Here is a 57,671-nt window from a genome sequence, read left to right as displayed (position 1 = left end):
AGGATCGATGCAAATATCACGATCATCGGTCCTGTTGCCACGTTTGTATAATAAGATACAAACAGTCCTAAAATCCCTGAAAACAGGGAAAATAATATCGAAAAGAAATGATATTCCCTCATATTGGCTGAAAGATTTCTGCTTGCTGCTGCAGGCAGGATCAGTAATGCATTGATGATCAGGATTCCTACCCATTTGATCGATAACATAACGATCACTGCGATCAGTACAGCAAAAAGATTCTCCACAAGCCGCACCGGTATCTGTCTGCTTTTTGCTAATGTCCTGTGGATACTTGCTGCATGTAAATAATTAAAACAACAGAAAAAGAATACATATGCCACAACAAAGATCACAAATAAGGATACGATCTCCCATTTTGAGATACTTAAGATATCTCCGACTAACAGGCTTGAATATTTGCTGAAATTCCCGCCTTTTGATAAAATCGCAAGTCCTATAGCTACACTGCAGGACGAAAAAACAGAAATGATCGTATCGGTCGATGTTCCGCTTTTACTGCTGATATAATTTAACAGAAGGGCAAATGCGATGCCAAACACCACCATTGTAATATTGGTATCTGCCACTCCTAAAATGACACCGAATGCAATTCCTGTCAATGCCGAATGTCCTAATGCATCTGAAAAAAATGCCATCTTACGGCTGACGATCATCGTTCCTAACATACCAAACAGCGGTGTGATGATCAATATGGCAACAAATGCATTTCTCATAAATCCATATTCTAATCCCATAAGCTGCCTCCCTCTAATTTCGATGCGATCTGGCTGCTACGGTCTTTTTTCTCCCGCCGTACATAGTCTGGAAGTTCCTCTGCACCAAAGATCTGTTTAAATTCTTCACTCTGGAATACTTCTTTTGGCGTTCCTTCCCTTAAAATGCTCTTATCTAATAAGATCACCTTATCCGCATACTTTGCCACATAATCAAGATCATGTGAGATCAGTATGATTGACAGGTCAAAATTTTCTTTCAGATACTGCATATTACGGTAAAACAGCTCCATACCGTTCTGGTCTACACCGGATACCGGTTCATCTAAGAGCAACAGATTCGGTTCATCCATGACAGCCATGGCTAGAAGTACTCTCTGTAACTGACCACCGGAGAGATTGCAGACCTGTTTATCTATCAAGTCTTCGGCTTCAAATACTTCTAATGCCTGTTTGATCTTTTCTTCGATCTTTTTGCTTTTTTTCAGAAAAACAGGGAAACGGAACTGGTAGCTTGCGATCAGATCATAGACACTGACCGGTGTATTTTTCTCGATATTGATACTCTGCGGCACATAACCGATCTTTAATTTCTGTATCCTGCCATTTTCCCTGTCCTTAAATTCAATGTCACCTTCATGTGGAATATCATTTAAGATTGCCTTGATCAGCGTCGATTTTCCTGCACCATTTTTCCCGATGATCGCATTTAAACTTCCACAGTGGATATGAAGGTTGATATCCTCTAAGATGACCTGTTCACCAAAACGCACGCCTAAATGATTCACTTTGATACAATGAAGTCCACATGGCTGAATGATTTTTTTCATACTAATCCACTCCAAACGCTGCTTTTAAAATATTGATATTTTCCTGCATTCCCTTGATATAACTTTCTTTATCGTAATCTCCACGCACTAAGGTATCCAGATAATAGACGTTTACATCTGCTTCTTTTTGGATTGTTTCTGCAAGTTTGCTTCCATAGAGTTTTTCTGCTAAAATGATCTTCACATCATTTTCATTGATCTCTTTTAAAACATCTGCAACTTCTCCTGCACTGATCTGACGTTCTTCATCTAAATCCATCGTATAACAGATGTCAAGTCCATAATCTTCTGCGACATATTCATAGGCTTCATGGAAAGTAATGATCTTTGTACCAGAAGCCGCTTTTTCGATCTTCTCCTGCTGTGCCTGCAAAGCGGCAAGCTTGTCATCATAGGCTTTTGCATTTTCCTGAAAGACTTCCTGATATTCCGGAAATGCTTCACACAGGGCATCCTTGATCTTCTCCACCTGACTGCGGTAATGGCTGACACTCATCCATTCATGTGCATTGTCATGTGTATGTCCATGTTCGTGGCTGCCTTCCTCACTGCCATGATCGTCTGCATCTTCCTCATGGCTGTGCGTATGTTCGGTTTCTTCTGCATGATCTGGTGTATCTTCGTGACCATGTATCGTTTCCTGGCCATCTGTATCAACTTCATCTGCTTCATCAGCGATTGTTTCGACGATATTCAGCTTAGGATACTGCTTGGTCACATCATCTAAGAAAGATTCCATTCCGCCGCCATTGATCACAAACATATCTGCTGTTGACAACAGTTTCATATCTTCCGGTGTCAGCTGGAAATCATGCAGACAGCCTGTCTGCGGCTCACTTAAATTTTTCACCTCGATGGCAGTACAGTCCCCTGCCACATTTTCTGTTGCAATATACATCGGATAAAACGAAGTCACTACGATCACTTTCTCCGTGTCTTCTTCTGTGGTCTGCCATCTTCTGTAAATACCTGTTAACAAACATGCACATGCCGCCACTGTAATCAGCAATAGTGCGGTAAAACGGTATTTATGTTTCATTCAGATACCTCATCACTTTCCTGCTCTAAAACTAATGAATCAATATAGTCCCAGATCTCGTCCCTTCCCTGCTTGGTTTCTGCGGAAAATGGGAAGATCTTTGTTCCCGGACGGACATCTAAGCCTGTACGGATCGCCTTGATATTTTTCTGCACCTGACTGCGTTTGATCTTATCTAATTTTGTTGCAATGATGATCGGTTCAAATCCCTGATAGACCATCCAGTCATACATCGTCTTATCATTTGCTGACGGATCATGCCGGATATCGATCAATAGAAATACTGCCCGTAACTGTTTTGAAGTATGCAGGTAATTTTCGATCATCACGCCCCATTTCTTCTTTTCTGACTCGGATACTTTTGCATAGCCATACCCCGGAAGGTCTACTAAATACATTGCCTGATTGATATTATAAAAATTGATCGTCTGTGTCTTTCCCGGCTGGGCTGAAGTCCTTGCTAATGATTTCCGGTTCATCAGTCCGTTGATCAAAGATGACTTTCCCACATTCGATTTTCCGGCAAATGCGACCTCCGGAAGTGTATTATCCGGCAGTGTACTTGTAATGCCGCAGACGGTTTCAAGTTCTATATTTTTAATTACCATAAATCTGTACTCCTTTATACAAATGCTGTGTCTAACACATCCTCCATTGTTTCCACGTATACGATCTTTAAGCCATTTTTGATCTCGCCTGGTATCTCGTCCATATCTTTTTCATTCTTCTTCGGTACACAGATGGTCTTAATGCCTGCATTTTTCGCAGCTAACGTCTTTTCCTTTAAGCCACCGATCGGAAGGACTCTGCCACGCAGGGTGATCTCTCCGGTCATTGCCACATCAGCCCGCACTTTCTTCTTTGTGATTGCTGATAACATTGCAGTTGCCATCGTAATTCCCGCAGATGGTCCGTCTTTTGGAACGGCACCCTCCGGGATATGGATATGGATATCATTTTCCTTGAAAAATTCTTTTGGAATGTCAAACTTCTCACTGACAGAACGGATATAGCTGATACCCGCCTGTGCGGATTCCTTCATCACATCTCCTAACTGTCCGGTCAGTTTAAATTCACCTTTTCCAGGCATGACATTGACTTCGATCTCTAAGGTATCTCCACCGACGCTTGTCCATGCAAGTCCTCGGACAATTCCGATTTCATCGGTTTTGCCTGCCATGTCAAATGTATATTTTTCTTTTCCTAAGAACTGCTCCAAATTTTTCTTCGTAACGGTTACTTTTTTCTTGTTGCCTTCATAGATCTCGCGGGCAGCTTTTCTGCAGATCTCACCTAACTTACGCTCTAGGCTTCGCACGCCGGCTTCTCTTGTATATCCGCGTATCACCATGGAAAGAGCTTCTTCACTGATGCTTAACTGGTCTTTTTTCAGACCGTTTTTCTTGATCTGCTTACGGACTAAATGCTCTTTTGCAATATGCATCTTCTCATTCTCCGTATAACTGCTGACTTCGATCAGTTCCATACGGTCTAATAACGGCCTTGGAATATCCTGTGCGGAATTGGCTGTTGCAATAAAGAGTACTTCCGAAAGATCGATCGGTATTTCTACATAATGATCCCTGAATCTGCTATTCTGTTCTGCATCGAGCACTTCAAGCAGTGCGGAAGACGTATCTCCTTTATAGTCGCTGCTGACCTTATCGATCTCATCTAATAACATCAGCGGATTTTTCACTCCCGCCGTCCTGAGTCCTGTTGCGATCCTTCCCGGCATGGCACCAACATAGGTTCTTCTGTGTCCGCGGATCTCCGCTTCATCTCTGACACCGCCTAAGCAGATACGCACATATTCTTTATCTAATGCTCTTGCAACGGATCTTGCAATACTTGTCTTTCCGGTTCCCGGAGGACCGACTAAACAGATGATCGGGCTTTCTCCTTTGCTGGTTAAATTCCTTACTGCAAGAAATTCGAGCATACGCTCTTTTACTTTTTCAAGTCCGTAATGATCGTCATCTAAGACTTTTGCCGCATTTTTCAAATCTTTATTATCTTTTGATGCCTTATCCCATGGAAGTTCTAATAAGGTTTCAATGTAGCCTCTTGCAACAGCACTTTCGGAAGAATTGGTGCCGATATTTTTAAAGCGGTCGATCTCTTTTTTAATCTTTTCTTTTACATCTTTTTTGGCTTTTATCTTCTTCAATGCCTGTAAAAACTGGTCTGCGTCCGATTCTGTATTATCTTCTCCTAATTCTTCACGGATCACTTTCATCTGCTCACGCAGCAGATATTCTTTCTGATTCTTATCTACCCGCTGTTTTACTTTTTCCTGAAAATCTTTTTTGATCGATATGATATTGATCTCGCTGAGCAGTAATTCCATCAGCACTTCATAGCGTTCTTCGATGGTTACTGCTTCTAAATATTTCTGTTTTTCTTCATAATATACCGGCAGGTTATTGACGATCAGATCCATTAACTTATCTGCATCTTTTGTTTCAGATACCTGATGTAAAAATTCTTTTCCGGCTTTTGGATTTAAAGCTGCATAACGTCTGTATGTTTCCTGAACGGCACGCAGCATTCCCTCTTTTACCTCTGTGGAATATTCTTCATCTTCTGCTTCAAGAAGGCTTACTTCTGCTAATAAAAATGGCTTTGACTCTACAAATCCTAACAGTTCCGCACGTTTTTCACCTTCTACTAAAATACGCACGATCCCATGCTGCATCTTAATGACCTGCTTGATCTTTGCAAGGATTCCGATATGATACAGATCGTCAATCTGCGGATCGTCGTCCTCGACATCTCTCTGGGTAACCAGGAAAATATTCTGCTCACCCATCATTGCTTCTTCTACTGCTTTTATGGATCTCTCCCTGCTGACATCAAAATGTGCCACCATGCCCGGCAAGATTGTCATTCCCCGTAATGCGACTGCCGGTATTGTAATACTGATATCTCTCAATCTTTTGTCCCTTCTTTCATGTTGAGAAAAGCTGTCAACAGCAACCGGTTCTCCGATTCCTGTGACAGCCCCACATTTGACTGCACAATCGCAGTTTATGCACTCTTTGATTCTAATAGTTCTTCTTTATTCTCGTCGATGGAATCAATAAATCCTTTTTCTTCCACCAGCTCTTTATTGATCGTACACTCGGTAATAGATTCGTCCGATGGGATCTTATACATCAGATCCATCATCACATTTTCCATGATCGCACGCAATCCTCTCGCACCGGTCTGTCGCTCTACAGACTTCGCTGCAACTGCTTCTAATGCATCCTGATCAAAGTCTAATGTCACTCCATCTAATTCAAACAGCTTTTTGTACTGTTTTACCAGTGAATTCTTCGGTTCTGTCAAGATACGGATCAATGCTTCTTTATCCAATGAATCTAATGACACTGTGACCGGCACACGTCCGATAAATTCCGGTATCAGACCAAACTTGATGAAATCCTGCGGCATGGCATGTTTAAATGCTTCTCCGACATTGACTTCTTTTTTATCACGGACGGTTGCATTAAATCCGATTGACTTAGAATCCATACGGGTTTCGATGATCTTCTCAAGACCATCAAATGCTCCACCGCAGATAAAGAGGATATTGGTTGTATCGATCTGGATCAGTTCCTGCTGTGGATGTTTTCTGCCGCCCTGTGGAGGAACAGATGCTACCGTTCCTTCTAAGATCTTAAGAAGTGCCTGCTGTACACCTTCTCCGGATACATCCCTTGTAATTGAAACATTTTCAGACTTCTTCGTGATCTTATCGATCTCATCTATATAAATGATTCCATGTTCTGCACGTTTGATATCGTAATCTGCCGCCTGAATGATCTTTAAGAGAATATTCTCTACGTCCTCTCCGACATAACCTGCTTCTGTAAGTGTTGTCGCATCTGCGATTGCAAATGGTACATTTAAAATACGTGCTAAGGTCTGTGCCAGATAAGTCTTACCGGAACCGGTAGGACCTAACATTAAGATATTACTCTTTTGCAATTCCACATCTAAATCTGCACCTGCTAAAATTCTCTTATAGTGGTTATATACGGCTACTGACAATACTTTCTTTGCATTGTCCTGACCAACTACATATTCATCTAAGAAAGACTTTAACTCTTCCGGCTTTAACAGATTGATTTCCTGCCAGTCTGACACTTTTTCGCGGTCTTCTCTTTCTTCGCCTTCTTCTTCTAATTCTTCCTCAATGATCTCTGCACAGATATCGACACATTCATCACAGATAAATGCTCCACCCGGACCTGCGATCAGCTTTCTGACCTGCGCCTGTGATTTTCCACAGAATGAGCAGTGAACTTTGCTGTCGCCGCCAATTATATTTCTTCCTGCCATAACTTCACTCCATATGAAAACATATAAATATTATTTTTCCCGCTTTGTAATTACATAATCGATCAGACCATACTCTTTTGCTTCTTCTGCTGAAAGATAATGATCTCTTTCTGTATCAGCAGCGATCGTTTCGTATGGCTTTCCTGTATTCTCTGCAAGGATTTCATTTAAGCGTTTCTTTGTCTTTAAGATATTTTCTGCTGCAATCTCAATCTCCGTTGCCTGACCTTTTGCACCACCGGATGGCTGATGGATCATGATCTCTGCATTTGGAAGTGCCATTCTCTTGCCCTTTGTACCGCCTGCTAATAAAAATGCTCCCATGCTTGCTGCAAGTCCGATACAGATCGTAGATACATCACACTTGATATACTGCATGGTATCATAGATTGCAAGTCCTGCTGTTACCATACCGCCCGGAGAATTGATGTATAACTGAATATCTTTTCCCGGATCCTCAGATTCAAGGAATAAAAGCTGTGCAACAACTAAACTTGCTGTTGTTTCATTCACTTCTTCTCCTAAGAAAATAATCCTATCCTTTAACAATCTTGAATAGATATCGTAATTACGCTCGCCTCTGCTGGTCTGTTCAATGACGTAAGGTACTAAACTCATCTCTGCTGCCTCCTGACTCTTTATAATGTTAAACAGACCGGCTCTTATGAGCCGGCCTGTGGCTATGGCTTATTCAGCTTCTGCCTCATCTTTTTCTTTCTTGCTCTTTGCTTTTGCACGTTCTTTGATATTATCCATGATAAGATCAACGGCTTTCTGGATCGCAAGATCTTTCTTCATGGACTCTTTCTCTGCATCACCCATGTATTCTTTGATCTTATCTGCTTCCATGCCATACATAGATGCCATCTTATCAATCTCTGCATCTACATCTGCATCGGATACTTCGATATTCTCATCTTTTGCGATCTGCTCTAATACAAGGCTGCTCTCGATACGGCTGACAGCTTCCGGTCTTACCTGATCCTTCATCTTATCCATTGTCATGCCGGAGAACTGCATATACTGTTCAAAGCTTAATCCCTGCTGTGCGATTCTCTGTGCAAATTCTTCGATCATACTTTCTACCTGTGTATCGATCATTGCATCCGGAATCTCCATGGAAGATTTCTCTACGATCTTTCTGATCGCTTCATCTTCTTTTGTTCTTCTTGCTTCTGCTTCTTTTCTTTCAGCAATATTCTTCTTTAAGTTCTCTTTGTACTCTGCTAATGTATCAAATTCAGATACGTCCTGTGCGAACTCGTCATCTAATTCTGGCAGTTCTTTTGCTTTGATCTCATGGATCTTAACTTTGAACATTGCCGGTTTTCCTGCTAAATCTGCTGCATGGTATTCTTCCGGGAAAGTAACATTCACTTCTACTTCATCACCTGTATTCTTACCGATCAGCTGATCTTCAAATGTATCAATGAAAGAGTGGGAACCGATCTCTAAGGAATGATTCTCGCCTTTGCCGCCTTCAAATGGAACGCCATCGACAAATCCCTCAAAATCGATCACTGCTGTATCACCGTTTTCAATCGCACGGTCTTCTACAGTGATTGTTCTTGCATTGTTATCTCTTTCTTTTTCTACTGCTTCATCTACTTCTTCGTCTGTTACCGTTGTGTCGATCTTTGTTACAGTAACTCCCATGTATTTACCAAGTTTTACTTCCGGTCTTACAGCTACTTCTGCTGTGAAGATGAAAGGTTTTCCTTTTTCGATCTGTGTTACATCGATAGATGGACGGGATACGATATCTGCTCCGCTCTCATCTACTGCTGCACCATAATTCTCCTGGATCAGCATATTTGCTGCGTCTTCAAAGAATATTTCCGGTCCATACATTTTCTCGATCATATTTCTTGGCACTTTTCCTTTACGGAATCCCGGAAGGCTGATCTTATTCTTCTGTTTTAAATATGCCTTCTGTAATGCCTCTTCTAACTTATCCTCTGACACTTCGATGGTAAGTTTTGCCATGTTCTTCTCTAAATTCTCTACCTGTACACTCATTATAACTGTTTTCCTCCTTATATATAAATAGATGTACGGTAACTATTCAGTACTTTCATAGTTACAATATACGTTCTCTTTCTTCTGCGGCAACATGCCCGATTGTAAGTGTTCTGAAAAATAGGCATACTTCCACCGCCTGCAGTCATTGAAGTATTATAGCATATGCATTTTTAAAATACAAGTAGATTTTACGATTCGAAAATGGTATGATATGTATGTTTATGGGATAGAACGTTACTGTTCAGACGCAAGCTTGACACCGCGCTGTCAATCTATGCGCCATAATGTTAATTATTGTGTGATTACAGCCCTGCCTCGCAGAGGCATTTTAAATGGGCTGTAATCGTTGCTGATCACACTGTCAGGTGTGAACAGCAACGAAAGAACAAAGCAGAGGAGGACTGGTATGAACAATTATATCATTACGACAGATACAACCACTGACTTACCTGAAGATTACATCAAAAAACATGATCTTGGTATCATGTCGCTTACTTACACGTTAGAAGGTACGACTTATTCTAAGGATAACCCGTTAGATGTCAGGCTGTTTTATGAAAAAATGCGGAACGGCTCTATGCCGACAACGTCACAGGTGAATCCTGAAAATGCTAAAAATATATTTCTTCCTTATTTAAAGGATGGCTATGATATTCTTCATATCGCATTCTCTTCCGGCTTAAGCGGCAGTTATAACAGTACCCGCATCGCAGCAGAAGAATTAAGCGAAGAATTTCCGGATCGCAAGATCACAATCATTGATTCCTTAGCAGCATCACTCGGAGAAGGTCTGCTGGTCCACAAAGCAGTCATGCTCAAAGAACAGGGTGCCGATCTTGATACAGTTGCCGACTGGGTAGAACAGAATAAACTGCACATCGTACACAATTTTACCGTAGATGATCTTTTTCATCTGCACAGAGGCGGACGTGTTTCAAAGGCAACTGCTATTTTAGGCACGATGATCAATGTAAAACCGATCCTGCATGTAGATGATGAAGGTCACCTGATCGCACTTTCTAAAGTACGTGGCAGAAAAAAATCTTTACAGGCACTTGTGGACAGCATGGAAAAACAGATGGGTGCTTACCGCAGCCAGAATGACATTGTCTTTATCAGTCATGGTGATTCCCTTGCTGATGCCCAGTATGTCGCTGATCTGGTGAAGCAGAGATTTGGCATTGAAAGTTTCCTGATCAACTATGTTGGTCCGACGATCGGTGCACACTCCGGTCCGGGAACGATCGCACTGTTTTATATGGGTGATTACAGATAATATATTGAAACTTTTATCAAATACAAAACAGAGAGCTTTAAGGCATACTCAAACACCTTATACGCTCTCTGTTTTTTTATCTCTTTAGCTCTGACATGATCTCACTTTTCCTGCTTCCGATCATCAGTTCCATATTATAGGTAAAATACCGTTTACATTCATGCTCTGCTAAAAATCCCACAGCCGCTTTATTGACGGATAATTCAGTCACAAACACGACCATTTCTTCGCTCTTTCCAAACGCATCTTCCATAAAGTCAAATGCATATTCTAATGCTTTTTTTGCCTCTTCCTCTATCTGTTCAAGTTCCATACGGCAGCATTCAAACGGAATCCTTGCTTCTTCAAAAGCATCTTCTTTTGTGGCTGTCTGACTGCTCACTTCTCCTTCTTTTAACAGGCTAAACAGCTTATGCATCTTTTTGACCTCAGCTTTATCAAACAGACCTGCCTGCTCTTTTTCTTTTGCTTCCTGCCGCATCTGATCCTCTCTTTTCTGATACTCTGCCGCTGGATCGTCACAGGTTTCTAATGCCTTGCGGTAAGATTGTAAAAATGCAAAATATTCATCTGTAAGCTGTTTTTCCTCATCTGCTGCTTTCAGATATCCCATGAGTCCGTCTAACAGCAGGTTCACGACACTTAACCGCTCATCAAATCCTGCCTGCTCGATCCTTGCAAAAACTGCCGGTTTTACCTGACCGGAAAGGATCTTATCAATGCCATAATCGTCCTGATATTTGCGGTAGAGATCGATATATGCAGTCACATCTTCTGCGACTTCCTTATGGTGCAGATATTCATAAACAATCTCCTCTGTCACCGGAAGATCCTCTTCCTCATAGGCATACAGAAGATAGGAAAAATCTTCCCAGCCTCTTGCTGTCACATACTGCATACCGTCCACATCTGCTTCGATCCGGTAAAAATTCTTCGGCCGCAGTTCTAAATAACTAAGAAGTGCACCATGCAGATTCTGCTCTTTTGCATACTCCATCCAGACTTTTTTATCTGCTTCTACTGTGATCGTCCGAACGCGGTCTAACGTTACCATATCAAATTCCTTTACGGATCTGTTATATTCCGGCGGATTTCCTGCTGCTACGATCAGCCAGCCTGCTGGTATCTGCTGGTTGCCAAACTGCTTACACTGTAAAAACTGCAGCATCGTCGGTGCTAATGTTTCCGATACGCAGTTGATCTCATCAATAAATAAAATTCCTTCCTTGCGTCCGGTTTCTTCTATCTTCTGATAAACACTCGCAACAATCTCACTCATCGTATATTCGGTGACTGCATAGGTCTTTCCCTGAAATTCCCTTTCTTTAATAAATGGCAGTCCGATGGCACTCTGTCTGGTATGATGCGTGATCGTATAAGACACGAGCCCGATCCCACACTCTCTTGCGGTCTGCTCCATGATCTGCGTTTTTCCAACCCCCGGCGGACCGATCAAAAGGAGCGGACGCTGTCTGCGTACAGGAATCTTGTATGCTCCGGTCTCATCTTTTTTCAGATATGCCCCGATCGTATGCCTGATTTCTTCTTTTGCCTGTCTGATATTCATAATTCAAATTCCTCCGGTTCTAATCTAAGACGCATCGCCCAAGGCGGTATGGCAGTTTCGTCATAATCTTCTAAAAATAAAAAAGCGGTTTTAAAGTCCGGCTTTTTCTCTGGGTAAATTCCTTTTCCATCCGTAAAATATAAAAGTCCGCCTAAATTTTTAAATTCCCCATGTCTGCGCAATTCTTCTATATAAGAAAATGCAGGACGAAAATCCGTTCCCCCGCCTCCCACAAAAGGAAATTCCTGCAACAGATGTGTAAGATCTTTCCGGCTCTCAATCTTCGTATCCATCTGTACTTTATCATCACATTGTAAGATACGGATATGGCACTTTTCAAAGAAATTATGTTTCTGCTTTAATATGGAAAATGTTTCTTCTAAAAATCCAGTGACCAACGCTCCGCTTGTAGAATCACTCGTATCGATCACAATGACAAACTCCTTGATCTTATGGACTTCCCTGCTTTCTAATGGCTCGATCAGCGGCAGATTTCCATAGAGTTTCAGACCATAGGTATAAAATCCGAGATCAAATTCATCTAAATCTAAATGTACTTCTTCCTGCAAAATAGCAAATTTCTGTAAAAAATCACGATAACTTCTGCGGCTTTTTCCGGCACGTATCTGTGCATTTAAGACTTCTTCCCCCTCTTTTGGATCATCACCCCTGCGGTTTTTCTCTAAGGTCACACTTCTTGCCGTTTTATCCCAGTTCTGTTTTGCCTCTGTTACAAGCGGCGACTGCATTTCTTCCTCTTTTGGCCAGAATCTGTGGTCATCTGTATAAAATTCCTGTTCTAAAACAGTAATCTGTTCTGCCTTTTGCTTTTTTAACAACCGGCAGATCATGGCTGCCGATACTGCCCCTTCTTCTCTTAAAAGTTCATATGTCTGCTGTCTGATGTAGCTTAAGATACGTTTTGTACATTCTGCATGAAGCGAATCGATTGTATATTCTACCGCAATATCACAGGCAAGATCCCACAGCCGTTGATCTTGGCTGCCCCTGATCCATAAATGTTTAAAGATACAGTGAAATACCACATGCAGATATGTCCTGTCCAAAAAAGGCGTATTTTTTTCAAACAGCCGGAAAACGGGTTCTGTCGAATAATATAAATATCTGCCATCGGTTGCAAAGGTAAGCAGTCCCTCTATTTTTTTATAGGAAAAAGCGGATAATGCCATTTCCATATAGCGAAATTCTAAATATAGTTCACGTCTGACAAAATTTAAGATCTTTGCAGACATTTCCTCTTCCCATTCTGTCTGTGTCTGGATATGTGACATTTCTTCACCTCTTTTATCGAATGATATGATACACGAAATGCTCCGTTGCTACGCAACTCCCGCAATTCTACACCCATTCGGGATCCGCTGATTTTCAACGGAAATCACTCCTTCCTCATGTGTGGACGGGTCAACAAGTCAGAACTCGTACCGGTTCTTTCGCTGTGTCCGCTTAGATGCCTGCCAGCCTAAGAATACTGCCGCACCTTCTGCCCAGCCTGCTTCTGCTGCTCTTTTCATACATTCTGCAAGATTTCTGTCATCGATCAGCTTTTTCTGATATAGTTCCTGCAGGATGGACAATTCCTTTTTATCTGTTAACGAAATCACAATTTTACTGCTGTGTTCCCTGACATAACTGCTGTACTGCTGTCTGTGTTCTTCTTTAAGATCATATGGATAACACAGGCGGTCTAATGCCATCTGGGAGAGCGTCTGCTCTGATTCTTCCACACATGCCTGTGCAAAGACTGCATCATACCCTGCAAGATCAACCTTGCCGTCTTTCATACACTGTCTAGCCCGGAATCCTTCTCCAGTGATGCTCCTGCCAAAAATATGTGCCGGTGCGATCTCGTCATAGGATTCATAATATTCCGGGTATAAAAGTTTTGCCGTAACCTGTCCATCTTCTGTAAATACTACTTCAAGATCCGATGTGATCTGCTTTAATATCTTATCTGCCCCGCCTGCCGTCTGAGGCGAATAAAAAAGCATCATCTGATGGAATGCAGTCGTATTCATAAATGCATCACTGCCTAACTGATCGATCTTCCCATGCAGATACAGCTTTTTTAAATTCCTGCAATTATAAAATGCGCAGTTTCCGATGGTATGCACCGAAGCCGGTATTTCTACTTCTTCGATTGCATTTCCTGCTAATTCCCTTAAGTTTTTGACAGAATATCCATCTTCTGTGACTACTTCTTCGAAAATATCTGCCTGTTGATCGGAAGTTTCTGCTTTGAAATGCGTGACCGGTGCAAAACAATATGCGGCTATTTCTGTCAGCGGAACGCCACCTATTTCTTCCGGCAGTCTGATACATGGAAATTCGCCGTAAACTCTTAACAGACATGCACTTCCATCTGTCCGTTTTTTCCATATGATACGATAATTGTTCATCTGCTCCATCAATCTGCCCTTTCTGTTTTCGTTTGTACCGTTCCTGCCCATCTTCTGCATATAATCCTCAGATATCACCATATCCAGCCTTTATTTCTCCGTTTATTATAACAAGGAATTTTCTTAAAATTCATTGTATATTTTTTACAAAAAAAGCGTTCCATAAAAAAACAAATGAGGGTAATCTTATGAAACTGAAAACATAACTTTCTTTAGTCTATGCGTCTGTTGTTCTGGTGATCGTTGTGATCGTCGGCAGTGTTTCTTATAACAACAGTGCTAAGATAGGAACCACTGATGCAAAGAATACGATGCAGACATCGGCAGATCTTGTATCAGAAGAAATTGCAGCTTCTGTAGAAGCTGCAATGAGGATTTCATCTGCTTCGTTGATTTCTGCTTAATCGATCGAGAGCACTTTATAATCCTGTTCCTCAACTGCATTTTTCAATACATCATCTGCGACTTCACTGTTTAAAGTTACGACAGCAGTTCCGTTTTCATGGCTTACTTCTGCTTCTGCAACAGCATCTAATGCTTCTAATGTTTTTTTAACTCTTGCCTCACAGTGTCCACACATCATACCTTCGATCTTCATTGTTTTTTTCATTGTTTTGTTCTCCTTCTTCTCTTTTACTTTTATTTTTTTATCCTTACCTGCATCATAGACAGACAGCAGATTCAGACGAAGTGCGTTAGTTACTACACAGAAACTTGATAAACTCATTGCCGCTGCTCCAAACATCGGATTTAATTTCAGTTCGAATAATGGAATCCATACTCCTGCGGCTAATGGGATTCCTATGATATTATAGATAAATGCCCAGAAAAGATTCTGGTGTATATTGCGGAGTGCTGCACGGCTTAGACGTATCGCAGCCGGTATATCGGTCGTTTTACTTTTCATCAGTACCACATCTGCAGCATCGATCGCCACATCGGTTCCTGCACCGATCGCAATTCCCATATCTGCCCTTGTCAATGCCGGTGCATCGTTGATCCCATCACCGACCATTGCCACTTTGCCTTGTTCTTTCAAGAAGCGGATCACACGCTCTTTGCCTTCCGGCAGTACACCTGCGATCACTTCATCGACACCAGCCATTTTTCCGATCGCATCTGCTGTCCGTTCATTATCTCCGGTAAGCATGACAACACGTATTCCCATATTCTTAAGTTCCGCAATTGCCTGTCTGCTTTCTTCTTTTAATACATCGGCAACTGCAATGATTCCTAAAAACTGTCCTTCTTTTGCGAAGAATAGTGGTGTCTTACCTTCATCGGCAAGCTGTTTTGACTGCATGAGAGAATCTGATGGGATCTCTAGTTTTGTTCCGATAAAATTCGCATTACCGCCAAATAACAATGTGCCATTTAATTTTCCTGTCAGTCCGTTTCCTGCAACTGCGGCAAACTCTTCAATATCTTCTGTCTTCCGGTTCTTTTCCTTCGCATAACGGATCACTGCCCCTGCTAATGGATGCTCACTTTTCTGTTCTAAGGATGCGGCATAATATAATAATTCTTCTTCCTTTATGCCTTCTGCCGGCAGTATATCGGTTACTGTCGGTTCGCCCGTTGTAATCGTTCCTGTCTTATCAAGTGCAACAATCTGGACTTTTCCGGTTTCTTCTAACGATACTGCGGTCTTAAATAAGATACCATGCTTTGCCCCGACTCCGTTTCCAACCATAATCGCTACCGGTGTTGCTAATCCTAATGCACAAGGACAGCTGATCACAAGAACGGAAATCCCTCTTGCAAGTGCAAAACCGACACTCTCTCCGGCAAGCAGCCAGACGATGATTGTAACTAAGGCAATCCCTATGACGGCCGGCACAAAAACTCCCGATACTTTATCTGCCACTTTTGCGATCGGTGCCTTGGTTGCTGCTGCATCACTAACTAACTGGATGATCTTTGACAATGCGGTATCTTCACCGACACGGACTGCTTCACATTTTAAAAATCCTGACTGGTTTAACGTTGCCTGTGATACATGATCCCCTGAAGCTTTATCCACCGGAATACTCTCACCGGTCAATGCAGATTCGTTTACAGCACTGATACCTTCTAATACAATACCGTCCACGGGTATATTTTCTCCGGGACGTACGACGAAGATATCGCCTTTTTTCACCTGATCGATTGGGACTTCAACTTCTTCTTTGTTTCGGACAACGGCTGCCTTTGTCGGTGAAAGGCGGATCAGGTTCTTTAATGCATCTGTTGTTTTTCCTTTGGATCTGGCCTCTAACATTTTTCCTACTGTGATCAGTGTCAGGATCATTGCGGCTGATTCAAAATAAAATTCATGCATATACTGCATGACAAGATCCATATCACCTTTTACCTGTGCATCGGTCATTGCAAATAACGCATATGTGCTGTAGACAAAAGATGCCATCGAACCAAGTGCAACTAAGGTATCCATATTTGGTGACAAATGAAACAGACTCTTAAATCCATTGATAAAAAATTTCTGGTTGATCACCATGATTGCTACAGTGAGCAGTAACTGTAAGAGTCCCATTGCCACATGATTGCCTTCAAAAAATGACGGCAGCGGCCAGTTCCACATCATATGTCCCATGGAAACATACATCAGTACTGCAAGAAAACCAATGGATGCGATCAGACGCTTCTTTAATACCGGAGTATCTTTGTCTTTTAATAATTCTTCATTTGCTCTAGTCTGTGCATCTTCATTACTGTGACTGCCTTTTAATGCTGCACCGTATCCGGCATCTTCTACCGCCTGGATAATATCTTCTGCTGATGCACTTCCTTCTACTCCCATGGAATTTGTCAAAAGGCTGACGGCACAGTCTGTAACACCCGGTACTTTCCGGACTGCCTTTTCCACGCGGGCACTGCAGGCAGCACAGCTCATTCCGGTCACTGTATATTGTTCCATCTTTATCACTCCTATCATTTCATCAATTTCTGCAGGGTGGCAAGTAATTCATCTACTGTTTCTTCCCTTCCTTCCCTGATATCTTCTGTTACGCAGGTCTTGATATGGTTTGCAAGGAGCACCCGGTTAAAGCTGTTTAATGCAGCCGTTACTGCCGCCACCTGAATTAAAATATCAGGACAATATGCATTCTTCTCAACCATTCCCTTGATGCCCCGCACCTGTCCTTCAATGCGGCTTAAGCGATTGATCATATCTTTGTATTCTTTTTCTGAACGCTCTTTGGTTCTATGATGACAACATTCCCGTTCTTCTCCCATTGTTATACCTCTTTTCTGCGTTTTGTGTTATTATATACCCCTTAGGGGTATTTTGCAAGTATAAAATTGAATGCAAAAATCCGGCAGTTTTGAAATTGCTATCCAAAACCACCGGATTTGTTACTTATTTATCCAGACATCTTTTATTACTTATTCACGATCTGCTCTAAGAAATACTGATGTATTCGCACATCATCTGTGACCTCCGGGTGAAAAGCTGTTACAAGCTGGTTTCCCTGCCTTGCCGCAACGATCTTTCCATCGACTTTTGCTAATACCTCTACATTTTCACCTGCTTTTGCAATATAAGGTGCACGGATAAAATTCATCGGTATCTTACCGATCCCTTTGAATTCTTCTTCTGCCACAAAACTGCCTAACTGTCTGCCATAAGCATTTCTCTTTGCACAGATATCCATGGTACCAAGCTGTACCGCTCCATCTTCCACTTCTTTTGCTAAAAGGATCAGTCCTGCACAGGTTCCATATACCGGAAGTCCTGCATTTATTTTTTCTTTGATCTCTGAAAACATATCGAGTTCATGTAACAGTTTTCCCATCACAGTGCTTTCTCCACCCGGAAGGATGAAAGCGTCAAAGTCACGCTCTAAATCCTTTTTCTGCCGGATCTCAAAATAATCTGCACCTAACCGTTCTAACATCTGTTCATGTTCTGCAAATGCTCCCTGTAATGCTAAGATTCCAATCGTCATTTTATTTTCCCCGCTCAGCCATTAAGATTTCAATTTCCTGTTCGTTGATACCAACCATAGCTTCTCCTAAATCTTCAGAAAGCTCTGCGATCAGTTTTGCATCTGTATAGTTTGTAACTGCCTTAACGATTGCTGCTGCACGTTTCTTATGATCACCGGATTTAAAGATACCGGAACCTACGAATACGCCTTCTGCACCTAACTGCATCATCAGTGCTGCATCTGCCGGAGTTGCGACACCGCCAGCTGCAAAATTGACAACCGGAAGTTTTCCGTTTTCATGTACATATTCCACAAGGTCTACAGGAACCTGTAACTGTTTTGCAGCTTCAAACAATTCATCCTTCCGCATATTCTGCACACGGCGGATCTCTGCATTCATTGCACGCATATGGCGGACTGCCTGAACAACATCTCCGGTTCCCGGCTCACCTTTTGTACGGATCATAGATGCTCCTTCTGCGATACGGCGGAGTGCTTCTCCTAAATCCCTTGCTCCACATACAAATGGTACTTTAAATTCATTTTTATTGATATGGTAAATATCATCTGCCGGTGATAATACTTCACTCTCATCGATATAATCAATCTCAATCGCTTCTAAGATCTGTGCCTCTACGAAATGACCGATACGGCATTTTGCCATGACCGGAATGGAAACTGCCTGCTGGATGCCTTTGATCATCTTTGGATCACTCATACGTGATACCCCGCCTGCTGCCCTGATATCTGCCGGAATACGCTCTAATGCCATAACTGCACAGGCACCTGCTTCTTCTGCGATCTTTGCCTGTTCCGGTGTCGTAACGTCCATGATGACACCACCTTTTAACATCTGTGCTAACTGTTTGTTTAATTCATATCTGTTCTGTTCCATTGATTTTCTCCTTTGTATCTGCTTTATTACTTTGACTTGTTGAAATTCATTATACAAAAAACTGGCTATTTCAAAATAGCCAGTTTTGTACTTTTATACCACGCCACTTTTCATTGTTATCATAAATATCTCCCTTTCATTACTGCTTCCGACAAGTAATGTGATCTCATTTTCTTCCTCCCGGATTGCCTGGTTGATTTCATACTGATCTGTTAAAAACAGCACTTTCGGCGGTGTGGCATATTCTAAGTCCTGTATCTTACTTATGATCCGCTCTTTATCATTCCACACATTCAGCTGTTCTATGGAGTCTTCGATCATTCCTGGAATCTCATAGCATTCAATGCCGATACTCTCTGCTGCATTTGCGGCAATCGTTCCGATCCTGCTGACTAACAGATACCTGCAGTCGGAAAGTTTCTGTAAATTTTCCATGAGTTTCTTATCCTTGTGGCTGCCATTAGTACACACCGGAGTCATCGTCCGAATCTCCACAAACTGCTGTTTATCATCTTTTACCTGATAGATGTAAAACTGTTTTGCTTTTCCAAAATGATTGTTTACCACAATCATCCGCTTCTTTTACAGTTTTTGCGATCGTTTCAATATGATCTCCATTGATTTTTGGCACTAATACGGTATTTACTTTTGTATACCTGAACATTTCTGCGACTGCCGATAGACCAGTAATGCAAGGTACCCTCCGATACTGCTAATGCCTTTAATGGCATTCCTGTAAATTCTGTTTTTCTTCTTCGTACATTTCCCTCACAGAAGGAGCATTCTTTGTCAATTTCTTAATACTTAAATCTTCCGCTTTATTATTTGCTAAACGCAGATTATTTTCAGAGGAAAGCAATGCCTCTTTCGTCTTTTGCAGATGAGAGATTGTCTTATCGATTTCTTCGATCGCCTTATTAAACTTTTCACTTGCCAGCCGGTAATTTCTGGTAAATCCCTCTTTAAAACTATTCATATTTTCTTCAAAATGTACAATATCGATCTGCTGATTTTTCACAACTGCAAGTTCTCTCTGGTATTGCAGGGAATTTAATGCCGCATTCCGAAGCAGCGTGATCATAGGGATAAAAAACTGTGGGCGGATCACATACATCTTTTCATATTTATAAGAAACGTCCACAATACCGTTGTTGTATAACTCATTATCAATCTCTAACAGAGAAACCAATACGGCATATTCACATCCTTTTTCCCTTCTGTCCTTATCGAGTTCTTTTAAGAAATCTTCGTTTTTGTGCTTGGTAGCCGTTTCGTCCATTTCATTTTTCATTTCAAACATAATCGAAATAAATTCCACCCCATCAGAGGATTCACGAAAAATAAAATCTCCCTTACTGCCTGTCCTTGCATCATTATCCTTTTCAAAATAGGCATTCTGAAATGCGGTCATGCGAAGTGAATTGAACTGGTTTAAGCAATGCTGCTCTAAACTTTCCCCGACCATTTTCGTGGACTGTCTTGCCTTAAAATCCTTATAATATTCAATCAGTTCATCTTTCTGTTTTAATTTATCTTCATACTTTTCTTTTAAAGATTTCTGATTTAATTCTAACTCCATCTCTTTCGTGGATAACTGATTTTTAAGTTCTGTGATCTTTTCTGATTTTTCATTCAGCTCATGGTCTTTTTTCTGCAGGGCTTCTGATACTGCTAATTTCTTTTCAGTTTCACCGTTTTCTAATCTGGCTTTTAACTGCTTGATCTCGTCCTCTTTTGCTAATAGTTCCTGATCGAATTTCTTCTGCTGTTTGATACGCTCTAATTCAAGATCACTCTGCTGTTTTTCTACAAGACTCTTTTCTCTGCGGCCAAGTTCCCTCTCAAATTCTTTATCTCTGACCTGATTTAAAATCTGTGCATAGCCTGTCTGATCTACTGCAAAAACTTCACCACATTTTGGACATTTTATTTCCTGCATGATATACCCCCTCGTATTCTGCTGTTTTCTATTAGGATATCTTATGTTTTTTGTTCTGTAAAGGTCTGATAGGATATGAACCGGCAATGTTTTTCTAAAATTTACTTACAAAAAAATTAAAAAGCTGTTAAAATATTTCATATAAACCGAGTATAATTTATATGAAAAGGACTGTTTCATTCAAATGCTACCGAGTGAAATAGTCCTTTTTTCTATCAGATTTACTTTGATTTCATAAAATGATCAATTCGAAGGGAAAGTGAAGCTATGTATAACAAAGGTGACTATGTTGTAAAAATACCTGAAGGTATCTGCCAGATTGAAAATGTGGGACATGCTGATGGACAGATCCGTCATATTATCACGAAGGACGATGCCATGAAATTTATAAAATCTATTCCAGATATCAGTGAAAAGGATATTTCAGATGAAAAACTACGGGAACAGGAATATAAGGCAGCGATATTAAGCGGAGATCATGTAAAGATCGTAAGTATTATAAAAGCAATATATGCCCGTAAACAAGAACGCATAAAGCAGGGTAAAAAAATTACTGCGACAGATGACAGATATTTCAAACAGGCAGAAGAAGTGCTTTTTTCTGTTCTGACAGTTTGTACATGTCATACCATCAAAAAATATTTGTCAACAAACTTTTTAGATAAGAATACTCTATTTTCAACCAGATTGATGTATAATAATCATACATACAAATGAAAAACAGGAGATAACCCAAATGAAAACCAGAACAATCATCACAGGCATCGCAGCTTTCCTGCTTACGTTGTCTGTCACACTTACCAGCCTTCCAACAGCAGTCCATGCTGCTGCCATTTTAGATGTTCCTATCACACCGACAGCAACAGACTGTTCCCTGTTAGGTGTCTATGGAAGTTATTTCAGTCAGGCACAGATGGCATTAGATGAAGTCAATGCGATCCGGAAAGATGCCTGCGAAAGTGGAAATGTACCTGATCCAAGAGATGAAAGCCGTATGCTGACACCAGAAGATTATACCCCCTTAAAATGGTCAAGAGATTTAGAAAGCGTTGCTAAAATCCGTGCGGTAGAAGCCGGCATTGCCTATGCCTTTATGGATTCCGGCCATGACAGACTCAATAATGAAAATACAATGTCCATTCAATATAACGGAATTGCTTCTAGTTCGGAAAATTTATCCTACTATTATCAGGCAGATATGATCGAAGGTATTCTTTTATGGGCTAGTGAAAAACCAGACTGGGTTGCACAAAACTTAGAAAAAACAACCGGACATTATACCAGCCTGATCAATCCAAATTTCAAATACATCGGACTAGGAGGTTTTGAAACAACCGCAGCAAAATATCCTGATACATTAGCAGGAGAATTATCTGCGAAAGATGGACTAGATGAAACCATGCAGGATGCTCCTTCTGATGTCATGCAGAAAATAGAAGTTTCCAATTCCTATATTGATGGCTATGTTTTAGAAGGAAACACTTCTATTGATACCGATACATCTACAACACTTGTTCCAAAGGTCAAACTTGTCCGTAATCGAGCTATACGCTATCTCTGGGCATTAGATACGTTTACATTTACCTCATCTGATCCACGAGTCGCTACCGTATCAGACAGTGGTGTTGTAACCGGATTAAGAGGCGGTACTACTACGATCACTACTTCTGTAGATGGAGTAGAAAAAATTTCTGCGACCGTCACTGTTTCCTGTAAACATACAAGAACTTTATCATCACACACTCCGCCTACCTGTAGTTCCGCCGGTTCAGACGTTCTCTATTGCAGTATTTGTGATGATACCATAACACAATCCATTCCAACAACTGCACATGATTATGTCTATGGCAATGCCAATGCAGATGGGAAACAGACCGGAAAATGCTCTGTATGTGGTGATACAATCTGCATTGCACCACCAACAAATTATTCTATCACATGGAAAAATAACAAATTGACCTCAAACGGATTCGTGAAAACTTTTCCCGCTGACAATCCGGTAGGTTCCATCATCTACTGCTGGCCTAATGTTACAAATGGTGATAGTGATTATCAGGAAATGGTCATCGAAACTTCCGATGCATCTATCCTGTCCGTCCCTGATTCTTTTGAAAATATTCCTTATAATGAACTGCAGGTTCTTCGTCCGGGCACTGTGACACTCACGATCTATCCAAAATATAATGTCCGTTTAAAAACGACATTTACAGTAAAAGTCGGAGAATACGAACATACCATCGTTGCAAGTGCAACACAAAATGGATTAAACTATGCAATCCGTCAGGATGCAAACGGAAGATGTACCGCTTATGTCAGTGCAAGTCCCACAAGTACCCTCTCAGGAAAAATAAAAGTACCACATACGATCACCATTAACGATACCGCTTATGATGTCACAGCCCTAGACAAAAATGCCTTTGCCGGCCAGTCACAGATTACTGCTTTTCAGTTTCCTAAAACACTTGAAAAAATAGAAAGTGGTGCATTCACAGATTGTACTGGGCTTACAAATATTACATTCTTGTCTACGACAGCACCCGTTGTATTAGATGATATATGGTCAGGTGTGAATGGTTCTAATCTGACCCTATCCATTCTTTCCTATGCTTCAAATTATTCTCCGATTGCAGACAGTATTGGGGCAGCTGTCACAAGAGATGCTGCCTGTGATCATATTTTAACCTACCACAAGGCAGTTGCACCTACCTGTCAGAATATAGGTAATATCGCTTATTACCTATGTGATGAATGTTACAAATTGTTTGAAGATGAAGCCTGTACGAAGCCGATCTCATGGTCTGATACAACACTTCTTCCACTTGGTCATGACTGGGATACTGAATTTACGATAGATATCGCACCAACTGCAACAAGCGATGGTGAAAAATCGATCCACTGCAAAAGATGTGGCGACAAAAGAGATTTTGTAACCATTCCTGCGAAATCAGGAAGTTCTTCCGGTAATACAGACGGCAATGATGGCTATTATGGCGATGAGAATGATGATTATGACCTTGATATTTCCAGCGCAGAAATCGGAGATACATTTACCCTGCATGGCTTACATTATAAAATAACCTCAAAATTAAAAGGCACAGAAAACTATGCTGTTTCCTGTACCGGTGCGGATTCTAAAAAAATAACCTCTGTAACCATTCCTGCTATCATACATACAAATGAGTACAGCTATAAGGTTACAAAGATTGAGAAAAAAGCATTTTACAAATATACAAAACTAAAAACCGTTTCCCTTGGAACAAACCTGACCGCCATCGGTGCAAATGCATTTTACGGATGTACCTCTTTAAAAAAGATCGTTCTTCCTAAAAATATCAAAAGCATCGGCACCCGGGCATTTTATAAATGTTCCACCCTTAAAACCATAAAAATAAAGAGCAATCTTCTTAAGAAAAACAGCGTTGGCAAACAGGCTTTTACAAATATATCCAAAAAAGTTTCCGTAACTGTGCCTGCAAAGAAAAAAGCTGCCTATCGGAAATGGTTTAAGAGCAAAGGGCTAAAGATCAAATAGGCAGATACGGTTCTGCCACACAAAGACTTCTATAGTACTGTTTTATCTGTTCCTCTTGTATCTGAATATGAAGTTCTTCTAAATGTTCTTTAAAATGGAGATAATCATTTTGGTTCTTGAACAGATAATTCAGTACTATTTTGTTTTGATCTATACTGATCACTACGCTGTTATTGCTTTTTTCTAAAGGACATAAAAGCACTTTACTCAACAGATTTATCAGATTCTTGTATCCTTCTTCCCTGATGAATTTTGTATTCGTAAATAATGTAATTTTAAAATCCGATCTACCTAAAATATCATATAGTTCATAACGCTTATCCTTATCTTTCTTATATTTTAATATGACAAAAATCAAAAAACAGATCTGATATATCACCCATTCAATAAAATCTTCCAGCCCAATTCCAAATGTGCGTAATAAAAACGCTAAAATGACCGCTTCACTAAGCACCAAATACCTTTTCAGCCACTTCCAGCCACAGTAAGAAATTTTTATGTACATTATATAAAAGACTGCAACCAAAAGCATTGTTTTTATATAGTCAAGCATCTTGATTTACCTCTGATCTTATCACTCTATATCATTGTAGCAACATAATAAAGACCCGCAGCGATCATCAAAATGACTATCACCGATACTGCCATTACGATTGCCCTTCTCTTTGTAAATTTAGGCTGTTTTAATATAACAGCTATCAATTCCAAAAATAGTCCAAAATATATCATGTATACTGTCAATTTAGCATTGGCATATTTTGTAAAATTAATCATATACAAACAAACTGCAACTATAGTAAGTCCTATACCAAAATAAATATTGCTGATTTTTTCTCTCAATATCCTAATCTCCCTTTCTCTTTTACTGTACATTCCGGTAATTCTCCGTCAAATGCTCTAATTTATACCCCGGTACGATCGCATTCCAGCTTTCTGCACCGATCGTCTTTAAATATGGATCTGTATATTTTGCCTCTCTCGTACTATCCATATATTTATAGACATTATAGGCTTTCTTGCCTTTGATCCCTAAGGTAAGTCCCTGTGCCACTTCTGCTTTATCACTGTCATCATATGACCGGAAAATACAGGAATCGATCATCGGATTACATGCAGCGATCTTGTATGCATAGGCAAAAGCTGCTGCCTGTACATCTTTTCCTGCCTTAGATGTGTATCCCTGTTCCGCTAAGATGATCCTTGTTTTTTTGCCGTAATTCTTCTGCACAAAATCTGTCAGCACCTGAATATTTTTCATATTGATATAAGCTGTGTCGACAGAATCCTGTATACCGCTGTTTTTCCAGAATGCAGCTTTCTTAAGCGGCTGGCAGTATGGGTGAAACGCAAGATTCCAGTTGACATTTTTCTGCTGTGCCTTGATATCTTTGGCAAACTCCTGCATAAAACTCTTTGCACTGTAACCGGCATCCGCACATGACCAGCAGTGATCTAAACAGATAAATACCTTTGTATTTGACCAGCAGCATCTTGCAATATTATAAAGAGAACGGTACGCTGTCGCGTAAGAATTGATAAATTTCTCTTTTGCCATATTTCCTTTGTAATTCCATACATCACAGGAATTGACTTCATTTCCAAGCACCCAGTTATCCACATGACAGTCATCTTTTTCCAGCCAGCTCATAATATAGGAAAAAACTGCCTCCATGCCTTCCCTGCCATTTTTATCTGCTGTATTCCATGCATAAAGTGTATGTCCTTTTGTTCTGGCTTCTTCAGCGATCAGATAATGATACGAACCTAATTTCCAGTCAAGATTGATCTGCATGGTCACATTGATCCCTTTGTCATTACATGCCTTTACATTTTTTTCAAAACCGCTGAGGTCACAGAATGTATACTTCTTTCCATGATAATAATAACTTCTTTTTCCAGAACCATTGACAACAGATGATATGTACAGATTCATAAATGCATTCTTTGATCTTGTAGCCGTAAGCTGGCTGATATTATCGGACTGCAAGCCTTTCTTCGTACTTCCCGCCTGATAAGCCATCGTATTTTCTGCAAGTTTTTCCGGATTGGATACCGGTAATTTCTCACTGATCGTCTGATAAGATACACCTTTTTTAACTGCGACCGCATAATAGCCTGCTGCCGCACCGGTACGGTCTTCCGTTACACTTCCGATGTCGATCTGAAAATGAACGGATTTATCTTTATATACTTTTCCAACCTGTTCTTCGACTGCCCCATCGATTGGATTTACACGTACTAAATAATAATATTCATCAGAACTTTTCAACCGCTTTCTAACCGTACCTGTTACACTAATCAGATTGTCGCCTGCTGCCTTACAGGATTTTAACTTTGCAGAATCTGACTTCGCCTGATATTCTTTTCCTTTTTTGATCCATTTTGCATATAGGGTAAAATCCTCTGTCGTACCCTGACTGATCGTTACGATACTCTGTTTAAATTTCTTATCTAAATACCAGCCTGCAAAATAATATCCTTTCCGCTTCGGTTTTTTTAAAGTAAAGGATTTGTTGAAACTGATCTCCGAAGGATTTGAAGCTGCATTTTTACCGCCATTCATTACATAGGTGATATGATATCCTGCTGCTTTCCACTGTGCATACAGATATACGGTATCTTTATTCTTCTCTTTCGTTGCTAATGTACGCACATCTGCTCCATCTGCAAAAGCAGTTCCTTTTCCTCCCGGTCTGGTATTCCAGCCTACAAATGTAAATCCCGGTCTTTGGAATTGATTGAGCGGCAGCAGGTTTTCCCTGTCACTATAGATATGGAAGGATTTCATCTCACCTGATACATCACTTCCATTTTCCCTGAAAAAAATATCTGTTTCATATACTTTTGTTCCTGCTGCAAAGGTATCTTCTGTTATAAAAAATATGCCTGCCAATATACATAGGACTACTGCAAGGACTGAAATTTTCTTCTTCATAATCTTCTCTTCCCCTTTTTTAGTTTCACGTATCTTGATCCTTCTTTTAGTATATCAGACCAAACATAGATTGCAAGAATATGTATGCATACTTAAGGAAATTTTAAAAAGCCGGAATACGAAACCTGTGATCTCGTATTCCGGCTTTTACTTTTGCCTGATCTTCTTAAATGTTATTTAGAAGAAGACATTTTTTCTTCCTGACTGCGGATCATTTTACGAACCATCTCTCCACCGATGGAACCAGCCTGTCTTGAAGTAAGATCTCCGTTGTAACCTTCTTTTAAAGGAACTCCTAATTCAGAAGCTACCTCCTGTTTAAAACGGTTTAATGCTTCCTTTGCTTCTGGTACCTCAACTTTATTTGTTCTGTTTGAACTTGTCATAGTTGTACACCTCCATAGTTTTCTGCCCGGTCATACCGGTTTTTTCTTTCGGATAAACTTTATTTGTTTATCCTGAGAATAGTATGAAACATTTTTCTGATTTTATGATTGGAAAGTTTCACCATGATTTTTTATTGACAGATTTTAAAAAAGGAAATATTCTTAAAGAAATGAAAAATGATCAGGAGGTTGTTTTATGAATAAAACAGGTATTTTTTTATCAGACGGCTGTGAAGAGATCGAAGCACTGACCGTTGTAGATACATTACGCCGTACAGGTCTTGAGATCACGATGATCTCGATCAATAATAGCACATCTGTCATAGGTTCCCATGGAATCCCATTTATTGCTGATACGACTTTTGAAAATGTAAATTTTGATGAATATGACGCTATCGTTCTTCCGGGTGGAATGCCGGGCACGATCCACTTAGGCGAGCACGAAGGTGTTACCTCTATTGTAAAAGACTTTTTTGCAAAAGGAAAATTAGTCTGTGCGATCTGTGCTGCTCCTTCTGTTCTTGGTGCTGCCGGAATCTTACAGGGCAGACATGCGACCTGCCATCCGGGTTTTGAAGAAAAATTAACAGGTGCCATCACTTCTACCGATCCAGTTGTTACTGATGGCAATGTGATCACCAGCCGCGGTATGGGTACTTCGATCGACTTTGCACTTGCCATTGTCAAATATTTAAAAGATGATGCCGCAGTCGAAGAACTTTGCCAGAAATTAGTCTATAAAAAATAGGAGCCACCATGGAAATTGAACGAAAATATCTGATCCGTGCTTTGCCGGATGATTATGCATCTTTTCCACATAAAGAAATCGAACAGGGATATTTATCCACAGATCCTGTTGTCCGTATCCGCAAAGCTGATGATGATTATATTTTAACTTACAAAGGTTCCGGTCTTATGGTACGTGAGGAATACAATCTTCCTTTAAATCAGGACGCTTATCTGCATCTTCGTAAAAAAGCAGACGGCATCCTGATCCACAAGATCCGCTATAAAATTCCTTATCAACAAAAATATACGATTGAATTAGATATATTTTTAGATTCGCTTGCTCCACTCATGTTAGCAGAAGTGGAATTTGACAGCGAAGACGAAGCAAATAATTTTACTCCGCCGGAATGGTTTTCAGAAGATGTGACATTTTCCACGAAATACCATAACAGCACATTAAGCAAAGGAACACCCTGATTACCGGAATCGGGTGTTCTCAAATCTCTGCATGGTACGCACACTGCTTAAAAGCTGCTGATAACGGATATTTAAGTTTCCTTCCGGTATCACGATATCAAGTGCGACTGCAAAATCATCTACCAGACGGTCAGTCATGGAATCCCGCATCGATTTTAATATTTCGTATTTTTCCTCTAAAGTATCTGCATCTAAAAATACAAGCAGTGCAGGGTCTGCCTGTTCCTCTGTTTCTTTCATTCCCTCTGCATCACTTACAGCCGGCTCATCATTGCTTAGATCCACAATATCTACCTGATGCGGATTGACTTCTAAACTTTTTGCCATTGTATCTTCCGGTGCATTTTCTTTGACCTCGTCTGCTAATTCAAACCGGTACTTCTGTGTTACATCCGGATATTTCTCATGGTCAACTTCACTTAAGAACATCTCAAGCGGTCTGACATAACAGCCAAAATCTCCATATAATGCCTGATATACGACCATTTTCTCTCTGGTTTCCGAATGACTGGCAACACAAATGATCTGGTATGCCTTCTTTTTAAAATGAATGTAAATCTCTCCCGGTCTTGGTATCTGTCTATCCATTCTGTTTCCTTCTTTCTGTTCATTATGTATGTAATACTGTTTTTAGCCCTGAATACGATTCAGCATATCCATTGCCTCTGCTAAAAAGTCACGGTCAAATTCCATATTTCCATTATATCCGGTAACCATCAGATCATATACCTGATCCATCAGTGTATCTTCTTCTAAATCTTTAGCAATAGCATTTTCCTGCATTGTTTTCGCACCTGCTGCCTGATGAAGTGCGGTATCTAGTTCTTTCAATTCATCGACTGCATCTTCTTCTACATTTCCCTTGGCACGTTCTAAGATCGTATTCTCTGTTTTCACCGGTTTCTGATAGGTCTGTGGACGATAGCTGGTATATTTTTCCTCTAACCGTTTCTTTAATTCTTTTTGTTTGTCAGCTTTTGTCGTCTGTGGCTTTGCCTGTCTGATCTGCTGCTGTTTGTAACGTGCCTGTTGCTGCTGCTTTTCAAATGCTTTTCTGCTGCTTTCCATCTGCTTTTTCTGCTGATTCCTGCTATTGACAGCCTGCTGCTGTGCCGGTGTCGGCTTTTTCTTTTCTTTTGATCTGCCGGCTTTTATAATGATACCGACTACAATAATGATGATCGTTAATATATCCATATGATTTTCCCCTGTTTTTCTTTTCCTGCAAGCAGGAACGAGTTCTGACTTCTTGCCCCTTGTATCACATTATAATCAATCCCTCTATCAGATACAACTAAATTTCACAAAATTGTAGACAAAAGAAACTAAGGAACTTATAATAACAGTATTCTTAGTCCAAATAAAGGATGGTATACACAATTATGTTTTCAAAATTAACAAAACGGCTTTCCGGTATGCAGCTGATCGCTGTTGGTTTTTTTATCATTATCCTGATCGGCGCTTTGCTTTTGATGCTGCCGGTTTCTTCACGTTCCGGTGAATATACGCCTTTTATGACGGCATTATTTACCGCCACAAGTGCTTCATGTGTCACCGGTCTGGTCGTCGTTGATACATTCAGCCACTGGTCACTCTTTGGACAGCTTGTCATTCTTACGATGATCCAGATCGGTGGTCTTGGTTTTATTACGATCGGTGTTACGGTTTCCATGATTCTTCGTAAAAAAATCGGTCTGGCACAGCGTGGTCTGATCCGTGAAAGTTTAAATATCATTGAACTGAGCGGTATGGTCCGTCTGACAAAACGTATCGTGATCGGCACACTTTTTTTTGAACTGACTGGTGCATTGATCCTCGCACTATGCTTTATTCCGAAAATGGGACTCTTACAGGGTATTTACTATGGTATTTTCCACTCCATTTCTGCATTTTGCAATGCTGGATTTGATCTGATGGGCCGTTATGAAGCGTTTTCTTCCCTGACAGGCTGGTACGATCACCCCATTGTCCTGATCACGATCATGCTTTTGATCATAATCGGCGGCATTGGTTTTGTCGTATGGAATGACTTGTATGAGCACAGACTGCATTTCCGTAAATACTCCCTGCATACAAAAATTGTCCTGACCGCAGATCTGTTTTTATTATTTGCCGGTGCACTGTTATTTTATCTGATCGAACATGATGATCTTTTTGCCGGCATGACCATGACAGGAAAGATCTTAAGTTCATTCTTCTGTGCAGTTACGCCGCGAACTGCCGGATTCAATACGGTAAATGTCAGTGGTCTTACCGATGCGAGCAAACTGCTGACTGTGATCCTTATGTTTATCGGTGGTGCCCCCGGTTCCACTGCCGGCGGTATCAAAGTAACCACGATCGTTGTCCTGCTTGTTTATTTAAAAGCGAACCTGACCCGTACTGTCGGTTATAATATCTTTGGCAGACGTTTAGAAGATGATGCACTTCGTAAATCAGCTGCTGTATTCTGCACCAACCTCTTTTTAGCGACAACAGCTGCATTGATCTTATGCGCCCTGCAGAATTTCAATGGCTTGGACACTCTTTTAGAAGTTATTTCAGCGATCAGTACTGTCGGCATGACAGCCGGGCTGACCACACAGTTAAACATGATCAGCCGTATGGTTGTGATCCTGCTTATGTATTTAGGCCGTGTCGGCAGTTTATCCTTTGCCATGTCTTTTACAGATAAAAAGAAAATCGCACACGTTATGCAGCCTGCAGAAAAAATAAATATTGGTTAAATTATCAGGAGGATTTTATTATGAAATCAATTTTAATTATCGGACTCGGACGCTTTGGTACACATCTATGCATGAACCTCTCAAAATTAAACAATGAGATCATGATCGTCGATGAATGTGAGGAAAGATTAGAAGATCTGCTTCCATATGTTACAAGTGCAAAGATCGGTGACTGCACAAATATCAAAGTTTTAGAAAGCCTCGGTGTTTCTAACTTTGATCTCTGCATCGTCTGTATCGGAAACAATTTCCAGAACAGTCTTGAAGTCACAAGCCTTTTAAAAGATCTCGGTGCAAAACATATCGTCAGCAAAGCAAACCGGGATATCCACGCAAAATTCCTACTCCGCAACGGTGCCGATGAAGTTATTTTCCCTGATCGGGATATCGCTGAAAAACTGGCGGTCAGCTTAAGTGCCGATGAAGTCTTTGACTATATCAACCTTGCAGACGGTTATTCCATTTATGAGATTGCCCCACTTGCAGAATGGATCGGAAAAAGTGCCCGTAGCTTGAATTTCCGTACAAAATACAACTTAAGCATCATCGGTATCAAACATGGAACAAGCACACAGATCCTTCCTGATGCAGATTATGTTTTTGGAAAAGAGGATCATTTAATGGTGCTCGGACACCAGCGGGATATGGATAAGATCATCCATCACAAATAAAAATATGAAGAAATATGAAAAACGGCAAAAAATTTAAAAATTTCTCTTGACATTTTTCCAAAAAGCAAGTATTATTATCAAGTCGCTTGCGGGTATGGCGGAATTGGCAGACGCGCCAGATTTAGGTTCTGGTGGGAGACCGTGCAGGTTCAAGTCCTGTTACCCGCATCAGAATACGGGCTTATAGCTCAGCTGGTTAGAGCGCACGCCTGATAAGCGTGAGGTCGGTGGTTCGAGTCCACTTAAGCCCATTGAAAAAGCAGCTTATGATCTAAGCTGCTTTTTTTGTTTCCTGAATATCAGTAAATAATCACTTTTACATCGTTAAAATTCAATGCCATTCGGCCAGTTTCCCTTATCTGCTTCATATACCTCATTCAGATAGTTTGTGATTGCTTCTAGGGAATCCTCCTGAAACGGAAAACGTTTCTCTGTCTTTTTTTCATCTTCTGTTGTTGCAAAATTAAACGGTCCACTCCATGTATATACCGAAAAAAATGTTTCTTCCCCTTCTTCTGCTTTTTGTATCAGATAACGCATTCCATGATAACTGCCTGTAAATTTTTCTTTTTTATAAAAATTAAATGCCAGTAGATCTTTTCGCTTAATCATTTTCTAACCTCCTTCAGTGACTGCTTTGCAGTTTAATAGAAAGATTATAACACAAAAAAATTATTTTTTCCTCTTTACCTTCTAAAATGAATGTGTTATGATACCATTTATAAAGACGAAGAAAAGGAATAGTATCTGTTCTATCAGATTTCAGAGAGTCATCGGCTGCTGTGAGATGACAGATGAGGAATGGAGAACTCGCCTTGGAGTTGCTGCTTGAAATCTTTTATCCTATTGAGAGTAGAGTCAGACGGAAGCCCGCCGTTATGTGGGGAAGGTATAAGGACGCTGTCCCGTACCCGTAGAGTGCATGATGATTATTCATGAATTAGAGTGGTACCGCGTAAGTATTGTCTTACGTCTCTAAAGTTCGCATAGAGGCGCAGGGCTTTTTTTATTGTAAATCAGTAACTATTCAGAACCCCTTAGAATCATAAAAATTGATACGTCATGCTTGCATGTAAGTAGCAGTTTTTATGATTCGTAAGGTGGCTCGAATAGAGCCGCCGCCCCATATATGAGCAAAATAGCTGCAAAGCAGCGGTAAAGCACGATTTATCGTGCGGTTTTGCGAATATATGAGTGGGGTTTTGAATAGTTACATAAAATAATAAAAAGCCTGCCTAAATCAATTTTTCGAAAGTGAGGATATAAAAATTATGCAGGGATTTGAGAAGTACAAAAAAATGTATTTTATGCCACCGGTTGACTGTTATGACTGGGTGAAAAAGGATGCCATCGAAAAAGCTCCGATCTGGTGCAGTGTCGATCTGCGTGACGGTAATCAGGCTTTGATCGAGCCGATGAACTTAGAGGAAAAAGTAAAATTCTACCAGATGCTTGTAGATATCGGATTTAAACATATAGAAGTCGGTTTTCCGGCAGCTTCAGAAACAGAGTATCAGTTCCTTCGTACGATCATCGAACGGAATATGATCCCTGAAGACGTTACCGTACAGGTACTGACACAGGCAAGAGAACATATCATCAAACGTACTTTTGAAGCGATTGACGGTGCTCCGAATGTCATCGTACATGTATATAACTCCACTTCTGTTGCACAGCGTGAACAGGTATTTAAAAAATCCAAAGAGGAGATCAAACAGATCGCTGTCGATGGTGCAAAATTAGTTTATGATCTTGCTAAAAATGAAAAAGGAAATATTTCTTTTGAATATTCACCGGAAAGTTTTACCGGAACAGAAATGGACTATGCGCTTGAAGTTTGTAACGCTGTATTAGATGTATGGCAGCCGACAAAAGACCGCAAAGCCATCATCAATCTTCCATCTACCGTAGAACATTCCATGCCACATGTGTTTGCGTGTCAGGTAGAATATTTTAACAAGAACTTAAAATATCGTGACAATGTACTGCTTTCCTTACATCCACACAATGACAGAGGCTGTGGTATCAGTGATGCAGAACTTGGTTTATTAGCAGGTGCTGACCGTATCGAAGGTACATTATTCGGAAATGGTGAGCGTACCGGTAATGTCGATATCGTCACACTTGGTATGAATATGTACTCTCTTGGTGTTGATCCGCAGTTAGATTTCCACAATATGAAAGAGATCAGAAGCACTTATGAAGAACTGACAAATATGGAAGTTCCGATGCGTCAGCCATATGCCGGTGATCTTGTATTTACCGCATTCTCCGGTTCCCATCAGGATGCGATCTCAAAAGGTATGGCGTGCCACAGTACCGGCAATGATCCTTACTGGACAGTTCCTTACCTTCCGATCGATCCAAAGGATTTAGGACGCACCTATGACTCTGATGTTATCCGTATCAACAGCCAGTCCGGTAAGGGCGGTGTCAGCTATGTATTAAAACATGCATATGGCATTTCTCTGCCTGATAAGATGAAAGAAGAATTCGGTTATCGTGTCAAAGATGTTTCCGATAAGGAACACAGTGAATTAGAGGCTGAACGTATCTACGATATCTTTAAATCAACTTATCGTGATGTTGACTGCGTATTTTGTATTCCTGAATGCCATTTCAAACAGAACGATGGCATTGAAGCAAGCGTTTCAATTTCTTACAAGAATGAAACAAAAGCTGTTACTGCAAAAGGCAACGGTCGTTTAGATGCTGTCAGCAATGCATTAAAACAGAACTTTAATATTACATATGAATTATCCGAATATGCAGAACATGCACTTTCCCGCGGTTCTTCTTCAAAGGCTATGGCATATGTCGGAATCACCGTCAATGACAAACTGATCTGGGGTGTCGGCATGGACGAAGATATCATCAAAGCTTCTATCAACGCCTTAACCGCAGCGATCAATCGTGCAGATCTGATTCAGGCATAGATCACAGATTTAAAGTACTGCAAATATAACAATGGGCAGTCCTTATACAATATAAGGACTGCCCACTATTTTTGATAAGAATTCCATACCATTTGCAAAGACACCTATGGTACTTTTCCGCTGGGATACAGCTGCCTGGCTTATATTCTCTTACTTTATCTTCCCATATAATTCCATCGGCACATACGCCTTGATAAATATCCCTTCCGGCTGGTATTCTTCCTCTAACAATTCTCCCATCTTTCTAACCGCCTGCAGGATTCCTGCATCCTGATAAGGTATCACACGTTCCACTAAAATCTTATCCGCCCGTAAAAAATCTGCAAGTGCCTCTTTGACTGCGTCAAGTCCGATACCATATTTCGCAGAAATATTGATCGTCTTATCTGCCAAAAAATCATGGAGCGGTTCATCATCCGTCCTTGCATCCTGCTTATTAAACAGCGTCAGTATCTTCTTATCTTCCACGCCAAGACTCCGAAGTGTTTCATAGACAATATGCATCTGCTTATCTGCCTGCGGATTCGACGCATCGACCACATGGATAATGTAATCTGCATACTTTGCTTCTTCTAAGGTACTTTTGAATGCTTCGATCAGATGATGCGGCAGTTTCCGGATAAATCCAACCGTATCGGTCAGTAAGATCTGCTGCTTGCCCGGAAGTTCTAACTGTCTTGTTGTCGGGTCAAGTGTTGCAAATAACATATCTTCTTCTAACACATCTGCATCTGTTAATGTATTTAACAATGTAGATTTTCCGGCATTGGTATAACCGACGATTGCCGCTACCGGAATCTTACTCTTTGTCCGCTGTCCACGATTGATCTCACGATGCTTCCGCACTTCTTCTAATTCCCGCTTCAACTGCGAAATACGGCTGCCGATCAATCGACGGTCAACTTCAAGTTTTTTCTCTCCCGGTCCTCTCGTACCGATTCCACCACCTAAACGTGACATCGAACGTCCCATACCGGTAAGTCTGGTTGCCCGATATCTTAGCTGTGCTAATTCTACCTGTATCTTTCCTTCATTCGTCGATGCACGCATGGCAAAAATATCCAAAATGATCAATGTACGATCCATGACTTTTACATCTAATAAATCAGTCAGATTCCGAAGCTGTGCCGGAGATAATTCATCATCACAAACGATACCGGTTGCCTGTGTTTCTATCAAAAGTTCCCTTATTTCTTCCACTTTTCCCTTGCCAACATAAGTGCCCGGATGCATCGTTTCCCGTTTTTGTATGACCATGCCTGCAACAGATGCTCCTGTGGTAGCTACCAGTTCTTTTAGTTCTTCCATGGAGTCTTCGGTATCATCTCCATCCTGTTCGCTGACACCTACTAAGATCAGACGCTCCTTTGCTTCTTCTAACTGAATCATTCTGTGTTATTCTCCTCATTCCTGTCCTTATTCAAAAACAGATATTCCCTCGCTGCTGCTTCATCTTCCGGATAATCTGCAAGATATGCCTGCATCAGTTCCTTTGCCTTATCAAAATCTAAATTATATTCATATGCAGCGATCAGATTACTTCTTAATTCCTGCTCATTTGTCACTTCATCTGCTTCTAAACCTGCACTAAATTCCGAAATAGCGGTTTCATAATCTCCGCTTTCCATTGCATTTAATCCCTGCTTATTATACGCAACACTGCTCTTAGGATATTCTTTGATGTAAGCATCTATACATTTTTCCTGCTCTGTGCTATTTCCAAGTGCTTCGTATGCTTGTGCTAAATAGAGATTTGCCTCCACATCGCCTTTTTCAACAGCTTTTACAAGTTGTTCCACTGCATTATCATACTGTTCCTTGATCAGGTAAAATCTTCCCTTAACTGTATAATTTTTGGCATCACGTCCAGCCTTTTTTCCCAACGCTTCTTCTAAATAGGCATTTGCATCTTCCGTACAGCCTGCACCGGCAAGACTGTTATAGATTGATAAATAAATCTCATCATTCGCAGCATATTTGACTGCTTTCTTAAAATCTTCCTTTGCCTGATCGCTTTCATTTTTCTTAAGATAGACACAGCCCCTTAAAAAATAAGCATCTGCATTTTTCTTATCATATTCAAGAAGGGCATCATAGGTTTCGACTGCCTTCGTATAATCGCCTGCTGCAAACTGTGCCGCCGCCTTATAATAACAGATATCCACTTCATTTGCCCCGATTCCCTTTGCCTGCTCTAATGCACTGTTAAAGGCTTCAATAGACTTTGCATAATCGCCTTCCTCCATTGCATTTAACCCAATCTTACGATATGCGGTTTCTTTCTCTAAACGCTGCTCCTTTGAGGTACATCCTGTAAAAAAACTTCCTGCAAGCAGAAGCATCACTCCGCCTGCAAACAGTATATTTCTTTTTTTCATCATTTTAAAAACTCCTTGCAAAGAATCCGTACAGCATCTTCGATACAGCCGTCGCAGCTTCGTAATACTTCGCCTGTGTCCATACCCTTTAGATCCCTGCAGATTGTAGAACCGTTCTTTTGACGGAATGTATTATTTAATTCTCTGACCTTTGCATAGGTGTTCTGCTTCGAATCCGGCGTATCTAAATGTGCTGTGGATAAGAGTTTTCCGGCTACTGCTGCCATGCCGGTCACTGCTCCGCAGGTTCCATAGGAATCACTCACACCAAAGCCAAAGCCTTCCATCATCTGAAATACAATGCTTTCATCTAAGCCCATCAATCCACAAAATGTACAGGCTACTGCCTGACTACAGTTATATCCTTTTTTATGATATGCCAATGCTTTTTCTACGCAGTTCTTTTCTGTTAAATCCATGTCTTACTCCTCATTTCCAACAACTTTTTATATGCTTATTCTGCTTTTATCAATGCCTGAAGTTCATTCATACGTGCTTTGATCCGGTTTAAGATCTGTGCATTCTTTTCTTCCGCATTCATTGTTTCTCCTGCATGTGCCGTTACTTCCTCTGAAATTGCAGAGATTGTCTGGATAGAATCTACGATCTCCTGATTTGCATTTTTCAGTTCTAAGATACGGCTCGCAAGATGGTCGATATTGTCACGGATGGAAAACGTATTATCCTGTATCCTGTCAAAACTTTCTGCGGTACTCTTTGTCGACTCCCTTTCTTCATGGATGCCGTCGATCATCTGGTATACAACATTTACTACTTCTGTGATCGCATCGGAAACATTTTTTATCAGTTCCGTGATATGTACCGTCGCATCCTGTGTCTGTACTGCCATTCCTGAAATTTCAGAAGCAACCACAGCAAATCCTCTTCCGGCTTCTCCTGCTCTTGCCGCCTCGATGCTTGCGTTCAAAGACAACAGGCTTGTCTGTGAAGTGATACCGCTGATTACTTCTACGATTGAGTGCATCTGTTCCATATAGCCTTCAAGATTCTTTAATTTTTCTGCAACTTCTTCTCCATTTGCAACTGATGCATCTGCACGTTCTACTAATAAAAGGATATTCTTCGTTCCGTTTTCTAAGACTTCTAATGTCTTTTTCATACTCTGTGTAATGCCTTCGGCTGCCTCATCTGCCTGCTCAACTTTTGTCTGTATTGCCTCCGTCTGTTCCATCTGCCGCTGTACGGCATCTGCGGTATCGCCTGCACCTTTGGAAACTTCTTGCATTACCTCTCTTGTTGATTCTGATACTGTTGTCAGTTCTTCTAACCCCAGATCAAAATCTTTGATTCCGTTTTCTAACTCCTTTGACATATGGGAAATATCTGAAAGTACACTTTCTGTCTTCTGGTATGCGTCTTTTGCTTCATCGATCTTTTGCGTACTGTTTGCACTAGATGTCTTAGCAGAAAAATAAGAATAAAATCCAACCATCAGCATAATGACTACCTGTATGATTGCATTATCCTGACCGGAATATCCAAACTTTCCGGTCTTTGCTCCTAAAATTGCTAACAACAGACTTTCGATCACAGTTCCTGTGTTGATCATAATGATATACCGCGTATCATTATAGATCATTACCACCAGGATCATCGGTATGACAAATAGAAAAGTCATTCCATTTGATGAAGTAAATATGATAATGGAATAGAAAATAGCAAATCCGATCGCTAAAAAATGTTTGATCATATCTGTATTATGGTCTTTTTTCCAAAATATAACTTCTGCTGCTACCGGTGCAAAACCGATCAGACATAAGATTCCTACATATATGATGCTTAATTCGCCTGCTACAGCCTGCAAAATGAGAAACGTGATCATGATCCCCACATTGATGCCATGCGTCATCATGGCTATTTTATTATTCCTCTCCATCTCTGTCATTCTTTTTCTTCTCCTTTAACTGTTTTTTATCCCGATACATTTCTTTATCTGCACGTTTTAGGATATCTTCGTAAGAAGCATCTCCCTCCTGATAAGACGAATATCCGCTTGCGATCTGTAAAAACAGAGCCGCATTTTCTTTTTCATTATATTCTGCGATCTTTTTATGCATTTCTTTCTTCTTCTCAAGCAGGACTTCTTTCGAACGTGTACTGACCAATGCAATAAATTCATCTCCGCCTACCCGGTATACGTTCTGATAAACAGAATCTAAGATATCCGCCGCACCCTTGATATAACGATCCCCCATCGTATGCCCGAATGTATCATTACAGGTTTTTAAATTATTCAGATCAAGTGATACGATACTTAAAGAAGATAATTCCATTTCTTTTAAATCATGTTCCAAGGCATAACGATTCTTTTGTTTTGTCAGATTATCCAAATATGCAATCTTTTTTAACAGGGCTGATTCTTTTGCAAGTACTAACTCGTTGAGCATATCCCTGATACCTAAATATCCTGAAATGAACACATAAATGATCAGTCCGATCTTTGTAAACATCGTATACCGTTCTACATGCGTGGAACGCAGGACATAATCAATGACATTTAAAACTCCAAATATGAGCAGGACAAGTACCGTATTTCCGATAGTATGATATTTCTTCTGCTGTATGATAATATGTATGATCAATATCACCGTATCAATCCCGATCAAAATCGAAAACAGCCACACCGTTTCTGTAAAATCCTTAATCCCCAGAAAATGTAATGTCACACAGATAACTACCGCTGCCGCCGCCATGGCAAATTCAAACTTACACTGAATCTTATCATCAATGGATTCGATATATAAAATCACGATCATTAACAGCAGAAACAGTGAAAAGTAATTCAGATAATACTGCATGACTGCATTCCGGAAAATTAACTGTTCCGCAAATAATGATCCATTTGACCATAAGACGAATACAATACTCATCAGTCCAAAATAGAGATTTTTCTCTCCATGCAGATCCATCCGCCTCTGTACAACATACAGACTGCACATGATCACACCAAAAATGAGTATGAACAGATTTGTTATCAAATTGGGCATTTCTTTATTCAGAAAAGATACTACCAGATCCCATGTATTCCCTGCCATGAACTGATATGTATCAGAATACTTATGCGGATATACCGTCTTGATACGGATTGTAAGTTTTTCTCCTAACGTATCTTCTGGTATTTCAATAAAATGATAATACGATCCCGGTGAATTACCGACCAGCGGTTTTTCTCCAAAGTGATACAGGAACCGGCTGTCAGTTTTCGCATCTACATAAGAATCAAATGTATGAAATACAACCGTCTTTCCTGCCATTTCTTCTGTGACCGTATGTGATGCGGTCACTGTCTGATCTTCTTTTAAGGTCTGGTATGAAAAATCATCTACCACCCGATACTGATATTTGATCGAATGGTGCTGTTCATAAATACCAGACACAATTAAAACTGCCAGAAAGGCAGCACACATACACCAGAAAATCACTTTTCTAACAGAGTATCTGGTATTTTTCATCTATAACCTCCATTGTCTGGTTCTCCCCATCTATACAAGTACTTCTATATGCCCATTATAGACCATTTTTCTATTTATATCCACTGTTTTAATACATCGAGTACAATTTCCATTCGGATCGGTTTTGCTATATAATCGTTCATGCCGGATTCTAATGCCAGTTTACGGTCTTCCTCAAACGCATTTGCGGTCATTGCAATGATTGGGATCGATGCATAGGCATCATCAGCTTTTCGGATTGCTCTTGCTGCCTGATATCCGTCCATCTGCGGCATCTGTATGTCCATTAAGATTGCTGCATAATAACCGGCTTCTTTCTGATGCAGCATTTCAATACACATTTTTCCATCTTCTGCATGATCGACAGATAATCCGCTCTCCTCTAATAAGGTAACTGTGATCTCCGCATTCAATGGATTGTCCTCTGCTAAAAGGATTCTCCTGCCTGCTAAATTTTCAATGCCTTCTGTAGATGATATTTCCTGCTTCTGATCACTTTCTTCCGCCCGTTTACCATCTGCAATCTCAAAAAATAATTCTACAGAGATCTTCGTACCGCATCCAACCTTACTCTCCACGTTGACCGTACCGCCCATCAATTCTACCAATGCTTTTACGATTGGCATTCCAAGTCCTGTTCCTAGCACTTTGCTCTCGGTGCTCGTCCGTTCGCGGGCAAATGGTTCAAACAGATGCGGGATAAATTCTTCACTCATGCCAATTCCCGTATCCTGAATTGTAATGCGGTACAAAGCCTTATGGTCTTTTTCACAGACTTCTGTCACATCCGCAGTAATATGGCCGCCCTCCGGTGTATACTTGACTGCATTACTCATGATATTTAAAAAGATTTCTTCTACCTTTGTCATATCAAAAACCGCATATTCATGTATCACATCTACATGATATTCGCAGGTGATATTTTTCTGTCTGCTCGTTGTTTCAAATACAGCATCGATCGTCCTGATCAGTTCTTTTACACTTTCTGTGTCTTCATTCAGGCTTTCTTTTCCGTTTTCAATCCTTGACATTTCTAAGACATGATTGATGATCGATAATAAGATATTGCTGGATAACTGTATTTTTTTTACATAATCTGTCACTTTTTTCTCATCATCGGAATGTCGTTCTAACAGCTCCGTAAATCCGATGACTGCATTGATCGGTGTCCGGAGATCATGACTCATATTAAATAAAAACCTTGATTTTACCTCATTTGCTTCCTGTATCTCCTTTGCAGCACGCATCATTTCTTCATGGTGGGCAAATTCTTCCTGCCGGTGTATTGCATATTGTAAAAAGAGCACTGCAAAAAAAAGCGATAACAAAATACAGATCATGCTGTTGACCAGAAATTCTGTTGTTGAAAACCATCCATTGACTGGTTCTATTTCCACATACCATGTATCATTTCTCATATCACAGGATACGAGCAGTTCATCTTTCAATCCATCATCTCCGTATTCTATTAACAGATTCTGCTTTCCTGTCCTGATATCCATATTCCAGATCCTGTAATGATAAAAAGAATCATCCAGACCATCTAAATTCAATTCTTCTATGACGGTATCCCAGTCTAATACTAAAATTGTAAATCCCCAGAATGACTTTTCGGATGCCGCACCTACCGTATAGACCGGATTGATCAGCAGCATACCGGTTCCACCCTGTATCAGTTCTAACGGACCAGCCATCACGTACTCTCCACTCTTTTTAGCAAGTGCTGCATAATCTTTCCGTGCCGGATATGTCAGGATATCCAGACCTATCGCCTGTGCATTGCTTTCTACCGGATAGACTTCTGATACGATCCCATCTTTGGCAAGTTCGATCCCACGCAGTGCACGATTGCCCTTGATGATAAAATCTGCGAGCGTTTCGAACTTCACCATATTCATATTTTCATCGGATTCTACAATCTGCTTTAGCAATACAGATTTCGTCTGATACTGGTTTAAATATGTTTCGATCCGCTGCACCATTGTTTCTGCTGTATAGGTTGCTTTTGCTTCTTTTGTCTGTTTTTGTAATTGCATCTGCCAATGGACAAAACTGTTTAATATCAGAAAACTGATAACAAATACCAGCATCGTATATCGATATATTTTTCCTGTGTATTTCTTATTCTTTTTCGTCTTATGCATATTTTCCCTCTGTAAAGTTTCCTTTTATATGTTCTTTTATTGTATCATAGCAGTAATTTTATGCAAAGCAATTCTTACTCGTTTCTATTTATTTTATCATAAAAATCTGCCTGCCCGATCGGAAAACCGATAGAGTAAGCAGATTGATTCATATTACAATTTTCAAAGTTATCCGCAAGACAGCAAAACCGTACGATCTATCGTACGGTTTTGCTGATATATGGATGTGATCCTGAATGTTACATTATTTGTACATATTCGTTGACAGATATTTGAATGCATTATCTGCTAAGATCACAACGATATTCTTGCCTGCTGCCTCCGGTCTTTTTGCGATCTGTGTTGCAGTCCAGAGAGCCGCTCCTGCGGAATGTCCGACAAAGAAACCTTCTTCCCTGACTAATTTTCTTCCTGTTTCATAGGCATCTTCTGCAATGACATCGATGCATTCATCATAATATGCATTAAACTGGCTAAAAAGTGTCGGCACTTTATCATCCGGTACACCATTGAATTTTAAAACACCATCTAATGTATTCCGGTCTGGGAAATTCGGATTCTTTAACGACTGATCTGCAGGCTGTGCTCCAATGATCTTTACATCTGGATTTTTTGTACGCAGATATGCAGACAATCCGGCTAATGTTCCACCTGTTCCAACTAACTGTACTACATAGTCCACTTTTCCATCGGTATCCCGCCAGATCTCCGGACCTGTACCGTTGATATGTGCTCTTGCATTTGCAGGATTTGAGCACTGGTCAATATAAAACCAGCCCTTAGACTCTGCAAAGCTGTTCATAATATCCCCCAGTCTTGCTAAAGAAAGACCTGTCTTTAACATTTCTGCAAATCCCGGTACATCTGTCACCTGTAATAATTCTGCTCCTAAGGCTTTTAAGATCTGTGAACGCTCCACAGATACCTGTGGCTGGATCACAGCTACATATTTATAACCTTTGGCATTTGCATACGTTGCCGTTGCAATTCCCGTATTTCCGCTTGTAAAATCGACGATCGTCATGCCCGGCTTTAACTTACCTTCATATTCTGCCTCCTGGATCATGTTAATGGCGGCACGATCCTTGACACTTCCCGATGGGTTAAAATATTCAAATTTTCCTAAAATATTTGCCTGCAGTCCTTCAGATTCCTCATAACGGTGCAGTCTGACCAATGGTGTATTTCCAACTAATTCTGTGATCGAATCATATATTCTTCCCATGTCCGTTTTCCTCCTTAAAAATTGTATTCTATGATCTCAATGTAATCTTCTTTTTTGAGTGCTGCTGCTAACGTAAGCAGACTCCATGCATTTCCTGCTGTTCCAATGTAAAGTCCTGAATAAGTATGTACGTCCTGCGGGATTGTTCTCCACCAGTTTCCTAACCATCTTCTGGTATTGCTCAATTTATAGATATCTTTAGCATCATCATCGACCTGTGACTGTCCGATGATCGTTCTGGCTGTCCGTTTTGCATAATTTAAAAACTCTTCCTCACCGGTCAGTTTATAGACAGAGATAAAATGCTCTAACAATCCCGGTGTTCCGCAGCAAAGTGCCTGACTTCTCCAATATCCTCTTGAATAGTTTTCCGGTGCACCTGCTTCGATGATTCCTCTCGATAATTTCTTAACCCAGTCTAAGTAATCATTTTCTTTTGTGATCTTATACAACGCTTCAAACAAAAGTGCTGTTCCGGCTGGTCCATGACAGGTACTTAAATAATAAAACTCTGTAGAAGGTCCGCGTTTTTCACTGTCTAAATACGGTACAAGCACAGCATAATCATCACCAACTGCGATTCCTTTGATATATTCCGCTGCCTCTTTGGCAGCCTGTAAAAACTTTTCATCTTTTGTTTCCTGATATAAAATTGTAAAGATCCATGCCACACCGGATGTTCCATGTGCTAAATTCACCCAGAATACATCTTCCGGAAAATCAATGATGGAAAGATCTACGACATTCCAGTAGGTTCCACCGTTCTTTGCCGGTTTTCCTTTTGAAAGAATATATTCACCTAGTGCTTTTGCTGCATTGATATATTTTTCATCTTTTGTGACCTCATAAACAGATACGAGATAAGTAACAAATCCGGCATCACCACAGAGATCATTCTGTTCACTGAAATAAATTCCCTCCGGTGCCTTCTTTGCAACTGATAAAAGATCATCAGCTACTTTGATGGCATAGGTCTTATAAGTTTCATCACCTGTGATCTCATATAATTTTAAGACGAGATAGGCACTTCCTGTTGGTCCATTATAATAACCTGCTGTCCATCCCGGCATATTCTTTACATGCACTAATTTATCTTCTACCCCTTTGATATTCAAAGCCTTTTCATAAAATGCCACACCCTCATCTGTTGCAATGATATCCGCAGCCGCTTCTTTTGCTTCTGTTAAATATTCCTCTTTTTTTGTTGCCTGATATAATCTTAAGTAAAACAGTCCGATACCGGCAGAGCCTCCGTAAAGAGCCTTTTCTGTGAGCATTGGATAATCAGAAAAATCCTCTGTAGAATCCGGACTCTGAATCCATCTCTTTCCATGCTCTGTCTTTCTTTCCACTGACTTCAGCCAGCCTGCTGTTTCTTCTGCTATCTCAATATAATCATCAATCTGGTAATGTTTAAATAAAATATTACTTGCCACCTCTATTTCCTCCTTTTCATATCTTTTTAGTAGGTTATAAAAAGATTATATACCACACTTCCTAAAAATGCTAATTCCTATTTTCTATGATTAGTTATAAATAAAAACTATATCAGAATATTGCCATAACAAATATATGATGGTATAATCGTTTCCGCATGAAATATCGATTCCGCAGTATTCTATGGCACAATACGGCAATAAAGCATACTGTAATACCAGATGATACTGTACGGAATCCTTACAGCAGAAAAAGAAAAGCGAGGTTATCACAATGAATTTTATCAAAAAAAATTTTTTCGGAATTTTTGTCTGCTTTCTGATCGCCATTCCTGCATGGCTGCTTGGAAAAGCATTTCCGGTGATCGGTGGACCGGTCATTGCTATTCTTGCCGGAATGGTCATCACCTTATTCTGGCATGAAAAAGGCAGTGCAGAATCCGGTATCAAATGGACTTCAAAGATCATTTTACAGACTGCCGTTGTACTTTTAGGATTTGGCATGAATCTTGGCGTGATCTTACAGACTGGAAAACAGTCACTTCCTATTATAATATGTACGATCAGTACCTCACTGATCATTGCCTTTATCTTACACAAGGTATTACATATCCCATCAAATACAGCTACCCTTGTCGGAGTCGGTTCTTCTATCTGCGGCGGCTCTGCGATCGCAGCTACCGCACCTGTCATTGATGCAGATGATACAGAAGTCGCTCAGGCAATTTCCGTTATCTTTTTATTCAATGTTATTGCAGCAATCTGTTTCCCATTGCTCGGCAGTGCCATGCATTTTGACACAACAAGCGGAGAAGCTTTCGGTATTTTTGCCGGAACTGCGATCAATGATACTTCTTCCGTTACTGCTGCCGCATCCACCTGGGACAGTATGTGGAATTTAGGAAGCGAAACCTTAAATACCGCTGTCACTGTCAAGCTGACACGTACTCTTGCGATCATTCCGATCACCTTAGTCCTTTCACTGATCCGTGCAAAAAAGACATCTGCTGACGGTTCACAGGAGAGCAGTTTCAGCATCAAGCGTGCATTTCCGATGTTCATCCTCTATTTCATCATTGCCGCAGTGATCACAACAATCTGTATCCAGTTTGGTATAGATGCCGGCGTATTTGCGCCATTAAAAGAATTGTCCAAATTCTTCATCATTATGGCAATGGCTGCGATCGGACTGAACAGCAATGTCGTAAAACTGGTGAAATCAGGCGGCAAGCCAATCCTGCTCGGTGCCTGCTGCTGGGCTGGAATTACGGTTGTCAGTCTTTTGATGCAGCATGTTATGCATATCTGGTAAACTGGCAAAATAAAAAAAGACCGGATGAAAACAGGTATTGTTCCTGTGTTTCATTCGATCTTTTTTATTACCAGCACTTACTGCATTTTCCAAGTCCCTGACGGATCGCTTCCGCCTCTGTGATCTGCGTTGCCTTATTCGGATTCATTCTTCCACAGTTATTGATACTGTGGTATTTATCCCCTGTTGCTGATTTATAGACCATCAGTGTATCCGAACCACCCGACGGATTCTGTGCCGAAGTTCCGCTATTGTCAGATGTCTGACCATTATCTGCTGTCTGATCTGTACTTCCAGATGACTTACTGCTCTCGTCTGCCTGATCTGCGTTGCTGTCAGAAGCCGCATTACTATCTGATTTTGCACCTTTGTAAGATGCAGCCGCTGTATCTACAGATGCGTCTGCTGCAGCATCATTCTGTGCCGCAACGTCCCCTCCTGCCAGACTGCTGTCACCAGTTGCATAATCAATCGCTACATTCGGCTGTACATTGTAGCAATAGACATTAAACAGAATCCCTTCTCCGTTATCCTCTACCGATTCAGCTTCAATCTGGACACCACTTGCAAGAAGATTATCTCCATCAAATACCGGTGTCACACGATACATAACATGATGATTGGTTTCTTTTACATAATCAGCTACCATATTTTCAAACGGCAGCATACCATCTACATTCAGATATCTCGTTCCGGTGATCAGATTTTTTACATTCGCATTTTCACCGGAAAGCTGATAGCCGATCAGATGACATCTGTTATATAAATATTTTCCATCTACCGTATCATATTTGACCGTATGCCATCCAGTCGGTTTTACAGAACCGATACTGCCACGTTCTTCTGTCGGCATAAGATCCGTTCCAATACATGCATAAACAACACCACAGCGCCCAAGGCTGTCCAAATCGCTGTAATACTCATAAGAAGAAGTGCTCAGATCCGTTTCTAAAAACTGTGGAACATTATCATTGACTGCCACATATGGACTACCGTTATAAGCCGGTATATCCGCTACAGAAACCGTCACTTCCGTCGATGGCATCGTCTGTTTGAGGGCACTTCCCTTAGCCGCAGTTCCTGCCGTATCGATCTCCGTTGCCTCTGATTCTTGTTCTGTCTCAGTTTCCTGAACTTCGGTTTCTAGTCTTCGCTCAGTTTCCTCTGTCATACTACGCTCTGTCGATACAGATGCACCTTGATCTACCACACCCCTCTGGCTGCCGCATCCCATCGGTACCAGACCACAAAACAGTACAAACAGAAAACTGATCATCAGTGTCTTAAAATGTTTCGTTTTCATGCTCCTATTCATTCACCCATTCCTCCCTTGTGATATTTTTATGTGAATTGCCTTCAAACTCCGTAGAAGTCAAAAGTTTCCACCTGCCATCGGTCAGATTTATATCAAAATAAGTATCTGCCGGATAGCTTCTGCCCCATCTTATGAGTATAATCTTTGTTATTTTATCTTCATACTGCTTCACAGAACAGTTTTCCACAAAACAGTAATCTTCTTCTTCTGCTTTCTCTAAAAAATCTTCATCAACAATGATCTGTTCTGCTGCCGGATCATCAAACTGTTTCTTCGTATACGGATTCATCCATAGTCTGCCTGTTTTCGTTTCGTTTAAGATCATTTTCCTGACTGCTTTATCCTGACTTTGCCTGCGGTGGTTAAATGCCATTCCCATATGGTCATCAACGGCTGCGTATATTACCATTTTATCCTCTCCTTTGGCTGTGTAGATCGTCTGCTCTTTTACATTATACCTATTGTTGTTTGAAAAGACTATAGGTATCTTTGCCTGAGTTTCCATCTTTTTATCCACAAATGCTACTGTTCACACCTAACAGTGTGACCAGCAACGATTACAGCCCATCCCTCTATAGTTCTTGTTGTATACCCTCTGCTATGGTATAACATAAACTCATGTGTGACTGCAATAATATAATTTCCAATAGGATTCACAAATAAACGAACATGAACTTACATCTTCCGGCATAACTACTGTACCAATCTCTGTTATCGTGTTCCAGAGATCAGCATTAAAAAGATTGCTCAACTAATGGGGGATACTGAAAAAATGGTGCTGAATGTTTATAATCATATCATCGAAGAAAAAGAAAATCCTGCATCTGTCATAAATGACATTTTAGCCATGTAATTTGCGGACACGATGCGGACATTAGGGTCAAAATACTCCCTTGCGGACACGATGCGGACATTAAAAACCAACTACTTTTGCTTACATCCCACTACATAGAAAAACAGCGGAAACCATTGATTTTACTAGGGTTTCCGCTGTTTTTAGTTAATGAGACATCGGGGATTCGAACCCCGGACAACTTGATTAAAAGTCAAGTGCTCTACCAACTGAGCTAATATCCCATATCATCTATATAAATTTAAGAATGACCAAAACTGGGCTAACCAGATTCGAACTGGTGAATGCAGGAGTCAAAGTCCTGTGCCTTACCGCTTGGCGATAGCCCAATAACTTGTACTTCTGCCTTTCGCAAAAGCGAGGGTGGATACAGGGATTCGAACCCTGGGCCTCCAGAGCCACAATCTGGCGCGCTAACCAACTGCGCTATACCCACCATATGCAGTTACCTGCTTCTTTTTTACAAAAGAAATGTGCTCGAAGGGATTCGAACCCCCGACCCACGGCTTAGAAGGCCGTTGCTCTATCCAGCTGAGCTACGAACACACATGCCTTAGTTAGGCAAAGCGGGTGATGGGAATCGAACCCACGTATCTAGCTTGGAAGGCTAGTGTTCTACCATTGAACTACACCCGCATAAAAGTCGGGGTGACAGGATTCGAACCTGCGACCTCCTGGTCCCAAACCAGGCGCTCTAGCCAAGCTGAGCCACACCCCGAAGGTTGTTATTTAATTTTTTATTTTCGCTTCATCTCTGACGCAAGTAGTATTATATATTAGTCTAATCATAAAGTCAACACCTTTTTTCAAATTTTTTTAAAATTTTTCTATTTTCGTATTTTTTTGTATTTTACTGACATTTACAAATATTCAATCCGAAAATGTGCATCCCCTTTACTGTCTGTTTCCATCATAATATAAGAAGGACGTTTGCCCTCCTGTCTTGGATAAGACAGACTGCCCGGATTTAACGCAATAACATTTTTTCCATAGTCAATCAGCGGGCGATGTGTATGCCCAAACATGACAATATCGCATCCCCTGCCTTCTGCTTCTTTTTTAATATCTTCGATTCCGGTATTGACATAATAATAATGACCATGTGTGATCAACACCTTATATTTTCCGACCTGAATGATCATTTCCGGTGGAAGGCTTGAAAAAAAATCACTGTTTCCTGATACGATTTCTAACGGACATTCCACTAATGCTGCAATATAATCTTCACAGCCTTCTGCATCTCCTAAATGAATGACCATATCCAGCGGACGTTCTCTTTCTAACACCGTTTCTAAATTCTTATGCTTTCTGTGTGTATCACTGATAATCAAAACTCTCATGCACGCACTCCCTGTCAGATTCTTTTTTCTAATTCACCCCTGATAGCTCTCAATGCCTTACCTCTGTGACTAAGTGCATTTTTCTGCTCACTTGTCAGTTCTGCTGTAGAACAGTTATATTCATCTATATAGAAAATAGGATCATATCCAAAACCATTTTCTCCCGCTGGTTTTTCACCGATATATCCTTCAATCGTTTCACGTCTGACACAGGTTTCTCCGTCTGGAAAAACAGCAGCGACTGCACATACAAAACGTGCGGTACGCTGTTCTTTTGGCACACCTTTCAGGCGGTCTAATAATGCCTGATTTTTAATCTCATAAGAGGTATCCTCTCCCATATAACGGGCTGAATATACACCCGGCTCTTTATTCAGATAATCAATCTCAAGTCCTGAATCATCTGCTACTACGATCGCATCTGTATATTTTGCTACTTCTTTTGCCTTGATCATTGCATTATCTTCAAATGTTTCACCGTCTTCTACGATATCACAGGAAATTCCTGCTTCTTTCATAGAAAGGATCTCTACATCTAATCCATCTAAAATCTGACGGATCTCACGCATTTTATTCTGATTCCCGGTTGCAAAAATAATTTTTTTCTTCATTCTTTTATCCTCTGATTCTCTTAATAACCTTCTGCAAATGCACGCATGATCGCATTGTAAACGCCCTGAGCTACTTTCATCTGGTATTCTTTTGAACGCAGATTATTTAACTCTGTCTGGTTCGTCATAAATCCTACTTCGATCAATGCTACCGGTGCCTCGCTCGAACGAATGATATAGATCTCGTTTCCCTCTACAAGTCCTTTGTTGGAACTTCCTGTCATCGCCGTTACTTCTTCTAAACAGATCTCAGCAAGACCTTTTGTGCCATGTTCCACATCTGCCTTTTTTTCATCATACATGACCTGCGTACCATTGATATTCGACATTCGTCCACTCTGCGTGGAATTGTTATGTATACTGATAAACAGATCCGCATCTGATTTGTTTGCCAGACCGGCACGATTTTCAAAACTCGGATTGCTGTCGTCTGTTCTGGTATAGTATACACCTATCGATTTATCCTCTGATGTATCAAAAATTTCCTTTAACTCTAAGACTATATCTAAATCAATATCTTTCTCATAGATGCCCTGTTTTGTTGCTCCCGGCGCATTTCCACCATGTCCTGCATCAATTACTACTACTTTATCATAGACTTCATGCGGTGTCAAAAAGTCAATATAAAAATAATTTTCATCATAACTTGATGATATCTCATATACTTTATCCGTAATAAATTCCACGATTCCATATCCGCTTTCGTTTTCATAACTTAAACTGTCAATATGGTCACTGCTCCCTAGCATCGGATAATCATAAAAATATTCCTCATCCGCATACGGTATCCGGATATCGATTGTCTGCGTCACATAATCTTCTGCTATTTCTAAATCCTGCCCCGCAACACCTAATGGCAGTTCTAAACGAAGCTGACTGTCAAATTCTGGTTCTTCTTCGGATTCTTCTTTTGCCTGTTTATTATTATATGCTAAAAGTTCCAGACCGGTCATATTTAACCGCTCTGCTTTCGTTTTTGTACGGTACTCCTTTACTGCTTCAAGCAGTGCCTGTGATGTACTGCTTATCTGTGAAAAAAAAGGAACAATCACACATATGCATATAGATATCAATGTGATAAATATAGCACTTTTTTTCAGGATTCTTTCTTCCAAACTAAATCCTCCAAACTAATTTTCTTTTGTATATGCTTTGATACACAGATTGCAGGATGCGGTTTCTTCCACATGATCCCATCTTCCGCCATTTGCACTGATGTATCCTTCTCCATCTGTCAGGTCGGCATTTTTCGTGGCTTCATCTGCTGCATATTCGATTGCCATCGGATGAATTGCTTCCGGCGTATTGATATATACCATAACCGCATATTTTTCTCCCTGCTCTAAGGAAATCGCCTGTTCTAACGGAATCGTATAATATCCTGCATTTTTCAAACTTCCTTCTGCAGCTAACTTCTTATGATCAAAAGATCCGGTATCTTCAAAATTTTCTACAACATAGACCCTGTATTCTGTATTCTTGCCAGTTGCATAAAATCCAACAGCCGAAAGATTCTCGTTCGTTTCCGCTGTATATACATTTGCTCCATAAACAGATGGCTTATTAAATCCGATCTGTCCAACCCAGCCACAGAGATCCGACTGATATATATGATTATAATTATCGGTGTCTTCTACTTTTGTATATACAACGTTATGACTTCCGATATTTGTATCATAATAAGAAACATAAAATACGCCCTGCTCTCCGAATGCCTCTCCCCAGCTGTTCTGGCAGATAAAGGCACCGTCACCTTCTACATTCACAGGAAAATTTTCTTTGGGATAGTTATCGTCCCAGCCGATGATCACAACCTCATGGTTTGGCTTTTCCGTTCCCATATAACAATAGGCATGTTGATCTTTATTATAAAATTCTGATGGACTGTAAATGCTCTTTAATGCACTGTACAAAGAAGTCTGCACACCTCCATACTGGAAAACTGCCTCTTTGATCTTCTCATAGTCCTTACCTTCCATCATCTGCACTTCCTGCACATGTTTCACAGCAGAAAGTCCCGCTTCTGTTTTTCCATCACCAAACGGATCATCTTTTTCTAAGACCGGTCCCTGCCATGACAGCAGGTATGCCATTCCCATGGTATATTCCCCGCCATCATTCGTATCTACCACAAAAGAATTGCTCATACTCATATGATCCGGTGAAAATTCTAATGATTCTTCCGGTAATAATGCTGATTCTAACGCACTTAATGCTGCAAATGCCCAGCAGGTTCCTGTACTTCCCTGATTTTTGATCACACCGACCCGGTCTTTTTTCCTAAGATCATAACTGACCGGAAAGATCGATGCTGTTTCAGACGTATCTACTGCAACCGCCTGATTCTTATCCATATTCCATTCATAATTATATCCGATATTTTCTGACAGTTCCCCGATACTGATGTAGTAGGTTCCGTCCTTCTCGATCATAGGTGAAGTGATCTGCCGCTTTTCATCATTTACGGAAATCTCCGGTTCATCTACACCCAAAAGCACTTCATCACTTCTCTTTTCTACTAGAAGTTCTTTTCCGTCATAAATATGGGAACTGCACTTTAAACCCTCTGTTAAAATATCTACCGGAACCATGATATTTAAACTGTCATCCATAAAAATACCGAGATCTTTATTGGTATATTCCTTATTATCAATGGCAACCGAGATTGTTTTTTCGTTTACAGTTTCTGCGATCAGCGGATTCCAGTCCTCATCTTTTAACTCTGCTCCACGAAACTGTCCTACTGTTTCATAATCTGCACCATAGTTATTAAATTTTAACAGACATGCTGCCACTGCCATGACAGCCAGTAAAATATAGCGTTTGACATGACTCATGGAAATCCCTCTATTTTCTGTTTCTCTTTGGTGGTTTTGGACCTAAGAACTGATAAAAATATGTTTTTAACATTCCATTATAGATCTTTCTATTCTTATCTGCTTTACGTCCAATATATTTTTCCGCATCTTCGTAACTTGTGATCATATATAATGACCATGCATCTAAATTCTGATATGCCATTCCGATTTCTTTATATAATACAGGTAATGCCTCTTTTTCCTCTAAACGCTCGCCATATGGTGGATTTGTAATGATAAAACCATATTTTTTCGGATGATGCAGCTCTTTTACAGGTCTTTGCTGGAAATGGATCAGTTCCTCTACTCCGGCACGTTTTGCATTCTCTCTTGCAGCCTTGATCACATCACCGTCTATATCATATCCCTGTACATCCACCTCAATATCTGTATTGACCATTTCTTCTGCTTCCATAAAACACTCCTGCCACAATTCCTTAGGGATCAGGTTGTCCCATGTTTCTGCAAGAAAATGACGTTTCATTCCTGGTGCGATATTTGCTGCGATCATAGCCGCTTCGATTGGAAATGTACCACTGCCGCAAAATGGATCAACTAATATCCTGTCTGCTTTCCATGGTGTTAATAAGATCAGTGCTGCGGCTAATGTTTCCTTTAATGGTGCCTTACTTGTCATCGTACGGTATCCACGCTTATGAAGGGACTCTCCGGTTGTGTCGATTGTCACTGTCACTTCATCTTTCATTAAAAATACACGTACCGGATAAGAAGCCCCATCTTCCGGAAACCAGTCCATATCATATTCCTGCTTCATACGTTCAACCATTGCTTTTTTTACGATGGACTGAATGTCCGATGGACTAAATAATTTACTTTTGATAGAAGATGCTTTTGTTACCCAGAATTTTCCATCTGCCGGAATATAATCTTCCCAAGGAAGTGCTTTGATTCCCTGAAACAGTTCTTCAAATGTTGTTGCATGGAATCTGCCCACTTTTAAAAGCACCCGTTCTGTTGTCCGAAGGAAAATATTTCCCCGGCAGATAGCCTCTGCATCTCCCTCAAATGTAATCCTTCCGTCTTCTACCTGTATGATCTCATAACCCATGTCATAGATTTCTCTTTTCAAAACTGACTCTAACCCAAAATGACATGGTGCAATTAGTTCAAAATTTTTCATTCTGTTCTCCAATTTCTTATATGCATTCTGATATAATCTTATCTGTTAAAAACATCAGTGTCAATCTCTTTTTCATCCATCTTGAGAAATGCCTGATACCCTCCGGTTATGGTATAGATTGCACCTTTTCTCCCTCTTAATTTTCTTGCTGCTAACAGACTTTGATTGCCATGTTCACAATACAAAATAATACTAACTCTATCCGGTAATTCCCTGCGCCAGATATCTATGTATGCCAATGGACAATTTCTTGCATTTTTAATATGTCCTTTCCGATAGTTGTCTTCATCCCGCAGATCTATCAGCCATGCCCGCTCACTACTACGGATCTCCTCTAATTCTTCCACCGCTATCATTTCAAAACCATACACAAAAGTCCTCTCCATCCTCATTTCTCCTCTTTTTTATTTCAAAAACGGATTACAAAACATCGTTTGTAATCCGCTTTCTACTAATAACTTATGCCAAATCCTTCTATTTGCTACTAATTATGGGAACAATCAGAAGCACTGTCAGAGGACTTATCCATTGCCCTGTCAGATGCTCTGTTTGCTGCCTTATTAGAAGCTTTGTTTGTTTTTGCAGAATCAGACATACTGTTTTTTCCTGCTGAATTCTGGCTGTAACTCTTTAAGTTATAGCTGTTAGAACTTTTGTTTGTACTATTGTTTGCCATTACGATTTACCTCCTAAACATTCATTGCTCTCTTATTATCTGATGTCCATAGGTAAAATATGCGATTTATTTACGATTCCCATAAAATAACAAATATAATAATACTGCTGCTAATAAAAGTGGTATCAGGATTGGAATTAAAACTGCTGCGATCTTTGCAAGCAATACTAAAAGAAATACCATAATGATGCCAAGCAGTAAATATCCATACCATGAATTGATCTTGAATTTTCCATAACGGATATCCCAGCCGGTCTGCTCATCATAATTTATATGAAAACCTTTCTGATCATCCGACTCCTGTTGTTCTTTTTCATATTCAAATGCCCTCTGATTTCCTGTCTGACTCGATGTTTCTATGATTGTTTTTGCGATCAGTCTTGGATTTCCCAGTTCCGTAATGACCTGTTCCTGTGTTTTTCCTTTTCGTGATTCTTCCATAATATAATTTTCATAATACCGTAACTGTTCATTGACTTCACTCTGGGGAATCTGTCCCTCTAATGCAATCCGAAGTTCTTTTAAAAACATCTCTCTTGTCATTATTTCCTCCAAATTAAAATAAATGTACCTGTTCAAAGAAATTTTTGTATACAAAAATCACGAAAATTCTGCATTTTGCAAAACTTTCGTGATCTACTAACGTGCGTGAGAGGATTCGAACCCCCGACACCTTGGTCCGTAGCCAAGTGCTCTATCCAGCTGAGCTACACACACATATGGGTAAATGCCGGCGACCGGAATCGAACCGGTACGATGTCGCCACCACAGGATTTTAAGTCCTGCGCGTCTGCCAGTTCCGCCACGCCGGCATAAATGGGACCTACAGGGCTCGAACCTGTGACCCTCTGCTTGTAAGGCAGATGCTCTCCCAGCTGAGCTAAGATCCCATAACGACCCAAGCGGGACTCGAACCCGCGACCTCCGCCGTGACAGGGCGGCGCTCTAACCAACTGAGCCATTGGGCCAAAATACTTGATAAAAATGGACCTTCGGGGACTCGAACCCAGGACCGACCGGTTATGAGCCGGTTGCTCTAACCAACTGAGCTAAAGGTCCATATGAAGCCGATGATCGGACTCGAACCGATAACCTGCTGATTACAAATCAGCTGCTCTGCCAATTGAGCCACATCGGCATATGCAATCCCTTAGGACCAAGTGACTCCAACGGGAATCGAACCCGTGTTACCGCCGTGAAAGGGCGATGTCTTAACCGCTTGACCATGGAGCCAAAGAAACTCCCCGAGTAGGACTCGAACCTACGACAGCGCGGTTAACAGCCGCGTGCTCTACCAACTGAGCTATCGAGGAATATCAAGTATAAATATATACCTTCAAAACTTCATACAGATTTATCCGATCTTTTGGTCAAGCCCTCGACCGATTAGTAACAGTCAGCTCCATGCATTGCTACACTTCCACCTCTGCCCTATCTACCTTGTAGTCTTCAAGGGGTCTTACAGTTTATAACTGGGATATCTCATCTTAAGGGGGGCTTCACGCTTAGATGCCTTCAGCGTTTATCCCTTCCA

Annotated in this window: 52 protein-coding genes, 16 tRNA genes, 1 rRNA gene and 1 other annotated feature (1 of these 70 running past the window's edge); of the genes, 12 read left to right on the top strand and 57 right to left on the bottom strand. The window is 40.6% G+C overall.

Annotated elements, in window-relative coordinates; genetic code table 11:
* The 8 genes from H8S17_RS10920 to tig form a co-directional block, all read right to left on the bottom strand.
* Positions 1–758, bottom strand: the 5' portion of a protein-coding gene (locus H8S17_RS10920) for a metal ABC transporter permease (protein ID WP_186867336.1). Its footprint begins 43 nt before the window's first position; only the first 758 of its 801 coding nucleotides appear in the window; its start codon is at positions 756–758; its stop codon lies beyond the left edge, outside the window.
* Complete coding sequence (locus H8S17_RS10915; RefSeq protein WP_186867335.1) at positions 749–1,567, bottom strand: metal ABC transporter ATP-binding protein; 819 nt, start codon at positions 1,565–1,567, stop codon at positions 749–751. Before H8S17_RS10915 ends, H8S17_RS10920 begins: the two co-directional genes overlap by 10 nt.
* Before the next feature lies 1 nt (position 1,568).
* Positions 1,569–2,606: a metal ABC transporter substrate-binding protein gene (locus tag H8S17_RS10910; RefSeq protein WP_186867334.1), complete on the bottom strand. Its 1,038-nt coding sequence runs from the start codon at positions 2,604–2,606 to the stop codon at positions 1,569–1,571.
* Positions 2,603–3,214, bottom strand: coding sequence for a ribosome biogenesis GTP-binding protein YihA/YsxC (gene yihA / locus H8S17_RS10905; RefSeq protein WP_186867333.1), 612 nt, complete (start codon positions 3,212–3,214; stop codon positions 2,603–2,605). The genes H8S17_RS10910 and yihA overlap by 4 nt, the downstream gene beginning before the upstream one ends.
* 14 nt (positions 3,215–3,228) lie before the next feature.
* Complete coding sequence (lon, locus tag H8S17_RS10900; protein WP_186867332.1) at positions 3,229–5,541, bottom strand: endopeptidase La; 2,313 nt, start codon at positions 5,539–5,541, stop codon at positions 3,229–3,231.
* A gap of 95 nt (positions 5,542–5,636) precedes the next feature.
* The gene (gene clpX, locus H8S17_RS10895) at positions 5,637–6,935 is read right to left on the bottom strand and encodes an ATP-dependent Clp protease ATP-binding subunit ClpX (protein ID WP_186867331.1); all 1,299 of its coding nucleotides are present in this window, start codon (positions 6,933–6,935) and stop codon (positions 5,637–5,639) included.
* Positions 6,936–6,965: 30 nt separating this feature from the next.
* Positions 6,966–7,577 carry an ATP-dependent Clp endopeptidase proteolytic subunit ClpP gene (clpP, locus tag H8S17_RS10890; RefSeq protein WP_330595738.1) on the bottom strand — a complete coding sequence of 204 codons (612 nt, stop codon included), beginning with the start codon at positions 7,575–7,577 and terminating at the stop codon, positions 6,966–6,968.
* Between the two features lie 45 nt (positions 7,578–7,622).
* Positions 7,623–8,954 carry a trigger factor gene (gene tig / locus H8S17_RS10885; protein WP_186867329.1) on the bottom strand — a complete coding sequence of 444 codons (1,332 nt, stop codon included), beginning with the start codon at positions 8,952–8,954 and terminating at the stop codon, positions 7,623–7,625.
* A gap of 409 nt (positions 8,955–9,363) precedes the next feature.
* Between tig and H8S17_RS10880 the strand changes: the two genes are divergently transcribed.
* Positions 9,364–10,233 (top strand): DegV family protein, encoded by an 870-nt coding sequence (locus H8S17_RS10880; protein ID WP_186867328.1) that lies wholly within the window; start codon positions 9,364–9,366, stop codon positions 10,231–10,233.
* 76 nt (positions 10,234–10,309) lie between these two features.
* On the opposite strand, the gene H8S17_RS10875 is transcribed toward H8S17_RS10880, so the two are convergent.
* From H8S17_RS10875 to H8S17_RS10865, 3 genes are all read right to left on the bottom strand, one after another.
* Entirely contained in the window at positions 10,310–11,800 is a 1,491-nt protein-coding gene (locus H8S17_RS10875) for an AAA family ATPase (protein ID WP_186867327.1), read from the bottom strand.
* Positions 11,797–13,092, bottom strand: coding sequence for a vWA domain-containing protein (locus tag H8S17_RS10870; protein WP_186867326.1), 1,296 nt, complete (start codon positions 13,090–13,092; stop codon positions 11,797–11,799). Before H8S17_RS10870 ends, H8S17_RS10875 begins: the two co-directional genes overlap by 4 nt.
* A 138-nt stretch (positions 13,093–13,230) precedes the next feature.
* Entirely contained in the window at positions 13,231–14,298 is a 1,068-nt protein-coding gene (locus H8S17_RS10865; RefSeq protein WP_186867325.1) for a leucine-rich repeat protein, read from the bottom strand.
* Between the two features lie 164 nt (positions 14,299–14,462).
* On the opposite strand from H8S17_RS10865, the gene H8S17_RS10860 reads away from it, so the two are divergent.
* Positions 14,463–14,621 (top strand): hypothetical protein, encoded by a 159-nt coding sequence (locus tag H8S17_RS10860; protein WP_186867324.1) that lies wholly within the window; start codon positions 14,463–14,465, stop codon positions 14,619–14,621.
* Here H8S17_RS10860 and H8S17_RS10855 read toward each other — a convergent pair.
* The 6 genes from H8S17_RS10855 to H8S17_RS10830 all read right to left on the bottom strand — a co-directional run bounded on the left by H8S17_RS10855 (position 14,618) and on the right by H8S17_RS10830 (position 20,983).
* A complete protein-coding gene (locus H8S17_RS10855; RefSeq protein WP_186867323.1) occupies positions 14,618–17,134 on the bottom strand; it encodes a heavy metal translocating P-type ATPase in 2,517 nt (838 codons plus the stop codon). The two genes, H8S17_RS10860 and H8S17_RS10855, sit on opposite strands and share 4 nt — an antisense overlap.
* A 14-nt stretch (positions 17,135–17,148) precedes the next feature.
* Positions 17,149–17,454 carry a metal-sensing transcriptional repressor gene (locus H8S17_RS10850; RefSeq protein WP_186867322.1) on the bottom strand — a complete coding sequence of 102 codons (306 nt, stop codon included), beginning with the start codon at positions 17,452–17,454 and terminating at the stop codon, positions 17,149–17,151.
* Positions 17,455–17,600: 146 nt separating this feature from the next.
* Positions 17,601–18,167, bottom strand: coding sequence for a pyridoxal 5'-phosphate synthase glutaminase subunit PdxT (gene pdxT, locus H8S17_RS10845; protein WP_186867321.1), 567 nt, complete (start codon positions 18,165–18,167; stop codon positions 17,601–17,603).
* A 1-nt stretch (position 18,168) separates the two neighbouring features.
* On the bottom strand, positions 18,169–19,044 hold the full coding sequence (pdxS, locus tag H8S17_RS10840; protein WP_186867320.1) for a pyridoxal 5'-phosphate synthase lyase subunit PdxS: 876 nt from the start codon (positions 19,042–19,044) through the stop codon (positions 18,169–18,171).
* Positions 19,045–19,137: 93 nt separating this feature from the next.
* Positions 19,138–19,611, bottom strand: a complete 474-nt coding sequence (locus tag H8S17_RS10835) for a NifB/NifX family molybdenum-iron cluster-binding protein (protein ID WP_186867319.1) — start codon at positions 19,609–19,611, stop codon at positions 19,138–19,140.
* 154 nt (positions 19,612–19,765) lie between these two features.
* Complete coding sequence (locus H8S17_RS10830; protein ID WP_186867318.1) at positions 19,766–20,983, bottom strand: DUF2130 domain-containing protein; 1,218 nt, start codon at positions 20,981–20,983, stop codon at positions 19,766–19,768.
* 267 nt (positions 20,984–21,250) lie between these two features.
* Here H8S17_RS10830 and H8S17_RS10825 point away from each other — a divergent pair, with 267 nt between their 5' ends.
* Both H8S17_RS10825 and H8S17_RS10820 read left to right on the top strand, forming a co-directional pair.
* On the top strand, positions 21,251–21,700 hold the full coding sequence (locus tag H8S17_RS10825) for a hypothetical protein (protein WP_186867317.1): 450 nt from the start codon (positions 21,251–21,253) through the stop codon (positions 21,698–21,700).
* Positions 21,701–21,719: 19 nt separating this feature from the next.
* Positions 21,720–24,515, top strand: a complete 2,796-nt coding sequence (locus H8S17_RS10820) for a leucine-rich repeat protein (protein WP_186867316.1) — start codon at positions 21,720–21,722, stop codon at positions 24,513–24,515.
* Here H8S17_RS10820 and H8S17_RS10815 read toward each other — a convergent pair.
* The 4 genes from H8S17_RS10815 to H8S17_RS10800 all read right to left on the bottom strand — a co-directional run bounded on the left by H8S17_RS10815 (position 24,508) and on the right by H8S17_RS10800 (position 27,836).
* The gene (locus H8S17_RS10815; protein ID WP_186867315.1) at positions 24,508–25,020 is read right to left on the bottom strand and encodes a hypothetical protein; all 513 of its coding nucleotides are present in this window, start codon (positions 25,018–25,020) and stop codon (positions 24,508–24,510) included. The genes H8S17_RS10820 and H8S17_RS10815 overlap by 8 nt on opposite strands.
* A gap of 74 nt (positions 25,021–25,094) precedes the next feature.
* Positions 25,095–25,388 (bottom strand): hypothetical protein, encoded by a 294-nt coding sequence (locus H8S17_RS10810; protein WP_186867314.1) that lies wholly within the window; start codon positions 25,386–25,388, stop codon positions 25,095–25,097.
* Positions 25,378–27,450, bottom strand: coding sequence for a DUF5722 domain-containing protein (locus H8S17_RS10805; RefSeq protein ID WP_186867313.1), 2,073 nt, complete (start codon positions 27,448–27,450; stop codon positions 25,378–25,380). The genes H8S17_RS10810 and H8S17_RS10805 overlap by 11 nt, the downstream gene beginning before the upstream one ends.
* A 173-nt stretch (positions 27,451–27,623) precedes the next feature.
* Positions 27,624–27,836, bottom strand: a complete 213-nt coding sequence (locus H8S17_RS10800; protein ID WP_178052003.1) for an alpha/beta-type small acid-soluble spore protein — start codon at positions 27,834–27,836, stop codon at positions 27,624–27,626.
* Positions 27,837–28,032: 196 nt separating this feature from the next.
* Between H8S17_RS10800 and H8S17_RS10795 the strand changes: the two genes are divergently transcribed.
* Both H8S17_RS10795 and H8S17_RS10790 read left to right on the top strand, forming a co-directional pair.
* Positions 28,033–28,584, top strand: coding sequence for a DJ-1 family glyoxalase III (locus tag H8S17_RS10795; protein WP_186867312.1), 552 nt, complete (start codon positions 28,033–28,035; stop codon positions 28,582–28,584).
* 8 nt (positions 28,585–28,592) lie between these two features.
* Positions 28,593–29,042: a CYTH domain-containing protein gene (locus H8S17_RS10790; RefSeq protein WP_178052005.1), complete on the top strand. Its 450-nt coding sequence runs from the start codon at positions 28,593–28,595 to the stop codon at positions 29,040–29,042.
* On the opposite strand, the gene H8S17_RS10785 is transcribed toward H8S17_RS10790, so the two are convergent.
* On the bottom strand, positions 29,043–29,630 hold the full coding sequence (locus H8S17_RS10785) for a DUF1653 domain-containing protein (RefSeq protein WP_186867311.1): 588 nt from the start codon (positions 29,628–29,630) through the stop codon (positions 29,043–29,045).
* Between the two features lie 42 nt (positions 29,631–29,672).
* Entirely contained in the window at positions 29,673–30,239 is a 567-nt protein-coding gene (locus H8S17_RS10780) for a hypothetical protein (RefSeq protein WP_186867310.1), read from the bottom strand.
* 185 nt (positions 30,240–30,424) lie between these two features.
* Between H8S17_RS10780 and H8S17_RS10775 the strand changes: the two genes are divergently transcribed.
* From H8S17_RS10775 to H8S17_RS10760, 4 genes are all read left to right on the top strand, one after another.
* Entirely contained in the window at positions 30,425–31,768 is a 1,344-nt protein-coding gene (locus H8S17_RS10775) for a TrkH family potassium uptake protein (RefSeq protein ID WP_186867309.1), read from the top strand.
* Positions 31,769–31,788: 20 nt separating this feature from the next.
* On the top strand, positions 31,789–32,439 hold the full coding sequence (locus H8S17_RS10770; RefSeq protein ID WP_186867308.1) for a potassium channel family protein: 651 nt from the start codon (positions 31,789–31,791) through the stop codon (positions 32,437–32,439).
* A gap of 88 nt (positions 32,440–32,527) precedes the next feature.
* Positions 32,528–32,607: transfer RNA gene (locus H8S17_RS10765), tRNA-Leu, on the top strand.
* 9 nt (positions 32,608–32,616) lie between these two features.
* Positions 32,617–32,690: transfer RNA gene (locus H8S17_RS10760), tRNA-Ile, on the top strand.
* Between the two features lie 73 nt (positions 32,691–32,763).
* On the opposite strand, the gene H8S17_RS10755 is transcribed toward H8S17_RS10760, so the two are convergent.
* Positions 32,764–33,051, bottom strand: a complete 288-nt coding sequence (locus tag H8S17_RS10755; protein ID WP_186867307.1) for a GNAT family acetyltransferase — start codon at positions 33,049–33,051, stop codon at positions 32,764–32,766.
* 109 nt (positions 33,052–33,160) lie between these two features.
* Positions 33,161–33,419: a binding site (T-box leader), on the top strand.
* Positions 33,420–33,710: 291 nt separating this feature from the next.
* Here H8S17_RS10755 and H8S17_RS10750 point away from each other — a divergent pair.
* Positions 33,711–35,375, top strand: coding sequence for a 2-isopropylmalate synthase (locus tag H8S17_RS10750; RefSeq protein ID WP_186867306.1), 1,665 nt, complete (start codon positions 33,711–33,713; stop codon positions 35,373–35,375).
* A 150-nt stretch (positions 35,376–35,525) separates the two neighbouring features.
* On the opposite strand, the gene hflX is transcribed toward H8S17_RS10750, so the two are convergent.
* The 8 genes from hflX to H8S17_RS10710 form a co-directional block, all read right to left on the bottom strand.
* Positions 35,526–36,764 carry a GTPase HflX gene (hflX, locus tag H8S17_RS10745; protein ID WP_186867305.1) on the bottom strand — a complete coding sequence of 413 codons (1,239 nt, stop codon included), beginning with the start codon at positions 36,762–36,764 and terminating at the stop codon, positions 35,526–35,528.
* On the bottom strand, positions 36,761–37,756 hold the full coding sequence (locus H8S17_RS10740) for a tetratricopeptide repeat protein (RefSeq protein ID WP_186867304.1): 996 nt from the start codon (positions 37,754–37,756) through the stop codon (positions 36,761–36,763). Before H8S17_RS10740 ends, hflX begins: the two co-directional genes overlap by 4 nt.
* A complete protein-coding gene (locus tag H8S17_RS10735; protein ID WP_186867303.1) occupies positions 37,753–38,172 on the bottom strand; it encodes a C-GCAxxG-C-C family protein in 420 nt (139 codons plus the stop codon). Before H8S17_RS10735 ends, H8S17_RS10740 begins: the two co-directional genes overlap by 4 nt.
* Before the next feature lie 35 nt (positions 38,173–38,207).
* The gene (locus tag H8S17_RS10730) at positions 38,208–39,659 is read right to left on the bottom strand and encodes a methyl-accepting chemotaxis protein (protein ID WP_243238062.1); all 1,452 of its coding nucleotides are present in this window, start codon (positions 39,657–39,659) and stop codon (positions 38,208–38,210) included.
* Positions 39,637–41,226 (bottom strand): GGDEF domain-containing protein, encoded by a 1,590-nt coding sequence (locus tag H8S17_RS10725; protein ID WP_186867302.1) that lies wholly within the window; start codon positions 41,224–41,226, stop codon positions 39,637–39,639. Before H8S17_RS10725 ends, H8S17_RS10730 begins: the two co-directional genes overlap by 23 nt.
* Before the next feature lie 74 nt (positions 41,227–41,300).
* Positions 41,301–43,370 carry an ATP-binding protein gene (locus H8S17_RS10720; RefSeq protein ID WP_186867301.1) on the bottom strand — a complete coding sequence of 690 codons (2,070 nt, stop codon included), beginning with the start codon at positions 43,368–43,370 and terminating at the stop codon, positions 41,301–41,303.
* 244 nt (positions 43,371–43,614) lie between these two features.
* Positions 43,615–44,595, bottom strand: coding sequence for a PLP-dependent cysteine synthase family protein (locus H8S17_RS10715; protein ID WP_186867300.1), 981 nt, complete (start codon positions 44,593–44,595; stop codon positions 43,615–43,617).
* A gap of 14 nt (positions 44,596–44,609) precedes the next feature.
* Positions 44,610–46,031, bottom strand: a complete 1,422-nt coding sequence (locus tag H8S17_RS10710) for a lanthionine synthetase LanC family protein (RefSeq protein WP_186867299.1) — start codon at positions 46,029–46,031, stop codon at positions 44,610–44,612.
* A 274-nt stretch (positions 46,032–46,305) separates the two neighbouring features.
* Here H8S17_RS10710 and H8S17_RS10705 point away from each other — a divergent pair, with 274 nt between their 5' ends.
* Positions 46,306–47,343 (top strand): YeiH family protein, encoded by a 1,038-nt coding sequence (locus H8S17_RS10705; RefSeq protein WP_186867298.1) that lies wholly within the window; start codon positions 46,306–46,308, stop codon positions 47,341–47,343.
* Positions 47,344–47,410: 67 nt separating this feature from the next.
* On the opposite strand, the gene H8S17_RS10700 is transcribed toward H8S17_RS10705, so the two are convergent.
* The 25 genes from H8S17_RS10700 to H8S17_RS10580 form a co-directional block, all read right to left on the bottom strand.
* Entirely contained in the window at positions 47,411–48,658 is a 1,248-nt protein-coding gene (locus H8S17_RS10700; protein ID WP_243238061.1) for a DNA/RNA non-specific endonuclease, read from the bottom strand.
* Positions 48,651–49,067 carry a ribonuclease Z gene (locus H8S17_RS10695; RefSeq protein WP_186867297.1) on the bottom strand — a complete coding sequence of 139 codons (417 nt, stop codon included), beginning with the start codon at positions 49,065–49,067 and terminating at the stop codon, positions 48,651–48,653. Before H8S17_RS10695 ends, H8S17_RS10700 begins: the two co-directional genes overlap by 8 nt.
* A gap of 595 nt (positions 49,068–49,662) precedes the next feature.
* Positions 49,663–49,735: transfer RNA gene (locus H8S17_RS10690), tRNA-Lys, on the bottom strand.
* A 33-nt stretch (positions 49,736–49,768) separates the two neighbouring features.
* Positions 49,769–49,840 (bottom strand) — tRNA-Gln (locus tag H8S17_RS10685).
* Between the two features lie 33 nt (positions 49,841–49,873).
* Positions 49,874–49,947 (bottom strand) — tRNA-His (locus H8S17_RS10680).
* A gap of 36 nt (positions 49,948–49,983) precedes the next feature.
* A tRNA-Arg gene (locus H8S17_RS10675) sits at positions 49,984–50,057 on the bottom strand.
* A 19-nt stretch (positions 50,058–50,076) separates the two neighbouring features.
* A tRNA-Gly gene (locus tag H8S17_RS10670) sits at positions 50,077–50,147 on the bottom strand.
* Between the two features lie 7 nt (positions 50,148–50,154).
* Positions 50,155–50,229 (bottom strand) — tRNA-Pro (locus H8S17_RS10665).
* A gap of 142 nt (positions 50,230–50,371) precedes the next feature.
* A complete protein-coding gene (locus tag H8S17_RS10660; RefSeq protein ID WP_186867296.1) occupies positions 50,372–50,851 on the bottom strand; it encodes a metallophosphoesterase family protein in 480 nt (159 codons plus the stop codon).
* 14 nt (positions 50,852–50,865) lie between these two features.
* Positions 50,866–51,462 (bottom strand): XTP/dITP diphosphatase, encoded by a 597-nt coding sequence (locus H8S17_RS10655; protein WP_178050588.1) that lies wholly within the window; start codon positions 51,460–51,462, stop codon positions 50,866–50,868.
* 20 nt (positions 51,463–51,482) lie between these two features.
* Positions 51,483–52,577, bottom strand: coding sequence for an N-acetylmuramoyl-L-alanine amidase family protein (locus H8S17_RS10650; RefSeq protein ID WP_243238060.1), 1,095 nt, complete (start codon positions 52,575–52,577; stop codon positions 51,483–51,485).
* Between the two features lie 15 nt (positions 52,578–52,592).
* Positions 52,593–54,299, bottom strand: a complete 1,707-nt coding sequence (locus H8S17_RS10645) for a lectin like domain-containing protein (protein ID WP_186867295.1) — start codon at positions 54,297–54,299, stop codon at positions 52,593–52,595.
* Between the two features lie 10 nt (positions 54,300–54,309).
* The gene (locus tag H8S17_RS10640) at positions 54,310–55,461 is read right to left on the bottom strand and encodes a THUMP domain-containing class I SAM-dependent RNA methyltransferase (protein ID WP_186867294.1); all 1,152 of its coding nucleotides are present in this window, start codon (positions 55,459–55,461) and stop codon (positions 54,310–54,312) included.
* 38 nt (positions 55,462–55,499) lie between these two features.
* Positions 55,500–55,847, bottom strand: coding sequence for a rhodanese-like domain-containing protein (locus tag H8S17_RS10635; RefSeq protein WP_243238059.1), 348 nt, complete (start codon positions 55,845–55,847; stop codon positions 55,500–55,502).
* 98 nt (positions 55,848–55,945) lie between these two features.
* The gene (locus tag H8S17_RS10630; protein WP_186867293.1) at positions 55,946–56,137 is read right to left on the bottom strand and encodes a hypothetical protein; all 192 of its coding nucleotides are present in this window, start codon (positions 56,135–56,137) and stop codon (positions 55,946–55,948) included.
* A gap of 66 nt (positions 56,138–56,203) precedes the next feature.
* Positions 56,204–56,680 carry a DUF1700 domain-containing protein gene (locus H8S17_RS10625; protein WP_186867292.1) on the bottom strand — a complete coding sequence of 159 codons (477 nt, stop codon included), beginning with the start codon at positions 56,678–56,680 and terminating at the stop codon, positions 56,204–56,206.
* Positions 56,681–56,780: 100 nt separating this feature from the next.
* Positions 56,781–56,854, bottom strand: a tRNA-Arg gene (locus tag H8S17_RS10620).
* Positions 56,855–56,865: 11 nt separating this feature from the next.
* Positions 56,866–56,949, bottom strand: a tRNA-Leu gene (locus H8S17_RS10615).
* Between the two features lie 5 nt (positions 56,950–56,954).
* Positions 56,955–57,027 (bottom strand) — tRNA-Val (locus tag H8S17_RS10610).
* 4 nt (positions 57,028–57,031) lie between these two features.
* Positions 57,032–57,105, bottom strand: a tRNA-Asp gene (locus H8S17_RS10605).
* A gap of 17 nt (positions 57,106–57,122) precedes the next feature.
* Positions 57,123–57,196 (bottom strand) — tRNA-Ile (locus H8S17_RS10600).
* A gap of 6 nt (positions 57,197–57,202) precedes the next feature.
* Positions 57,203–57,275: transfer RNA gene (locus H8S17_RS10595), tRNA-Thr, on the bottom strand.
* Positions 57,276–57,298: 23 nt separating this feature from the next.
* Positions 57,299–57,370 (bottom strand) — tRNA-Glu (locus tag H8S17_RS10590).
* Between the two features lie 7 nt (positions 57,371–57,377).
* Positions 57,378–57,450: transfer RNA gene (locus H8S17_RS10585), tRNA-Asn, on the bottom strand.
* Positions 57,451–57,503: 53 nt separating this feature from the next.
* Positions 57,504–57,671 (bottom strand): 23S ribosomal RNA (locus H8S17_RS10580); the annotation flags it as partial.

It is taken from the genome of Roseburia zhanii (assembly GCF_014287635.1).
Classification (GTDB): Bacteria; Bacillota; Clostridia; order Lachnospirales; family Lachnospiraceae; genus Roseburia_B; species Roseburia_B zhanii.
Note: the sequence above shows the minus strand (reverse complement) of the source record. Positions and strands in the feature narration are given on the sequence as shown.

Excerpts from the sequence above, each read along its gene's own strand:
- H8S17_RS10805 (WP_186867313.1), bottom strand. The coding sequence starts at position 27,450 with ATGAAGAAGAAAATTTCAGTCCTTGCAGTAGTCCTATGTATATTGGCA.
- H8S17_RS10780 (WP_186867310.1), bottom strand. The coding sequence starts at position 30,239 with ATGGATATATTAACGATCATCATTATTGTAGTCGGTATCATTATAAAA.
- H8S17_RS10755 (WP_186867307.1), bottom strand. The coding sequence starts at position 33,051 with ATGATTAAGCGAAAAGATCTACTGGCATTTAATTTTTATAAAAAAGAA.
- H8S17_RS10915 (WP_186867335.1), bottom strand. The coding sequence starts at position 1,567 with ATGAAAAAAATCATTCAGCCATGTGGACTTCATTGTATCAAAGTGAAT.
- H8S17_RS10730 (WP_243238062.1), bottom strand. The coding sequence starts at position 39,659 with ATGACAGAGATGGAGAGGAATAATAAAATAGCCATGATGACGCATGGC.
- H8S17_RS10695 (WP_186867297.1), bottom strand. The coding sequence starts at position 49,067 with ATGGTAATATACGCAGCCGTTGATGACCATATGGGAATGGCATTTAAC.
- H8S17_RS10735 (WP_186867303.1), bottom strand. The coding sequence starts at position 38,172 with ATGGATTTAACAGAAAAGAACTGCGTAGAAAAAGCATTGGCATATCAT.
- H8S17_RS10910 (WP_186867334.1), bottom strand. The coding sequence starts at position 2,606 with ATGAAACATAAATACCGTTTTACCGCACTATTGCTGATTACAGTGGCG.
- H8S17_RS10880 (WP_186867328.1), top strand. The coding sequence starts at position 9,364 with ATGAACAATTATATCATTACGACAGATACAACCACTGACTTACCTGAA.
- tig (WP_186867329.1), bottom strand. The coding sequence starts at position 8,954 with ATGAGTGTACAGGTAGAGAATTTAGAGAAGAACATGGCAAAACTTACC.
- pdxS (WP_186867320.1), bottom strand. The coding sequence starts at position 19,044 with ATGGAACAGAACAGATATGAATTAAACAAACAGTTAGCACAGATGTTA.
- H8S17_RS10870 (WP_186867326.1), bottom strand. The coding sequence starts at position 13,092 with ATGTCACATATCCAGACACAGACAGAATGGGAAGAGGAAATGTCTGCA.
- H8S17_RS10795 (WP_186867312.1), top strand. The coding sequence starts at position 28,033 with ATGAATAAAACAGGTATTTTTTTATCAGACGGCTGTGAAGAGATCGAA.
- H8S17_RS10635 (WP_243238059.1), bottom strand. The coding sequence starts at position 55,847 with ATGGAGAGGACTTTTGTGTATGGTTTTGAAATGATAGCGGTGGAAGAA.
- H8S17_RS10875 (WP_186867327.1), bottom strand. The coding sequence starts at position 11,800 with ATGAATATCAGACAGGCAAAAGAAGAAATCAGGCATACGATCGGGGCA.
- H8S17_RS10740 (WP_186867304.1), bottom strand. The coding sequence starts at position 37,756 with ATGATGAAAAAAAGAAATATACTGTTTGCAGGCGGAGTGATGCTTCTG.
- H8S17_RS10625 (WP_186867292.1), bottom strand. The coding sequence starts at position 56,680 with ATGACAAGAGAGATGTTTTTAAAAGAACTTCGGATTGCATTAGAGGGA.
- H8S17_RS10865 (WP_186867325.1), bottom strand. The coding sequence starts at position 14,298 with ATGGTGATATCTGAGGATTATATGCAGAAGATGGGCAGGAACGGTACA.
- H8S17_RS10815 (WP_186867315.1), bottom strand. The coding sequence starts at position 25,020 with ATGTACATAAAAATTTCTTACTGTGGCTGGAAGTGGCTGAAAAGGTAT.
- H8S17_RS10785 (WP_186867311.1), bottom strand. The coding sequence starts at position 29,630 with ATGGATAGACAGATACCAAGACCGGGAGAGATTTACATTCATTTTAAA.
- H8S17_RS10800 (WP_178052003.1), bottom strand. The coding sequence starts at position 27,836 with ATGACAAGTTCAAACAGAACAAATAAAGTTGAGGTACCAGAAGCAAAG.
- yihA (WP_186867333.1), bottom strand. The coding sequence starts at position 3,214 with ATGGTAATTAAAAATATAGAACTTGAAACCGTCTGCGGCATTACAAGT.
- clpX (WP_186867331.1), bottom strand. The coding sequence starts at position 6,935 with ATGGCAGGAAGAAATATAATTGGCGGCGACAGCAAAGTTCACTGCTCA.
- H8S17_RS10810 (WP_186867314.1), bottom strand. The coding sequence starts at position 25,388 with ATGTACAGTAAAAGAGAAAGGGAGATTAGGATATTGAGAGAAAAAATC.
- H8S17_RS10775 (WP_186867309.1), top strand. The coding sequence starts at position 30,425 with ATGTTTTCAAAATTAACAAAACGGCTTTCCGGTATGCAGCTGATCGCT.
- H8S17_RS10720 (WP_186867301.1), bottom strand. The coding sequence starts at position 43,370 with ATGCATAAGACGAAAAAGAATAAGAAATACACAGGAAAAATATATCGA.
- H8S17_RS10750 (WP_186867306.1), top strand. The coding sequence starts at position 33,711 with ATGCAGGGATTTGAGAAGTACAAAAAAATGTATTTTATGCCACCGGTT.
- H8S17_RS10850 (WP_186867322.1), bottom strand. The coding sequence starts at position 17,454 with ATGGGAGAAGAACGGGAATGTTGTCATCATAGAACCAAAGAGCGTTCA.
- H8S17_RS10855 (WP_186867323.1), bottom strand. The coding sequence starts at position 17,134 with ATGGAACAATATACAGTGACCGGAATGAGCTGTGCTGCCTGCAGTGCC.
- H8S17_RS10655 (WP_178050588.1), bottom strand. The coding sequence starts at position 51,462 with ATGAAGAAAAAAATTATTTTTGCAACCGGGAATCAGAATAAAATGCGT.
- H8S17_RS10715 (WP_186867300.1), bottom strand. The coding sequence starts at position 44,595 with ATGGGAAGAATATATGATTCGATCACAGAATTAGTTGGAAATACACCA.
- H8S17_RS10820 (WP_186867316.1), top strand. The coding sequence starts at position 21,720 with ATGAAAACCAGAACAATCATCACAGGCATCGCAGCTTTCCTGCTTACG.
- H8S17_RS10830 (WP_186867318.1), bottom strand. The coding sequence starts at position 20,983 with ATGCAGGAAATAAAATGTCCAAAATGTGGTGAAGTTTTTGCAGTAGAT.
- H8S17_RS10705 (WP_186867298.1), top strand. The coding sequence starts at position 46,306 with ATGAATTTTATCAAAAAAAATTTTTTCGGAATTTTTGTCTGCTTTCTG.
- H8S17_RS10770 (WP_186867308.1), top strand. The coding sequence starts at position 31,789 with ATGAAATCAATTTTAATTATCGGACTCGGACGCTTTGGTACACATCTA.
- H8S17_RS10645 (WP_186867295.1), bottom strand. The coding sequence starts at position 54,299 with ATGAGTCATGTCAAACGCTATATTTTACTGGCTGTCATGGCAGTGGCA.
- hflX (WP_186867305.1), bottom strand. The coding sequence starts at position 36,764 with ATGATTCAGTTAGAAGAAGCAAAGGAGCGTCTGATCTTAGTAGGTGTC.
- H8S17_RS10660 (WP_186867296.1), bottom strand. The coding sequence starts at position 50,851 with ATGAGAGTTTTGATTATCAGTGATACACACAGAAAGCATAAGAATTTA.
- H8S17_RS10790 (WP_178052005.1), top strand. The coding sequence starts at position 28,593 with ATGGAAATTGAACGAAAATATCTGATCCGTGCTTTGCCGGATGATTAT.
- pdxT (WP_186867321.1), bottom strand. The coding sequence starts at position 18,167 with ATGACGATTGGAATCTTAGCATTACAGGGAGCATTTGCAGAACATGAA.
- H8S17_RS10825 (WP_186867317.1), top strand. The coding sequence starts at position 21,251 with ATGTATAACAAAGGTGACTATGTTGTAAAAATACCTGAAGGTATCTGC.
- H8S17_RS10640 (WP_186867294.1), bottom strand. The coding sequence starts at position 55,461 with ATGAAAAATTTTGAACTAATTGCACCATGTCATTTTGGGTTAGAGTCA.
- H8S17_RS10725 (WP_186867302.1), bottom strand. The coding sequence starts at position 41,226 with ATGAAAAATACCAGATACTCTGTTAGAAAAGTGATTTTCTGGTGTATG.
- H8S17_RS10630 (WP_186867293.1), bottom strand. The coding sequence starts at position 56,137 with ATGGCAAACAATAGTACAAACAAAAGTTCTAACAGCTATAACTTAAAG.
- H8S17_RS10700 (WP_243238061.1), bottom strand. The coding sequence starts at position 48,658 with ATGAATAGGAGCATGAAAACGAAACATTTTAAGACACTGATGATCAGT.